Below are 55544 nucleotides of genomic sequence, written 5' to 3'. Positions count from 1 at the left end.
CCATAGTCGATATTGGTGAGCGTATCGACCGGCAACAGCTCCCAGCGGATCGTTCCATCCCCGTTGAGGTCCTGGTTGAGCGACACCTCCTCCGCCTCCGTCACCACCACCGCGTATCCCACATTCACCAGGTCGTCGATCATTTCCTGCCACTCGAAGTTGTTGACGAGGTTTTTCGCGCTGCCGCCGGTACCATGACAGAGATACACGATCCCCTTTTGGCTTGCCGGAAAATAGTAGTACACGTTCTTGAGGATGTTCACCCCCCGGATTTGCTCATACTTGAGCGAAAAGGAGACCAGCGACGCCTTGGTGGCAGTCAGCGTCACGTTGGTCGAAGGCATGACAAAGCTGTTGTGCCACTCGCCGGCGTTTTCCAACAATGCGCCGTACCCGGTCCACGCGCCAAACACGCTGTCCGCTGGATTGGCAGTGGACCACACGTTAACGGTGTCGCCGATCTTGTAGGTGCCACCGCCATAGCCGTTGATGACGGTCACGGTGGCGCTGTCGGTGGAGCCCGCGGGCCCCGGAGGCGCGCTTTTTTTGGAACAGGCGCAGAGCAGCGCCAGGAGAGGTAGAGTCAGTTTCTTCATAGAGACTCTATTAACGAAAAAACACGAAAAATAGTATATAAAAATGCCGCCCCCCGGAGGGAGCGGCAGTATCAAAACCTGAACCAACTGAGAAATGTTTATGGCTGCCACCAGACCTTGGTGGTGGAGATGTTTTGGCCACCCATTTTGGTAAGCTGCGCCTCAAAATTATCCTTATTGTTCACGCTTTCGTCCTGCGGATACGTCAACCGGAAGAAATTCGCGAGCGCCGCAGACGGTTGGGCCGCCGGGTCCATCGGCGTATTGCTGGTACGCCGCCAAAGATTGTAGGCCAGCCAGGGTTGGCGGAAAAAGCTCAGCCATTCCTGGGCATATATCTTCGCCACCGCGTCGCTCGCCGACCCGGTGAACGCTACCTTCGGATTAGCCAGCAGGGTGTTCATTTGGGTAGTGCCGGGCGTCGGTGGCGCTACTGGCGCCCATTGAGCCGTTGTATTATTGGTATTGTCCGCGACGTTATACCAGAAATTGACAGAGGAGGTAATACCTGCCTGATATTCGGTATTGGCTGTGGTCAGGCTTTGCGTAACACCCAGGCCGCGGGCATAGGCTTCCGCTTTGAGGAAATGCACTTCGGCTTCGGACATTATAACCTCCGGAATATAGTACTCGTCCCTGACCAGGAACCAATTGAACGGCGAATAAATACAATTATTCTTCAAGGATGAGTCGGTCGCAGACTGGTAGGCGTTCACGGCATCCCCCGTGCTTACCCCTATGGTATAAGGGTTAAACTTCCCGGAGCCGTTCGTTTCTGTAAACAGCCAGGCACGGGGATCGAAGATCTGGGAAGGATTGGTCCCGTCCGCCACCAGATTCCACATGGTACTGCTGATACGGACAAAACCGGTACCGCCCGAAGAAAAACTCCACCATCTGCCCGCCAGATCGAGGCCACCCAGTCTGGTTGGCCAGATGCCCACGTCCTCGCCCGCGCCGATCAGTGGCGCGCTGCCGGAAATGGCGTCCGCGATGATCGGCGTCGCCGTGGCCGGATCCTTTTCCACCATCTGCATCGCATAGCGCAACCGCAGTGAATTGGCAAATTTCAACCACATGCTCATGTCACCGCCAAAAAAAGTGTCATAAATCCCCAGCGAATCGTAGTGATTGCCCGCGGAGGTCATTGGGCTGGTATTTGTATTGATATTCTTGACAGCCCAGGTCAGGTCCGTCATTAAGGAATCATAGATCACCTGTTGGGCGTCATAGGCCGGATGATAATCTGCTGCATCATTCAAGTAGGCATATCCCGCCTTAAAATATGGAATGTCGCCAAATTGGTCGGTGATCCGGAACGTCTTATACGCCCGTAGGATGTATAAAATGGCCTGGACATTACTTTCCGCCTGTTGATCCGGTTTTGCATTTATATACTGCTGGATCAGCCGCATATTTTGCAACGCGGAATAATAATCGGCCCAGATACCATTGATGCCATTTTCCAGCACATAGCCCGACACACTCGTTTCGGCGGCCAGCTGGGTACATTCGTAGTAATAGTCGTTATGCATAGACGCCTGTTCGGTCCAGTTCAGCACCAGGGTACCGATCACCGAGTTCATCAAGGGCGGTATGGATGTCACCGTGGTGGCGTTGTGCGTGGTGTTGAGCTCCGTGAACTTTTTCGTACAGGCGGACAACAATCCGAAACCGACCATCAGGTATATCGATATTTTTATCTTCTGAGTCATCTTGCAATTTGTTTTGTGTTAGAAGGACAATCTTACCTGAGCGCCGAAAGAACGGGTACCGGGCAGTGAAGCGAATTCGATACCTTGAGCATTACCCGCGCCGTTCATCCCTTCAGGGTTGATACGGTCCGGCAACGAACTGTAGATATAGAAAAGGTCGCGACCAACCAGCGAAACCGTGGCTCCCTGGAAGGCATGAGTCCGGCGGACGATCCGGCTTGGGATGGCGTAGCTGACGGACAGTTCCCGGAACTTGTACCAGGTGTCGTTGAGTACCCCCGTGCTGTGGACCCACTGGCTGTTGTTGGGACCGCTGCTCCAAACACCATATTGCATGTATTTGTAATAGTAGTGTACTACGGTCGTGTTCTGCGTACCGTCGCTGTAGTAACCCGGCAGGATGACGCCCCACTTGGTGGCAGTGCCGTCGGGTGTGGTATAAGCCAGGCCACCGCCATCACGTTCCTTCAAAGTCTCCGGCGCCAGACCTTGCTGCATCATCGAGGCATAGGTACCGGACCACATTTGACCACCGATCTTCCAATCGATCAAGGTACTGATCGAGAAACCGCCACCGAAGGTGAAGGTATTGGTCATGCCTCCCCTCCACTTAGGCTGGGCATTGCCGATCGGTACGATCGAGGACGTCGCCTGGTAAAGCGTCCCTTTCATCTGCTGAGCTGTCGCAGCGTCCACGTAAGGATAGTTGGCTTGTATATCTTGCGCGCTCTGCAGCAAACGTTGGTGCGATTTGGGATCATAGACATAGTCATACCCCATGATGGCGCCGAATTCCTTGCCTACAACGGCGGAGATATAGGTTCCACTGGCGCCCCAGATGTTATTCATGTCGTAACGGTCGACCCCGCTCGTCAGGTACAACAGTTTGTTGAAGTTCTTCGACATGTTGACGCTGATATCCCAGGTGAAGTGCCTGGTCTTGACAGGGGTAGCGCGAACGATGGCTTCTATGCCGGAGTTTTGCAACGCCCCGGTACTGATGACGGTACTGGTCGCCCCCGACGATTGCGGTATGGATACCGGCAAAACCTGGTCTACGGATTTGCCATGGTAATAACGTACATCTAAATTGATGCGGTTATCCAGGGCGCCCAATACCACGCCGAAATCCGCCGTAGTGTTGACTTGCGGCTTATAATTAACAGCCGGTATGGACTGCGGAAGGCTGGTGGTCGGCGCGCCCGCGAATGTGCCGCTGGTGAACGTCTGGTTGATCTGGTAAGGCGCTACGTCCAAGGCGCCTTGCGCCCATGCGGCCCGCAGTTTCCCGAAGCTCAGCCACGACGGATGCCAGTTGAGGGCGTCAGTAAATATCCAGCTGGCCGACGCCGAAGGGAAGAAATAGGACCAGTCATTGGACGGAAGCGTCGAAGACCAGTCGTTCCGTGCGGTTATATCCAGGTAAAGGTAGCTCTTATAGGAAAGGTTGAGGAAGCCGTACAAAGAGTTCAATTTTTTGTCCAGCCATTGCTCCGACGGAATCTGGCCCGGTTGCGTCGTACCGATATAGTTCCCCAGGAAAGACAGCCCGCTGTAGTCGTATTGACGACCATTGGTGGTACCGGAGATACCGTACAACGAGCGCTTATAGGCCGTTCCACCTACGGAGAATTTGGCGTTCAGCCCGGACGAGCGGATGTTATCCTTATGCAAGGTAACCAGCCAATCGTAGTTGCTGGCTACGTCTCTCGTCAGGCCGTTTGCGTAGGTGCCCCCGAGCGTACCCGTAGGGTCCGTCGCCGCATTGATCGTCTCATCCTGGTTGTTATTCGCGTCGATCGAAGCCCTGAACATGAAATTCAGGAAGCTGGTTGCATCGTAATTGACCTGGGCAGTCCCGATGAGCTTGTTCCTGGTCACCCATTCATTGTTCATATACGTGTTCCAGTATACATATTGGGCACTCCCGTTTCCAAACCATGGGATTTCCACACCATTTACGGTATACTTATTCTGCGAGCCATCCGGCAGCTGATAGTTGCCGTTGTCCGCCTTCCCGCGGTAATCGCGTCCGTAGGCGTAAATCAGGTTGGACTGGTAGCTGCCTGCCTCGTTGTTACCCAACTGCGGCGCGTTGTGGTACATATTGGTGATGTACGCCACGTTGAACACCACATTGACCTTTTGTGTGAGCTTGGCGGTTGCTCCGAGGTTAAACGTATTTTGATTGTAGCCGGAATTGGGGATGATGGAGGTATTGTCCAGGCGGGTGTACGACGCGCGTAGCGTTCCGAATTCGTTACCCCCGGAGACGGAGACGTTGTGTGTCGTCTGGTAGCCGTTGCGATAGTATTCTTTGATATTATTCGGCTGGGGATTGTCCGGCCGCTCGACACCATCCCACCACTTGATCATCGTGCCGTCCATTTTGTGACCCCAGGACACGCCGGTACCCGGCCAGCTGACCTGGTTCCAGGTATCGATGCCATAGGGACCGGTGCCGGTCTTCTGATCGACGAACAACTGGGTCCATCCGTCGGTAAGGATGGGATTTCCGCTGCCGTCGGTTTGATACTGGGGGGCGTTGAGCGACACCATGCCGCCGGCCCCGTATTCATTCTGCATCTTGATATACCGATAGGGCTGGACGACCTTCCCGGTAAAATTATAATCGACACCCAGACCTTGGCGGCGGGTTCCCTTTTTGGTCGTAATTAGAATTACACCATTGGCTCCGCGACCACCATAAAGCGCAGCGGCAGCGGGCCCCTTCAGCACCGACATATCCTCGATGTCTTCGGGGTTCATGAGGTTGATCGCACTACCCCAGTCTTTCGGCTGGGTGACATCGTCCGCGGCAGAACTGAAAGAATTGTCCATGGGCATACCGTCGACGACGATCAGCGGCTGGTTGTCTCCATTGATGGAGTTGTTCCCTCCAATAATGATCCTGGTGCTGCCGCCGTCAACCCCATTGGACTGGGTAATATTGACGCCGGCCATTTTGCCTTCCAAGGCGTTAACGACATTAGGCGCATTGGACTTGGTCAACTCCCCGCCGCCGATCTGCTCCTCGGAAAAACCAATGGATCGCGTGCTGCGTTTGATACCGAGGGCGGTCACAACGACTTCGCCAATCTCGCTTTTGCCTTCTTCCATTTTAACCGCGATTTCCGTCTCTTTCCCGACTATAGTCTTGGCGTTGGCATAACCCACTTCCGAAATGATCAGGACATCCCCTTCCTTGGCGTCGATTTCAAAGCGACCTTGCACATCCGTTACGGTTCCGCGCTTTGTCCCCTGGACCATGACGTTGGCCCCCGCTACCGGCGCCCCGTTCTTATCGGTGACGATCCCTTTCAAAAGCGGTTTTTGGAATACGGATGGATCATATGGCGCCCGCACCTCCACTTTTTTCAATATTATTTGGTCGTTTACTACCTCATAACGGATACTCAACGGATTCAACAGCCCGTTCAGCACATTCTTGAGGTCTTCATTTTTGGCTTCTACGTCCACACGCCCCTGGCCGGCCACCAACCGGCTGTCGTAGGTGAACTTCACTCCCGCGGCCTGTTCGATATTATGGAGCACTCTTTTGAGCGTCTGCCCCGTTTCGGAAAGCGATATCCGGCGCTCGAGGATACCCTGCCCACTCCCCGCGGATGCACTCAGGGCGAAACCTCCCACCAGCAGCAATTGAAACAGACTCATTCTCATAAGCAATCTACATGTTAGGTGGTACTTTGTACAATTGTTCATAACTTTAATCAGGTTGTTGTAGTGACAAATAGGAAATACAATGACCTTCTCTCCTGTTTATGCCTTCCGGGGTCCAATCTGTCGGGCATAAGGAGAGTCAAAACCTGGTGGCGGTTTCCGCCATCAGTTTTTTTTGGGGTATACTAAGGGGATGAATTTGGATAGACAGGCATAAGCAACTCGATTTTGATTACGTTTTGGTTTATGGTGCGCAGTGACCGCCTTCGACGATAATGGAGTCGCCTTCGGTGTGGTAGCTGGCATTGATGGCCACGCAGATAATGGATAATTTGTCGTCCAACGTCTCTTCCTCCAGCGAGGTCGTGAGGCGGCAAGCACTTAGGCTTTCCTTGTTGTATTGTATATGAATATGATACCGTTCTTCTAATTTCTGCAGGATGTCCGTGACCGGTATGTCGTCAAAGACGAGGGGTTCGGTCTTTTCTACCGGTGGTATCAATTGCTCGTCCGCTTTGGACTGGAAGGAAAGGCTGTTTCCCTTCTTATGGAAAACCGCCTCCTGGTGGGGCAGGAGCACGCAAAAGGCCGGCTGGCCGTTGTCGAAGTCCTCTTGTTTGTACACGGATACCTTGCCGGTCCGCACGACTACATGCTCATCTTCCTGTTCCGGGTTATCGATTACCCGGAAGCTGGTGCCAAGCACTCGTGTAACGAGGCCTCCGGAGTGCACCAGGAATGGACGGCGGGCATCCCGGGCGATGTCGAAGAACGCATTCCCTTCCAGCGTCACTTCTCTGCTCATCGGGCTTAAAAAGCGTGCATATGACAGGGTGCTCCCGGGCTCCAGGGTAATGACACTGCCATCCACGAGGTATACCCGTTGGGGTTTTCCGGTAGTGTTGTTGTAGGTCAATATGGAATTGCCCGAAGGCGCAAGGTTGGCGATCGCCGGGGCAACCGGGTTGTCGGATTTGGACCGCTGGCCGGCGTACCAAAGGAGCCCGGCGGAAACCACGAGTACCGTAAGTGTCGCCGCGACCGCCCACCAGGGGGAGCGGGCCTTGGACTGGAAGAGCCGGTTGACGGCCTCAGCCTGCATTTCCGCTTGCACGCTTTTCCAAATGTCCTCGGTGATCATTTCCCGGCGCAGGGCTGAACGGCCGGTGAGTGAGGAGGACCGCTGGAGACGGCTCAGGATGTCCCTGGCCTGGGCTACCGTTCGCGCCCGGTCCTGGTCGTTACCGACCCACGCCTTCCAGTGGCGGTCGGAGATCGCATTGGGATGCAGCACCCAATGGACGAAGGTCTCGTTTTCGAGCAGTGACCAGCAGTCTTTCTCATGCATATACTTATATATGACGAGGCCGCACGGCTTATACTCGTTTGTGACGGACTTTTTTTAAGTTTTTTTTAACTGTGGCCCAGAAGGGCCACAAAAACAGCCCATATGATCGGAAGGATGGGCTCCCGGATATATTGCCGGATGGTTTGCAGGCTGCGGTGGATGAGGTTGGCGGCCGACTGGTATTGAAGGTTCATCAGGGACGCGATCTCCTGGTTGGAAAAACCCTGGAAAAACCGGAGGTGAATGATTTCCTGCTGGCGTTTGGGGAGTTTTTCGATCGCCTCGTGCAGGTATCGGGCGGTAAGGTGTTCCTGCTCCTCGTTGAGCAGCCGGCTCTCCACCGATTCTTCCCAAGGGTTGGCCCCGTCGATCGGGACGGCGCTGGCGGTTTGCTGATGATAACGGATCATCTTATACCTCAAGGCCTTGAAGAGATAGAACTTTACGCTGTCCGTTACGCTCAGGCGCTCCCTGGACCGCCAGATCTCGATGAACAGGTCTTGTACTATGTCTTTCAGGGCGTCTTCACCCATCCCCATTTTTTCGCCGTAGTGTAACAGGTCTCCTACGTATTTCCGGTAGAGCGCTTCAAAAGCATCCTCTTTCCCCTGCTTCATCAGCAGCCAGAGCGCAGCGTCGTCCTGGTGTGGGATAAGAGATGGCATGCAGTTAATTTACTAAACTTTGATGCAATATCCGATTATTCTGTTTATTCTACTGCACATCCAAATTATAAGGCCATAGCCTTATATTTGCTATTTATAAGATCACAGCCTTATATTGACTCATTATAAGCTTATAACCTTATATTTGTTACAAAAATGGAAACCAAGGCCGCCGTTCTGACCGGAGATATCGTCCAATCCTCCCACTTGGGGATGGAAGTGCGGGAGCAGCTGCCCGACGCTCTTTACGGCGTATTCGGCAGGCTACGGCACATTATACCTTCCTTCGAGGCGGAACAATACCGGGGGGACAGCTTCCAGGCTATCATCACAGACCGGCCCGAAGCATCGCTCAAGGCCCTGATGTTTATCTATACTGAACTTCATCTTCAACAATACGGTGTCCGAATCTCCCTTGGACTGGGGACGGTCTCCTTCGATAGCGGTAGCATCGTCACTTCCGACGGAAGCGCCTTCCAGCGATCCGGCCCCGCCCTGGACGAACTCAAAAAGAAAAACCGGCGCCTCGCCATCGTCGGTCCTTCGGACTCCTTCAACCAGGAATGGAACGTCCACGCCCTATCGTTGGACTATCTCCTGGAGCGTTGGACGCGTCCCCAGGCCGAGGCCGTGCTGGGGCAACTGGAGGGGTTGACCCAGGAGGAGACCGCCCGACGGCTCCACATCAAACAACCTGCCGTCCAGCAACGCCTCCAGGCGGTAGGCTGGCCCGTAATGGAGGCTATCCTGGAAAGATTTGTACCTTCCATACATGGTACTCTTTTTTAAATGGATCTGCGCGCACCTGCTGGGTGATTTTACGTTCCAGTCCAGGAAAATGGTGGAGCACAAGCGACTCTACAAAGCCCGGTCAGGCTACCTGTATCTGCATGTGGGTATCCACGCTTTTTTGATCTATCTCTTCACCGGCTGGTGGACCTGCTGGCCCCTTCCCCTGGCCGTGGGCGTCAGCCATTTCGTCATCGACCTTTGGAAACTCTACCGGAAGGACACCCTCTTCTACTTCCTGATCGACCAGGCCCTCCACATACTCGTCCTGGTTGGCCTCTGGTGGTACTTCCAGCCGCCCCTGCGTGACGAGCTGATGTCGCGGGTCCGGACTATCGTCGAAACCCCCTCCTTCTGGCTCGTGCTTTCCGCCTACATTTTCACTATATGGCCCTGCGCCCTCCTGCTGGGCTACCTGACCCGACGCTGGAGGGACATGATCCCCAACCATAGCAGCAGCATGGGCGAGGCCGGCCGCTGGATTGGCATTTTTGAGCGGCTGCTCGTGCTCACCTTTATCCTGGTGGGGCACTACGAGGGGATTGGCTTCCTGATCGCCGCCAAATCGATCCTGCGCTTTGGCGAAATAAAAGGCGCTGACAGCCGGGCCGAAACCGAATACATCCTCATCGGGACCCTCATGAGTTTCAGCGCCTCCATTTTAACCGGCCTGGTATGCCATTATCTGCTCGTGAATTAAGACCTTTGCGCCATGACCAGGCTCTCCGTCAATATCAACAAGATCGCCACCCTCCGCAACAGCCGGGGCGGCAATAATCCCGATCTGATCAAGGCCGCCCTCGACTGCGAGCGCTTCGGGGCCGAAGGCATCACCGTCCACCCCCGCCCCGACGAGCGTCATATCCGCTACGCCGACGTGCGTGCGCTGAAAGACGTCCTGACCACGGAATTCAATATAGAAGGCAACTGCGCCGAGCAAAAATTCATCGACCTCGTCCTCGAGGTCCGACCCGCCCAGGTGACCCTCGTCCCCGACGCCGAAGGCCAGCTCACCTCCGACCATGGCTGGGACACCATCCGGCACCGGAACTACCTGGTCGGCGTGATAAAGGTCTTCAGGGACGCCGGTATCCGCACCTCCATCTTTGTCGACCCGGTCGTCGCGATGGTCGAGGGCGCCGCCGAAACCGGCACGGACCGTATCGAGCTCTATACCGCCGAATACGCCCATCGCTACCACGAAGACAAGGCCGCCGCCGTGGCTCCCTTTGCCGCCGCCGCCCGCCGCGCCCTGGAGCTGGGCCTCGGTCTCAATGCCGGCCACGACCTGGATCTCCACAACCTACACTGGTTCGCCAAAGAGGTCCCGGGGCTCGAGGAAGTATCCATCGGGCACGCTCTGATCAGCGATGCGCTGTATTTGGGTTTGGAAAACACGATCCAATTGTACCGGCGTCAACTGCAAATGTAAAAACCGCCCATGTCCGATTTCCGGCTTCAGGTCTTCTACAGCGTCGCCACCCTGGGCAGCTTCACCAAGGCAGCCGAGGCCTTGTACATCACCCAGCCCGCCGTCACCAAACACATCCGGGAGCTCGAGACCCAATGGGGCCTCCCCCTGTTCGAGCGAAAGGGACAGACCATACGCCTCACCGAAGCCGGCGAAGTCGTCCGTCAGTATGCCGAACGGATTTTCGACGCCTACCGGGGGATCGAATTCGACCTGGGAACCCTCAAGCAACAGCTGTCCGGCCGGCTCCGGCTCGGCGCCAGCACCACCATTGCCCAATACGTCCTCCCGCCTACCCTGGCGCAGTTCAACCGGCGTTTCCCGGACGTCCGCGTCAGCCTTATCAACGAGAACAGCGGCATCGTCGAAGGCGCCGTCCTCGCCCGGGAGATCGACCTGGGGCTCGTAGAAAACAGCTCCCGTAACAAGGCCCTCCGCTATACGCCCTTTATGGACGACGAGCTCGTCCTGGTCACTTCCACCCATCATGGGCTGTACAAAAAGGTCCCTTTGTCGCTAAAGACCTTGACCGGTCTGCCACTTGTCCTCCGCGAGAAGGGCAGCGGCACTCTCGAGGTAATCGAAAAATTCCTGCGCGCCCAGGGCTACACGCTCCGCGACCTGGACGTTAAACTGTACCTAGGTACCAGCGAAGGGATCAAAAGCTACCTCTACGCCTCCAATTGCTGTAGCATCCTGTCGATAAAAACCGTCGCCCCCGAAGTCGCCGCCGGCCGGCTGCGCGTGCTCGACATCGAAGATTGCCGGCTCACGCGGCAGCTATCGTTCGTGCACCTGCAGGGGCAGGCGGAGCCATTGCCGGCGCTATTTATGCAGTTCGCGCTCCGCGCGATGGGCCACCCGGGGCCTGGGCCGGTGGCCGTCCCATAACTTCCGGTTATATCGCATCACGCTTTCGAATGAGCGCCGCCCTCAAACCCGCGGTAGCTTTGTCATCGCTATGATACGAAAGCTTCTTTTCCTTGCCGCCGCCGCGTGTTGCCTGTTGCCCTTCATGGACGCCGGCCTCGCCCTCCTGCTCGGCTTTGCCGTTGCGCTCGCCGGTCCTCACCCCTATCCCACCCAACACAAGGTCTGGTCCCACTATCTGTTACAGGTATCCGTCGTAGGTCTCGGCTTTGGCCTCAACGTCCACAGCGCCATCCAGGCCGGGCGATCGGGTCTGCTGCTGACCGTGGCCTCCATTTCCATCGCGCTTGCCTTCGGTCTGTGGTTCGGCGCCCGTCTTCACCTTGGCCGCAAAGCCACCTATCTTATCTCCGCCGGGACCGCCATCTGCGGTGGCAGCGCCATCGCCGCCATCGCGCCGCTGGTCGGCGCAAAAGAGTCCGACATGTCGATCTCCATGGGCACCGTCTTTCTCCTGAACGCGGTCGCGCTTTTCCTCTTCCCCTGGATCGGTCACTTGTTACACCTCAGCGACACCCAGTTCGGTCTATGGGCCGCCATCGCCATCCACGACACCAGCAGCGTGATCGGCGCCGCCAGCCGCTACAGCCCGCAATCCGTGGAGATCGCAACTACCGTCAAGCTGGCCCGGGCACTCTGGATCATCCCGGTCAGCCTGGTGACCCTGATCGTGATGCGCAGCACTAGCGGCGCCCAACAGCAGCGCCTCCGCATCCCCTGGTTTATCTTCATCTTTATCGGCGTCGTGATCGTCAACACCTTCGTTCCCTTTGCGCGAGTCCTGGCGCCCGTCTGTCTCTCGCTGGCCAAACACGGCCTCGTGCTTACCCTCTTTCTTATCGGAAGCAGTCTTTCGCCAAAGGTCATCCGGTCCACCGGCGGACGGCCGCTCCTGTTGGGCATCAGCGTTTGGATGCTCATCGCCGTCGGGTCGCTTTCCGCGATTCTTTGGTAATTTTTTTTGCGAAAGTTTGGCATTGTCAAAAAAATAATCCCATCTTTGCGTTGTCAAAAAACAATACATCATGTTACACATGTCCATACATATTCAAAAACGGAATTGGTTCGCGCCCCTGGAGGTCCGTACCAGTACCGGTTTTGCGGGGCATGCGCCATGCTGTAGTTAAGTATATCACACTTCACTAAAACATACGCCCCGCACAAAATGCGGGGTTTTTTATTTGCATGGATCGAGAACGAAAAAAAATAAATATCGCCCTTACACCCGGGACTTCGCCCCAGCGGAGCCCATGGCCGTGGCATGCACGATTGGAATGACGCGTAAGCTAACCATCCCCATATCGAAGCCCGGTCCCAAAAAGACCGGGCTTTTTTTATTCAAGTAAAACAGGAACCATGGAACAGACACAGCACTGGAGAAAACTCGACGGCACGCGGATCAAAGGCCCGATCGAAGACGAGATCAGGAGCGTACTGGTGCGGGAAAAACAAGCAGGACACGAGCTCAAAGTGTGCATCGGCACCGACAGCCAGGTCAAGGGTAGCGACATCGACTTCGCCACGGTGATCGTTTTTATCCGCAAGGGTAAGGGGGGATTTATGTACATCGCCGACCGGACCTTACGGAAAAAGATGAGCATCAAGGAGAGGATGTTGACCGAAGTCGCGTCCAGCGTGGACCTCGCCTACCGGCTGACAAGGCTCTTCACCCTCTACGGGGTGGACATGGAGGTGCACGCCGACATCAACACCAACCCGTCCTTCAAGAGCAACGACGCCCTGAAGGAATCCATGGGGTACATCCTCGGGATGGGCTTTGCATTCAAAGCCAAACCCGACGCATTCGCATCCTCGAGCTGCGCCAACAAGATGGTGCAGTGAGATATAAGAGCTTCCCTCACGGGAAGATGGGATTAATACCCGCAAAAAGCAACCCGGGCAAGGGTCTCCGATGGCCCTGCAGTGCGGCGGTCGTAACCGGCCGTATGCTGTTGCCGAGCGATGTTCTTCCCACCACAGGATCTGTGTGTCGAGGGTTCGACTCCCTTACCGTTACGCACGGTTAGCTCAGTTGGTTAGAGCAACAGACGCCGCGAGGCTCTACGGAAGTACGCCGCTTCCCTTCAAATGGCGATCGATTAAAGACGGCTCCGCAGGCCGGCCGGGTGACGAGTGAATGTGTGAAGGAAAAACGGCAGTCCTCCGGGCGCCTGCGGGTTGCAAACGCTTCCGCGCGGCTCGGTGCGTGCGCGCACCATGCCCCCGCGGCAGCTCCTGCGGCCCCCGCAACCGGCGGATGGCAGGCGGAGCCGGACTTTATGTTTTTTGTAAAATGTTTTTTGTAAAAATTAAAAACCATACACCATGAAAAGGGTAAACATCAACGCCTACCAGGTAGGCCTTTTGTTCCGGAAGGGCACTTACCAGCGGATGCTGGCCAAGGGTGGTTACTGGTTGTGGTCCGACATGCAGGTCTATATCTACGAAAGGACCCAGCCACTGGTCGCCCCGGTCGAGCTCAACATCCTGTTGGAAGACCCGGAGCTCAAAGAAGCGCTCCACATAGTGGAAGTCAGGGACAACGAAATCGTGTTGTTGTACGCCAATGGCTTGCTGAGCCAGGTCCTGACGCCGGGCCGTTACGCGTACTGGAAGCAACCGGTCGCCTATAGCTTCGTTCGCGCGGACCTCAGCAAGATCGACGTCACCGAACCGATCAGCCGTATGACGCTGATGAGCAAGCTGGTGGCGCCCTACGTCCGTAGCTACTCCCTGGAAAACAGCGAAAAAGGGGTGCTTTTTGTCGACGGCCGGTATGACCGGACACTGTCCGGCGGCGTCTACTGCTGGTGGAAGAACGACGTTTCCATCCATGTAGGTAAAGTCGACACGCGTCAGCAGCAGCTGGAGATCAACGGCCAGGAAATCCTGACCCGCGACAAGGCCGGTCTGAGGATAAACGCCTGGGCGCAGTACCGGGTCGTCGACGTCGAAAAAGCGCTGTTATCCAACAAGGAATACGACAAGCAATTGTACGTGGCCTTCCAGCTGGCGCTCCGCGAATACGTCGGCGGTCTCGGTTTCGACGATCTGCTGGAAAAACGGGACAGCATCGCGCCTGTGATCCTGGCAGCCGTTCGTGACAACGCGGAAAAACTCGGCGTCACCGTCCTCAACTTCGGGATCAGGGACATCGTCCTCCCCGGAGACGTGAAGGACATCATGAACCAGGTACTGGTTGCTGAAAAAAAGGCCCAGGCCGGCATGATCCTCCGCAGGGAAGAAACCGCCAGCACGCGGAGCCTGTTGAACACCGCGCGTCTGCTCGAAGACAGCCCCATGCTCTACAAGCTCAAGGAGATGGAGCACCTCGAAAAGATCGCCGACAAGATCGGCGAGATCACGCTCACCAACAGCGGCGGCGTCGTGGACCAGCTCCGGCAGATCCTCACTCCCGCCAAATAAAAAACCCGGCGCCTTTAGCGTCGGGTTTTGTCATATACGACCACCTATCGCTTCCTCCCAAAATACCGCTCCAGCGGCACCCCCACCCCAACCTGGTTAAACCCGGAATTGCTTTGATAGGACGTGCGAGCATAGCGAAAGGTCACCTGCGGCAGCAAAAGCCCCACCCCAAACGAAACGCCGGTCAACCCGTTCGGGGCGCCGGCTACCGACAGCTGCTCGCGCAGCAAATAGTTGTAACCCAGCGATACTTCGATATAGCGCGAGGCGTAGAGTTGCGCCCCAAAGATGACGTGCTCCAGCAGGTGCCGGCCAAAACCCTGTTTGGGCGTAACGCCCGTCGCGGCATTGAAAGCGGAATCCGAATATTCCAGGTTCCATTCATGCAGGTGCTGGAAGGTCAGTGAAAATTGCAGCGGCGCCTGGAGCAGCCGTTTCGAAATGCCGGCGCGCAGGTCGAAGGGCAGCTCCTCCTTTCCCGCCCCTTCGTAGCTCCGTAGCTGCGTACCCATGTTGGCCGCGACCAGGCCAAACTGCCAGCCTTTTTCCGGCACCTCGTAATTCACCCCGACGTCGGCCGCCAACCCGCTGCTCCTATACGGCCCCAGGTCCGAGCCGATGAACTTCATGGTGAAACCGTAATGCCAGTTGTCCAGATACGCTCCCGCTACCGTCCCCTGGACTACATAATCATGCGGCCGGAAATCCCCCAGTATATTCCCCGAAGGATCGGTCTGGGTCACCGTCCCGTAGTCCACAAACATCGCCCCGAGCGCAAAGTTCAACCCCGAAGCCTCGTGATGATACCCCACCATCCAGTGGTAATCGTTTACACCCGCCAGCTCCGCGGTAAAAACCGCCGCCATCTGCCCCCCCATGGAATCCCTCAACAACGCCGGCTGCGCAAAAGCCATCGTCACATCGTTCCCCGAATTCGACACGTTCACCCCCCCGAGCGCGCTCACCTGCGCCCCCGCCCCCTCATTCAAAAACGTAAACACCGCCTGCCCCCCCAACGTCTGCGCCGCAGTGCGATCGGCTCCGCCAACCGCGCCGCACAAGACGATTCCCCAAAGCAGCCACTTCCGCATACCCTTCAAATATAAAGAATCATCCCGCGCCCCGCGCGCACCCCCCCGCCCCCCAAAAAATGTACGATGCATCAGAATGCCTCGCCCTCGATGCGAACCCGCGCCGCAGGCCGCGGGTAATAGTCACCCCCCCGCCCACGCGACCCAAAGCAGAGCGCCCCGTTAGGGGGGATTACAAAGGGGGGCCGCAGGGCCCCCCTTTGTCGCAACGCATATGATGTTTTTGGCCGGACCCTTAAGTTTCAAGAGAGAAGGGTCCGGCCGAAAACAACATTCCCCCATAGACATGGGGGAATCTCTTTAACCCTTAAAACAACCAACATGAAAAATTTTCTGAATTACACAATATTAGCAACAATCAAACCAATTAAGATGGTTTATTTTGTTATTTTTTTCTAAACGGTCCGTCACCGGGGCGGCTCGGCCCACAACAGATGGGCGACTCACCCTGCGACCGACCGGCCCCAAAAAGGGCGCCGGTCCTTCCATGCAATCGGTTGCTAAATCTCATCCCAACGCTGTTTCCAACACTTGTTGCATTGTCCGGACATAGTGAAAGGTCATGCCCTCGATGAATTCTGAATTTATATCCGCAACGTCCCTTTCGTTCTGCCAACATAAAATTAACTCTTTTATTCCAGCCCGCTTAGCGGCCAACACTTTTTCTTTGATGCCGCCCACGGGGAGGACCTGGCCGCGCAGGGTGATTTCTCCGGTCATGGCAAGATAGGGTTTGACCTTCTGGCCCGTAAACGCGCTTACGATGGACGTAAGCATCGTGATCCCCGCGCTCGGACCGTCCTTGGGGACCGCCCCTTCGGGTACGTGGACATGGATGTTACGCTTCGCAAATAACTCAGGATCAATATTAAACTTCTTGCCGTGGGCCTGGATATAGGTGAGGGCGGTGCTGGCGCTTTCCTTCATGACGTTTCCGAGGTTACCCGTCAGCTTGAGCTCGCCCTTACCCTCGCTCAGCAGCGTCTCGATAAATAAGATGTCCCCACCGACATACGTCCAGGCAAGACCCACGGCCACGCCGGGGAGCTGGGCTGTTTTATAGAGCTCGTTGTTATACCGCGGCTTGCCGAGGATTTTGGCGATGTCCGCGCTCGACAGCGTCGGCTTGCTCTTCCCGGTCAGGGCAAACGACATGGCCAGCGACCGCATGATCGCGGCCAGCTGACGGTCGAGCTCCCGCACGCCGGATTCCCGGGTGTATTCTTCGATGACCTTTTCCAGGACCTTGTCGCCAGCCTTGACGGGCAGGCCTTTTAACCCATGGGCTTCCTTTTGTTTCGGGAAAAGGTGACGCTGGGCGATCTCGATTTTTTCCTCCACCGCGTACCCGCTGAGCTCGATGATCTCGAGGCGGTCGCGGAGCGCCGGTTGGATGTCGTTCATTGAATTGGCGGTGGCGATGAACAGCACCTTCGACAGGTCGTATTCGAGCTCAAGGTAGTTATCGTAAAAGGTGTGGTTTTGTTCGGGGTCCAGCACCTCCAATAAAGCGCTCGACGGATCGCCCCGGAAGTCCTTGCCGATCTTGTCGATCTCGTCCAGGATCATCACCGGGTTGGAGGTCTTGATTTTCCGCAGGGCCTGGACGACACGTCCGGGCATGGCGCCGATATAGGTTTTTCGGTGACCGCGGATCTCGCTTTCATCGTGGAGACCGCCGAGGCTGAGCCGGACGTATTTACGGCCGATGGCGCTGGCGATGCTGCGTCCCAGGGAGGTCTTCCCGATACCGGGGGGCCCCACGAAACACAGGATCGGGCTCTTCATATCGCCCTTCAACTTAAGCACCGCGAGGTATTCCAGGATGCGTTCCTTGATCTTCGCCATGCCATAGTGGTCTGCGTCGAGCACCTGCTTGGCCTTGCGCAGGTCATAGGCGTCTTCGGTATGCTCGTCCCAGGGAAGGTCGAGCAGCAAGTCGAGGTGGTTGAACACCACGGAATAGTCGGGCGTGCTCGGGTGCATCCGTTCGAGCCGTTCGATGCCCTTGTCAAAAGCCTCTTTAGCATACAGCGGCCACTTCTTGTTTTCCGCCCGCTTCTGCATTTCCTTGACCTCGCGTTCGTTGCTGTCGCCTCCGAGCTCCTCTTTGATGCTCTTCATCTGCTGTTGCAGGAAGTACTCCCGCTGCTGCTTGTCGAGTTCGGACTTGGTCTTCTTCGTCACCTGATTTTTGAGCTCGGCAAACTGTAGCTCCCGGTTGAGGTAATTCAGCAGGGTCGCCGCCCTCTCCTCTAAATCATTTGTTTCCAGCAATTTTTGTTTCTCCAACAACTCGCTGTTGAGGTTGCTGGAGACAAAATGGATCAGAAAAGCGGGGTTCTCGATGTTCCTCAGGATCACCGCCGCCTCGGATGGCATATTGGGTGTCAGCTGGATGATCTGGCTGGCCAGGTCGCGGATCGAATCTATGGACGCCTCGAACTGCCGGTCCTGGGGAGCCGCCGGCTCTTCCAGCAAATTGACCCGGGCCGTGAAGTAGGGTTCTTCCCGGAGGAATTCCCGGACGCCAAAACGCTTCTTCCCCTGGATAATGACGGTCGTCCCACCATCCGGCATCTTGATCAGCTTGATGACCTTTGCCACCGTCCCGACTTTTTCCAGGTCCTGCGTACCGGGGTCTTCTACGCTACTGTCTTTTTGCGCCAATACCCCTACCAATTTGTCAGTTTTATAGGCGTCGTTGACAGCCTTGATGCTCTTATCCCTGCCTACAGTTATCGGTAGCACTACCCCCGGGAACAGCACCGTATTCCTCAGCGGCAGCAATGGTAGCTGCTCCGGCACATCTGTATCGTCGTCCTTTTCCCCGTCCGCATCCAATGGGATTATCGGCAGGAATTCCATATCATTCTCCGGAGAAGCGTAAAAATCGGCTAAAGTCATAGTTGGTCATTATGTCACCCACCCCAAAAAAAACGGGCGGAGCATATATGGCCCAAAAAACGGGCCATCGCCCCGCCCGAGGTGCTACCGTTTCGAAGCGGGGAGGGCGATGGCCCAATAGGGAATTAAAGAATATTAATCCCCAGCCCCAGCTGGATACTCTGGTTCTTCCACGTGTCCGACTGCGTAGCCGAAGACGCGCTTATGTTGTTGATATTCCCCAAACCCCATCCGTAACGGGCGTATACGCGCAACCGTAAGATGTGGACTTCGGCACCGGCCAGGAGGGTCACGTCGCCGCCTTTAAAGGCGTCTTCGCCGTTGTTGAGGAGGTGTTGGTTCTTGTTGAGGAGTATCCCGAATTGCGGGCCGGCCTGGAGGTCGATGACTTTGAGGATGCGGTAGGTCAGCAGGACCGGGATACCGAGGTAGTCCAGGTGGACGTCCTTGAGCGTGCCTGGATCGGCGACCACGCCGCCGTATATCTGATGGAAGCTGGAGTCGGTCTTTGCCTGGCTTTGTATGAACAGGACTTCCGGCTGGAGGCCCCAGTGCTTGCCAAAGCGGATCTGGGCGTAGGCCCCGGCGAGGAAACCCGACTTAAAGGCCGTGCTGAAAGAAGTACCGTCGATTTTGCTCAGGTTCGCGCCCAGGTCGGCCCCCAGGCTGAAGCTTTGGGCGGAGGCCCCGGCATGAATGCCCAGAACGATGGCTAGTAATGCGAGTGCTTTTTTCATTGAGGTCTGGTTTTAACAGATAAAACGTACCGGGCGCGTAATTAGTACACCAAACCCACGCTGAGCAGATAGGAAATCCGGTAGGACGACACGCCCGGGCTGGCGTTTATGAAATACGTCGCCAAAACCTGGGAGGATACAAGGAAGTGTTTGTAGGTATATACGCCATTCAGCAGGACGCCCGTGGACTCGAAGGCCCAGGGAATGGATTCCTTGAACGAGGTGGGAAGCGGCGGCGGCGTGCCCGAGGTTTCCTCGTGGTACATGTTGGGCCGCCCTATATATTGGTCCTTTTGCCCCCGGCCACCCGTTGTATTCCCGGTTTTCAACCGGTTGGGAATCGAGATATCATAGTTGGCAGCGTCCGCCAGGGTCATGACCGTCGGCGTGAACCCGAGGTGGTCGTCCTTGGTTACCACGCCGAACCATTCAAAGTCGTGCTGCAGGGTGAAGACGCCGGCCAGGGTGTGTGCATGGACGCGTGTAACCGACGAGGCATCGGTGATATACCCGGCGACGGTCTGCACGTCGTAGCGGAAGGCGTCGAACGACCAGTCGAACGCCAGACCTGGCTCCAGCCAGAACTTCTTGAGCACCCCGTAGAGGTAAAGGTCGTTGCGTAGGGGGTTCACGCCAAAAGATAAGGAATCCTTATTGAAATACCGCGTATAGGAAATACCCGCCTCCCAGCTACGGCGTGCGATCTCGTAGGACGGCGAAATGGCGCCCTGGTATACCGTCATCCGGCCCTGGTCCGTCGTGGCGTAAACGGAGCCCGAGATCCCTAGCCCGCTCTTGTGGAGATAGGTAACGCTTGGCGTAAAAAATGTCTTGGTGACGTACCCGGTGGCCGCGGTGGCGCTTTTGGTGGTGAAAAAACCGTTCCCCGTGCCCAATTCGACCGCCAGCAGGGTTTTGGGTCGGGAGAGGGAATCGATGAAGGCGTTCAGGTCTTTTATCACGCTGTCGTCCGTCACAAGGGAGTCCGCATAGGCCGCCGTGTACGGGGAAACCGTATCAGCCGTCTGTGCAAGGCCCCGGGACGTGCAGCCCAGGATAAATAATCCACTGATCCACCAAAACCTCATACACTCTTTTGTAGTTCAAAAACGGTAATCTCGGGGAGTATGCCCACCCTGCCCGGGTAACCCAGGAAACCGAATCCCCTGTTAACATACAGCTTTTGCGCGCCTTGTTCGTATAAACCCGCCCATTCTTTATATACATATTCCACGGGGCTCCACTTAAAACCCGGGATTTCTATGCCAAACTGCATTCCGTGTGTGTGTCCCGACAGGGTCAGGTCTATATCCGGATAGGCCGGCCGCACCTGGGCATCCCAATGCGACGGGTCATGGCTCATCAGGATCTTAAAGGGATAACGCTCTGCGCCGGGATACGCTTGGTCCATCCGCCCGTACTTTGGAAAACGGGCCTTGGCGCTCCAGTTTTCGATCCCGATCAGCGCGATCTCGTCCCCTCCCCGGCGGAGGGCTACGTGCTCATTCATCAGCAGCCGCCAGCCCATCTCCCCGTGTATAGCCTTGATCCGGTCGAGGTTGGCCTGTTTGGCCTCCGCCGAGGGCCACCAGTCATAATCGCCATAGTCGTGGTTCCCCAGGGTCGAATATACCCCCATCGGGGCCTTTAACCGGGCAAATACGTGGCGGTAGGGCTCCATTTCCACCGCCTTGTTATTAACTATATCACCCGTGAACAGGATACAATCCGGACGCTCGTTGAGGATCAGGTCGATACCGTGCTCGACCGCGGCCATATCGTTAAAGCTCCCGGAATGGATATCGGACAATTGAACAAAACGGAACCCCTCGAAACCCGCCGGCAGGTTAGGGTAGGACAAAGTAACGCGACGGATATGGTAGTTGTACTTGTTGCGGAACCCATAGACCAGCGTCCCGAAAAGGGTACCGCCCACGGCCATCCCCAGCCAGCTAACGAAGGCGGACCGGCTTACCTGCTCACCCGCCACGGCTTCCCCTTCGGTCTTATGGAAAAACAGTTTTCCCACCATCCATTGGATCAGCCGCCGGAAGTCGTCCGCCAGGAAGAACAGACAGGCCAGCAGCTTGGCCAGGAATAGCCCCAGGATAATGGCCATCAGGTAGCTGCGGAGGACGTTGGAGGTTATGGAGGGAAGGATGGAGATACAAAAGACCACGGCAAGCGCCACGACCCAATAGGCGATCCCAACGCCCAGCCTGGTCCTGGGCCCCGATTGGCTGGTCAGAAAACGAACCACCTGGAAAACATAGGCGTCCAGGAGCAACATCAGCGCGATGACTATCCAAACCGTACGACCTTGTAACATATCTAAAAGGCTATAAAATCATCCAACTGTTTACGGACTACCTTCAGGGTTGCCGGATCGGTCAGTTTCCCTTGCTCGTCCAAAAGGCGGTTGACCACCGAGATGGGCAATTTATCGTGGTATACCGTCATCTTCAGGTAATGCAACACGCCGGTCAGGTGCTCCAATCCCCTCAGGTTACCCGCCCGGCCGACCGATACGCCGGTCAGCAGGGCCTTTTTCCCCCACCAGGCCTTTTCGATGTCGGAATTATCCATCAGGGCCTTCAGGACGCCGGGGTAACTTCCATTGTACTCCGGAACGACAAAAACAAATTTCGATGCCGGAACGAGGTACTTTTTTTCCACATCCTTCAGCTCCGCGGTACGTTCCAGGGTATTGAGACCGACCAGTGAGAGCAGCAGCGCCTCGATTCCCTGTTCTTTCAACAGCTCCTGGTAGACCTCCGCTATCTTTAACGTATTGCTGTCCTTTCTGTTGGTACCTGAAATAATGGTATACAGCATATGATTCAACGCAAATTACGCACATACCGGAGATTTGTTGTCTATTTTTGCCGTGAAAACGTATTTTTGGCGATTCAGCAGGCTCAATTGCAGCCCCAACCAACTTTTCACATATATGAATCTTACATTTTACGGACACGCCGCTTTCCAGGTAGTCATCAAGGGAAAGAAGATTTTGTTTGACCCCTTCATAACGGGTAATCCGCTGGCTGAAGGCAAGGTGGATCCGAACACGTTGGAGGCAGACTATATATTCCTGAGCCATGGACACGGAGACCACATCGGGGACGCCGTGAGCATTGCCAAAAGGACCGGCGCCACGGTCGTGGCGGTCTATGAGATTTTCGTATGGCTACAGCAGCAAGGCATCCAGAATGCGCACCCCATGAACACCGGCGGCAAATGGACCTTCGACTTCGGTACCGTCAAGGCCGTGGTCGCCCAGCACTCGAGCAGCTTCCCCGACGGCTCCTATGCCGGCAACCCGGTAGGGTTCGTCTTCAAAACCGATGAAGGCAACTTTTACTACAGCGGTGACACCGCCGTGACCCTGGATATGCAGCTCATCCCCGATTGGGTGACGCCCGATTTCGCGGTGCTCCCCATAGGCGATAACCTGACCATGGGCCCCGAGGATGCCGTAGCCGTGGCGCGTATGGTCAAGACCAAAACGGTAGTCGGCGTACACTATGACACGTTCGGATTTATAAAATTGGATAAGGAGTCAGCCAGGTCGACCTTTACAAAAGCCGGTATTGACCTGAAGCTACCCGCCGTCGGAGAGACGATAAAATTATAAACAGCATGGGCAGAATCATCGGAATTGCCAATCAAAAGGGGGGTGTCGGAAAAACGACGACCGCCATCAACCTGGCCGCCAGTTTCGCGGTGCTGGAGTACAAGACCCTGCTGGTCGACGCCGACCCGCAGGCCAACAGCACCACGGGCGTGGGATTCGACCTTCACAACATCACGCAGAGCCTGTACGATTGTATGGTCAATGAGACAAAAGTGAAGGACGTCATCCTGCGGAGCGATATCGAATACCTGGATGTGGTGCCTTCGCACATAGACCTGGTCGGGGCGGAGATCGAAATGATCAACCACCCGCAGCGGGAGACCGTGCTCAAGGCGATCCTCGAACCGATCAAGGACGAATACGACATCATCATCATCGACTGCTCCCCTTCGCTGGGTCTGATCACGGTCAACGCCCTGACCGCCTCGGACAGCGTGATCGTGCCGGTGCAGTGCGAGTTCTTCGCCCTGGAAGGTCTGGGCAAGCTGCTCAACACCATAAAAATCGTCCAGAACCGGCTGAACACGGAGCTCGCCATAGAAGGTATACTTATGACCATGTACGACGGCCGGCTGCGGCTGTGCAACCAGGTCGTCAGCGAAGTACGCCGCCACTTCGAAGAGCTGGTTTTCGAATCCATCGTGCACCGCAATACCCGCCTCAGCGAGGCGCCCAGCTTTGGCAAGCCTGTCATCCTGTACGACGCGGAAAGCAAGGGCACGCTTAACTACCTGAACCTCGCCAAGGAAATCCTACAGAAGAACAACCTTACCAAAATAAAACAGGAAAACAGAGTCCTGACAGAAGTGCAACATGACAAGTCCTAACAAGAAAGAGGCCCTGGGAAAGGGTATCCGCTCGCTCCTGCAGAATATCGACCAGGACCTCAAGACGACGGCGGGTACTTTGAAGAGTTCGGCAGTGGAGGCGGCCACCGGATCCAACAGGATCGCTTTGGACCAGATCTCGGTCAACCCCAAACAACCGAGGCGTGACTTCGACGAACAGGCGCTCGCCGAACTGGCGTCCTCGATCCGTATACACGACATCATCCAACCCATCACGGTCTCCCGGCTCCCGGACGGTAAATTCCGGCTCGTGGCCGGGGAACGCCGTTTCCGCGCGGCTAAGATGGCCGGCCTGACGGATATGCCGGCCTATATCCGCCAGGCAAATGACAACGAGCTGCTCGAGCTGGCCTTGCTGGAAAACCTGCAACGGGAAAACCTCAACGCCATCGAGATCGCCCTCAGCTACAAGCGCCTCATGGAGGAGCTCGAACAGACCCAGGAGCAGGTGGCGGAAAGGATGGGCAAGGAACGCAGCACCATCACGAACTACCTCAGGCTGCTGAAGCTCCCCCCCGACATCCAGGTCGCCGTCCGCAACGGCAGCCTCACCATGGGGCACGCGCGCGCGCTGATCAACGTAGACGAGGTGGACAAACAGCTCTACATCTTCGGTGAGATCAAGAACCGTCACCTGTCCGTACGGCAAACCGAGGAGCTGGTGCGCAAGCTCTACCGCCCCGGCTCGACGGCTGTTAAAAATGCAACAAAAAATACGCTCCCTGCCGCTTTTAAAAAGATAGAGGATAACTTAGCCTCCCATTTCGGGACAAAGGCTAAACTCAATCACAACAAAAAAGGGCACGGCTCCGTCACGTTGGAATATTATTCCATCCAGGAGTTGAATGCTATCCTGGAGAAGATGCATGTCAAGGTTTAAAAACATTTCGTTGCTGTTGCTGGCGCTGTCACTGTCGGTGTTTACCCGCGCCCAGATCGTACGGATCGACAGCGTACAGATCCAGCGTCCGAAGGAAGACACCTCGGACTACGAGACCAAGCACCACCGCGACCCGCAAAAGGCAACCATCCGTTCCGCCATCATCCCGGGCTGGGGTCAGGTCTACAACCACAAATACTGGAAAGTACCCATCGTTTACGGCGGGCTGGTTACAATAGCCCTGATCTTCAACTACAACATCAAGCAATACAAGCAGCTCCGTCACGCCTACACCGTGTTGACCGAATTGCAGAACGGGGACTCTTCCCAGATCCGGACCATAGATACCACCTTTCTCCTGTACAGCCCGCAGGACGTACAGTTCGCCCGCAACGAAGCCCGCCAGAACGTAGACTATTCCGTCCTTGCCTTCATCCTGATGTGGGGGCTGAACGTCATCGACGCGACGGTGGATGCGCACCTGCACGAATTCGACGTGACGGACAGGCTGACCCTGTCGCTCGAGCCCAAAAGCGCCAGCACCGGCGGCATCGCGGGTTTGTCGCTCATCCTTGACATACACCGGAAGAAGTTCCGTCCCCTGCCTTTGTTAACGAATCCAATCTTCGCCTCCAAATGAATATCGCCCTTATCGGTTATGGCAAAATGGGTAAAGCCATCGAAAGCCTTATGCCCGATCGCGGACACCAGGCCGTGCTCAAGATCGACGAACACAACCGCGCTTCTTTGACCGTGGAACAGCTTCGCCAGGCGGACGTAGCCATTGAGTTCACCGGACCCGACTCCGCCCCGGAAAACCTCCTGCTTTGCCTGGAGGCAGGCATACCCGTCGTCTGCGGGTCCACCGGCTGGCTCGACCAGTGGAGCAGGATCAAAGCCGCCTGTGAAGCCCAAAACGGCGCGTTGCTGTACGCCAGCAACTTCAGCGTGGGCGTCAATATCTTTTTTGCGCTCAACCAACGGCTGGCGGAGCTGATGAATACGCACCCCGAATACGAGGTCAGCCTGACCGAGATCCACCATACCGCCAAACGGGACGCCCCCAGCGGGACCGCGATCACCCTGGCCGAAGGCATACTGGGTGTGCTGGACCGGAAAAAAGACTGGGTCAACCACCTCAGCGACCACCCGGAGGAGCTGGAGATACTCAGCGAGCGGATCGATCCCGCTCCCGGTACCCACAAGGTGCGTTATACCTCGGATATAGACGACATCGAGATAACCCACACCGCCCATAACCGAAAAGGGTTTGCCCTGGGAGCGCTCCTGGCCGCCGAATATATATATGGCAAAAAGGGCATATATACTATGAAGCAGGTCTTGGGTCTCTGATTAATCCACTAATTTTCCATACCTTTGTGCGTTATTCAACTAACGCATGTTATCCAAGAAGACCCAATATGCTTTCCAGGCGCTGATGTACCTCGCACAGAAGGAGGAGAACGAGCCCGTTTTGATCGCCGAGATCGCCAAGAAGAAAAAGATACCCCTGAAATTCCTGGAAAATATCCTGCTGGAGTTGAAGAACGCCGGCGTCCTCGACAGCAAAAAGGGGAAGGGAGGAGGCTATTTTTTCAAGGAATCCCCCAAAAAGATAAAGCTCTCCTACGTCATGCGTACGCTCGACGGCCCCATCGCGTTGCTCCCATGCGTCAGCCTCAACTTCTACGAAAAATGCAAGAACTGCGACGAGAAGAACTGCGGGCTTAACGGCGTGATGAGCTCGGTGCGCGATTCCGCGCTGAAGATCCTCGAGAAAAAGACCGTGGCCGACATCGCCGCCGAAGGGTAGCCGGCGCCGCCCCGGTGCCGGCTACCCTGTTCCTGCGGCTACGCCAGACCGTACAGGTCCTGCCAGGCCAGCATTCCGCCAACCAGGTTCTTGACGTTTTCGAAACCCATCTGCTCCAGGAACATCGTCGCCTGTCCGCTGCGGTTACCGCTCCGGCAATAGACGATTACTTCCTTGTCCTTGAGGTCCTCGATCTCGTCCGTATCCATGGAACGGATACGGCCCAGGGGATAGAGAGTGCCCCCGATATTGAATTCGGCGTGCTCGGCGGGCTCGCGCACGTCCAGTATATTCAGCTGTTCACCCGCGTCCATGCGGGCCTTGAGCTCCTGAGGTGAAATAGTCTGCATAACCTTTATCGTTTGGGCCGTCCCTCGGGCGGCTGGGTTTACTGTTGTGTTTGTGTCGAATCCTTTCGTTCGGGTAGCTGACGGCTCACATAGACGTCGATGGTCTGCCCCGAATGGATAACGTTGATGATACCGTCGCCGGAGGTCGGCGTCGGGTTCTGCCGGTAGATAAAACCGGCGGAGGTGTCCGTCACATCGGCATCGGGCACCACCGAACCCATGGCCAGCCCGTTGGCTTCCAGCACGACCCGGGCGTCCGACAGACGCATCCCGAAGAGGTCGGGGACCTGTATCTGGGTCTCCGCGATGCCTTCTCCGAGCACCAGCGACACTTCCGTTCCCATGGGAATCTTCGCGCCCGCCTTGGCAGACTGTCCCCCCACGAGCATATCCAGCACCGTGTTCCGGGCGAAGTCGGGCTTATAGCTCGTGTCGCCCATTTTCAAACCGTATCCTTCCAGGCTGCTTTGGGCAAACTTGAACTGCAACCCTATCAGGTTGGGGAGCTCGATCATCGGCGGGATGGCCCGGTTGATGGTCAGGTAGACGGTACGGCCCTTCTTGACTTCGTCGCCCGCGTCCGGGCTTTGCCAGACAATCGACAATTTCGGCAGGTTATCCCTATAGGCGGAATCTTCCACTGAGACGTCGAGACCGGAGGTTTTAAGGGTACGCGTAGCGGCTTCTATATCCATTCCCTTGACGGAGGGGACCTTTACCGTTTCATTGTGGCGGGTAAAGCTGCGCAACAGGACGATAAAAGTGAGCAGCAGGACCACGGCTATGACCACTACGGCCAGGAGGTTTGCCCAAAAGGAACGGTGCGTGATGAATCGGAACACTGAGAGTTTGTTTTTGTTAACGCCGACTAGCCAGGGCTTCGTCTATCAAAAAGGAATAAAATTCTTTCAGCGTCCATCCCGCCGCCTTAACCTGCTGGGGCACTATGCTGGCCTCGCTCTGACCGGGCACGGTATTCACCTCCAGGAAAAAGGGCTCGTTCACCGGCTCGTTGTAGATGAAATCGATCCGCACGATGCCGCGACAATTCAGCAGGGCATATATCTTTTTCGCGGCGGCCCTCACCTTATCCGCCCATTCCTGGGGTACGTCCGCGGGCGTGATCTCCTCGCTGGCACCGAGGTATTTCGCCTCGAAATCGAAAAAGGCGTTTTTGGACCGGATCTCCGTGATCGGCAGGGTAACGATATCCCCCTGTCGACGGAAAACGCCCACGGTCAATTCCCTGCCCTCGATGAATTCCTCGACGAGGACCTGGGTATCGACCCCAAAAGCCTTTTCAATTGCCGTGCCTAATTCTTCGGAAGGCGTCATCACTTTTGACGTGGCTATGCTCGACCCCCCGTTGTTGGGTTTGACAAAAACGGGGAACCGAAGACCCGCGACTTGTTGCTCCGGGCTCGGGAAGCGGTCCTCGACCAGGAGCACCGAACGGGCGACGTGTATGCCGCCCATGCCCGCCACCGCAACGGTAAACCGCTTGTTGAAGGTCAGGGCGGACGTCGCGGCGTCGCAGGAAGTATACGGGAGTCCGAGCATGTCGAAATAACCCTGGAGCTTGCCGTCTTCGCCGGGGGTACCGTGGATACCGATCAAAACCGCGTCGAAATGGACCTTGCGCCCGTCCGCAACGATGGAAAAGTCGTTCTTATCCACGGGCTGGTCGCCGTACCACCAGCCATCCGTACGGATATCGATGGTATACGCTTCGTACTTCTCCCGGTCGATGTTGGCCGAGATCGTGACGGCGCTTTTGTAGGAAATCTCCGATTCCCCGGAATAACCGCCGGTGACAAAAGCTATGGTACGCCTCATATGTGCAGCCGCTCTTTCTTGGACAGCAGCTCTTCTACCGTTTCCCGGTACATTTCGTCGGGAACGCAGCAGTCCACGGGGCAAACCGCCGCGCACTGGGGCTCTTCGTGGAAGCCCTGGCACTCCGTGCATTTATTGGGAACGATGTAATACGTATCGACGCTGATGGGCGCGAAACGCTGGGAAGCGTCCACGCTGGCGCCATCCATCAGCTGGTAGCTGCCCTTTACAGTGGTACCGTCCGAAATGGCCCATTCCACGCCGCCCTCGTAAATCGCATTGTTTGGGCATTCAGGCTCGCAGGCCCCGCAGTTGATGCACTCTTCGGTAATTTTAATTGCCATACAATCAGTTATTTTTGCTGGACAAAAATAGGCAAGCTCAGTGAATTTACGACAAAGAATTGAAATGCTCGGGCGGCTGGGGGACTACATGGCATCGGCCGATCCCGCCTGGGTTTCCGCGAAAGAACGGGCGTTTGCCCTCAACCCCTGGTTTGTTCCGGCCTTCATAGAACAGTCGGTAGACAACATCGTGAGGCAATATCTCCAACCCGCGCTGCTGGAAGCGTGGGCCGCAGAAACGGTGAACCCACGCAACGTAGGCGTCGTCATGGCGGGCAATATCCCGCTGGTCGGCTTCCACGACTTCCTTTGCGTCTTCGTCAGCGGTCACCGCCAAACGATCAAGCTGTCCTCGAAGGACAACGTGCTCCTCCCCCACCTCGTCGGCCGGCTGACCGAATGGGCGCCGGGGCTGAAGGAAACGATCGTTTTCGCCGAAGTGCTCAAAGGCTGTGACGCGTATATCGCCACGGGCTCGGGCAACAGCTCCCGTTATTTCGAATACTATTTCGGAAGGTATCCCAGCATCATCCGCCGCAACCGCACCTCGGTCGCCCTTCTGGACGGGACCGAAACGCCGGGGGAGCTGGACCAGCTGGCCGACGACATCCAGCTGTACTTCGGGCTCGGTTGCCGCAACGTGACCAAGGTCTATGTACCCGGGGGATACGATTTCCTTCCCCTCCTACATGCCCTGCGCCGGTACGCCTGGTTCTTCGACCACCACAAGTACCGGAATAACTACGACTACCAGCTGGCAAGCTACCTCATGAACAGCCGCTTCTACATGACCAACGATTCCATCGTATTGTTGGAGCAAAAGGAACTGTTCTCCCCTATAGGTACATTATATTACGAATTTTACAAATATGATGCCGCCGCCCCGGCCCGGATGCGCGAGTCTTTGGAGGGCAACACGGATATTCAATGCATAGCCGGACATGGCGCCCTCCCCTTCGGCGCCGCCCAGAAACCCCTGCTGGGCGATTACGCCGACGGTGTAGATACCCTGGCCTTTTTGACCCGGATTCCGTAACTTTAAAGGGAGCACACGATCTACGAAGACCTTCCTAAATAATTGTTAATTCAAAAGGCTTTAAGATCGGCCCTTATCTAGTCTTCGTTAATTTTACACCATCCAAGCAACAGAAGACAAAAACGAACAACCATGAACTGGAAAGGTATCCTTACAACAGTATTGATCAGCGCGGCCACGGCCGTAGCAAGTGTGGGGCTGTACTCCAAATTCGAACAACGTAACAACTACGTTTGGAAGGACAGCCAGGGAAAGGTGCCTGTGAACTATGCCGGCTTTTTTAACAAGGACGGCAGTCCCGCAGAACCTGTAGACTTTGAAACGGCCGCCAATACCGCCATCCCCGCGGTCGTGCATATCAAGACCATCACCAACCCGCGGCAGGTGTCCAACAACCTGCCCCGTCAGCAACGCAACCCGTTTGCGGAGCTGTTCGGGCTGGGCGACGACGATCCCTTCGGGGATATGTTCCGGCAGCGGAACATCCCGGGCCAGCAGGCCTCCGGCTCCGGGGTCATCATCAGCGAAGACGGCTACATCGTAACCAACAACCACGTCATCGACGGGGCGGACGAAGTGAACGTCACGCTGAGCAACAAGAAACAATTAAAGGCAAAGGTGGTCGGCAGCGACCCATCGACCGACATCGCGGTGCTGAAGATCGAAGGGCACGGTTACCCCTATCTCCTGTATGGGAACTCGGATGACGTGCACATCGGCCAATGGGTGCTGGCGGTAGGCTATCCCTTCACCCTGGAAACCACGGTCACCGCGGGGATCGTCAGCGCCAAGTCCCGCGCCCTGGGGATCAACTCCCGCAAGGCCGCCAACACCGCGATCGAGTCCTTTATCCAGACCGACGCCGCGGTCAACCCCGGTAACAGCGGGGGCGCCCTGATCAACCCGAAGGGTGAGCTGATCGGCATCAACTCCGCCATCGCTTCCCCCACCGGTTCTTTCGCGGGGTACTCCTTCGCCATTCCGGTCAACATCGCCAAGAAGGTGGTCAACGACATCATCGCCTATGGCTCCGTTCAACGCGGTTACCTGGGCATCGAATATCCCAACGAGCAGCAGCTCGACGAGCTTACGCCGGAACAGCGTAAGCAACAGGGGCTCCGCGACGACGTCGACGGCGTATTCATCAGCGCGGTCACCAAGGGTGGCGCCGCTGAAGCCGCCGGTCTCCAAAAGGGCGACGTCATTACCAAAATCAACGGTAGCACCATCAGCGGCGGCGCCGACTTGCAGGGGCTGATCGCGCGGTACAAACCCGGTGAAAAGATCACCATTACCTTCAAGCGCGACGGTGGCGAACACAGGGTCGACGCCACGCTGAAGAACAAGATCGGCACCGAGGACATCACCGTCTCCACCGTCCTGGACAAGCTGGGGGCCCAGCTCACCACCCTGGACGAAAAGAAGGCCAAGCAACTGGGTGTCAAGGGCGGGGTCGTAGTCTCCGGCATCAGCCGCGGGATCATCAGCGACCAGACCATGATGAAGAACAATTTCGTCATCCTTCGCGTGGATGGCAAGGACATCGTGAATACCGACCAGCTGAAGGCGGCCCTGGCCGGTAAGTCCAGCGTCAACATCGAGGGCATATATCCCGGTTTTGAAGGCGTCTACCAGTATGGTCTGAACGACCTCAATGGCGCCGGCTCTTCGCAAGGCGGAGACGACGACGGGCAATAACGCAGTCTACCAAACATATAGGCTAAAGGGCCGCCCATCACGGGTGGCCCTTTTTCATACCGTGTCGTGGCCTAACTTTGCGGTATGAGAAAGTTAACGTTGATGGCGCTGGCCCTCCTCCTGACGGCGGCCGCCTCCGCCCAGGGAAGACCGGTCTTCTACCACGGCTGGTGGCAGGCGAACATCGTCCGACCCGATGGGCAAAATATCGTTTTCAATTTCCTGGTCAAGGACTCCGCGGGCAAAACCATACTGTATGTCCGCAACGCCGCCGAAAGGCTGCTCGTCGACGACATCCGCTTCACGGGTGACTCCCTCCAGATCCATATGCCCTTCTTCGAGGCGTCCTTCCGGGCGCGTATCGAAAAAAACGGCCGGCTCACCGGTGAATTCGTCCGGCGTTTGGCCGAAGGCGAGCTGGTGATGCCCTTTTACGCGCTGCCCAACAACGAAGAACGCTTCGCCCTCACCGGCGGACCCGCCTCCAGAAACGCGCAAGGACGTTATGCGGTCCGCTTCATAAGCGCCGCGGGCGCCACGATGGATACCGCCGTCGGCGAATTCTTCCAGGACGGCAACCACGTCACCGGGACCTTTCTCACGCCATCGGGCGACTACCGCTACCTGGAGGGCGTCGTCACCGGTGACTCCCTCAAAGTGTCGACCTTCGATGGCAACCACTCCTTTGTCTTCACCGCGCGCGTCGGTCCCGATCGTAGCCTGCACGGCGCCATCTTTTCCAACAAAGCCCCCGCGGCCGCCTGGGAAGGCGCCTGGAATCCGCAGGCCAACCTCCCGGCCGGCGCCGCCGTAGCGCACCTGGTCAACAAGGACTCGGCCTACCTGCGCTTCCGCTTCCCCGACCTGGACAGCACCCTCGTATCCATCCGGGACGACCGCTTCCGGGGCAAGGTAGTCGTGATCCAGATCATGGGCTCCTGGTGTCCCAATTGTATGGACGAAACCGCTTTTCTTTCCCCCTGGTACCGCGCCAACCACCAACGTGGCGTCGAGGTCGTCGGACTCGCCTACGAGCGCTCTACCGACTTCCGGCGCTCCCGTGCCGGTTTGATGACTTTTAAAAATCGTTTTCACGTCACGTACCCCATGCTGATCACCGGCGTGACCGTGGGCGACCCCGACAAGGCGGCCAAGACGCTCCCGCAACTGGACGCCATCGACGCGTTCCCGTCAACCCTCTTCCTGGACAAACACGGCCGCGTCCGCCGCATTACCGCCGGTTTCGAGGGGCCGGGCACCGGGGAACATTACGCGGCGTTCCAGAAGGACTTCAACGACTATATCGATACCCTCCTGGCTGAAAATTGATTATATTTGGATATAGTATATCCAATGACGAAACAATATTTTTCCGCGGCCGTCCGTCATTTGCGGAACCGTCGCCTCTTTACGTTGCTCAATATACTGGGGCTGTCTATCGGTATCAGCGCCTGCTGGGTAGTATACCGGATCGCCGCTTTTGAGTTCAGCTATGAAAAAAACATCCCGGACGCCCGGCACATTTACCGGGTGGTGAGCGGCTTTGTCTTCGATGGCAAGGAGTCTTACAACGGCGGCGCTTCTGCCCCGCTCTACCAGGATTTGCGGAAAGAAGCGCCCGGATTGAAGAACGTGGTACCGCTGTTCGGGCAATGGGTGACTGCCGTACGGGTCGACAATCCCAACAGGGAACCGGTGGTGGCGGAGGAACCACAGGGCATCGCGGCTACCGATCCCGCGTACTTCTCCATGGTACCCTATCGCTGGCTGGCCGGCAACCCGGCTACCGCCTTGTCGGGACCCCACCAGGTCGTATTGACCGAAAGCCGGGCCCGGCAATATTTCCCGGGACTGGCGCCGCGCGATGTGCTGAACCGGACCGTCCAATATTTTGGCCAGGATACGGTAAGCCTTACCGTCGTCGGTATCGTTGCCGACCTGGAGGGGCAGACCGAGTTTACCGCCAAGGAGCTCTGCAGCCTGCCACCACGGGTCTATCCCCTGGCTGAGTGGACCAACACCAACGGACAGGATAAGCTCTATCTGCAGCTGCAACCCAATACCAGCGCTGCAAGCACCCTGGCGGAAGTCGGGCGCATCGTGGACCTGAAGGTCAAAGAATTCACGGCGCAGCGAAAAACGGCATTCAAGTTCAAACGGTGGTTTCAGTTGTTACCGCTGAGGGAGTCCCATTTTGCAACGTATATCCACGAACGGGACATGCACAAGATAAACAAAGACGTGCTCTACGGGCTGATCGGCGTCGCGGCATTCCTGATGCTCCTAGCGTGTATCAACTACATCAACATGGGGGTTGCGTCGATTCCCCAGCGGGCAAAGGAGATCGGTGTACGGAAGACGCTCGGCAGCAGCCGTTCGGCCCTGATCGGGCAATTCCTGGCGGAGACCTTGCTCACGACACTGGTTGCCTCCACCCTGGCGTATGTCCTCAGCCTGGGCGCCTTTTCGCTGCTCCGCGACATAATCCCGGAGGGCGTCCGTCCGTTGGGAGACGGTTGGAGACTGTTGCTTTTTATCACGATCGTCGTCATCGCCGTTACCGCGCTGTCGGGTTTGTATCCCGGGTGGCTGATCACCAAAGTCCGTACGGTGACCATATTCCGTCATGCATCCGTGCTCAGGAGCCGCGGGAGCCGGATCAGCCTGCAAAGGGGATTGATCGTTTTCCAGTTCGTAATCGCCATAGCTTTTATCGGCGGAGCCATCATCGCCGGAAGACAACTCCACTATGCGATCTATTCGGACATGGGTTTTGACAAGGAAGCCGTCGTCCTGGTCAGGATTCCCTGGAAATATCTCGACAACCCGGCTTATAAGGGCAGGCAATTCAGTCTGCTCGCCGAGCTGAAGACCATTCCGGGCATCCGGTACGCCGCCCTGGGCGAAGAACCCATGTCGTCCAGCTACAATTCGGGTTCGTTCAGTACGGCAACCGGCAATCCGGAGCTCGATTCCAGGAACGTATTCAGAAAACGCATCGATACCGGGTATTTCCGGATATATGGCTTTCACCTGCTGGCCGGACGGAATATCCTGGCATCGGATACCGCGACCGAGTACGTCATAAACGAGTCCGCCGTCAAGGCTTTTGGCTTCAATTCCCCCCAGGACGCCATCGGCAACCTCATCGGCGAACGGGGCGCTCCGAAGCTGCCCATCGTGGGCGTCGTAGCAGACTTCCATACGCAAAACTTCTATACGACCATCGATCCCGTAGCCATGATGGCCGATAACGAAAAACTGTCTACGATCAACCTTAAGATGGACGGAAACGTTCACAACTGGCAGGCCACGCTGAAAGCCGCGGAGCGGCGGTGGAATACCTTCTACCCGGCCGGTAGCTTCACCTACAGCTTTTACGACGACACGATCGCCGCGTTATACAAGGACGAACGGAACATGGTAACGCTGGTCAACCTGACCACCGCCATCGCCATCTTCATCAGCTGCCTCGGGCTGTTCGGGCTGGCCGTCCTGACGGCTCACCAGCGTACCAGGGAGATAGGCATCCGGAAGGTGCTCGGTGCCTCCGTCGCAGGCATCGTAGGCTTGTTGTCGCGGGAGTACGTACAGCTCGTTGGCCTGGCCATCGCCATCGCCACGCCGGTTACCTGGTGGGCCATGCACCGGTGGCTGCAAAACTTTGCCTACAAGACGCCGCTAAGCTGGTGGCTGTTTGCCCTGGCGGGCATACTGGCGATAGCCGCCGCGCTGCTGACCGTCGGTTTCCAGGCATTAAAAGCGGCCAGGGCCAACCCGGTAAAAAGTCTGAAGACGGAATAACTAGCGCTCCATCACCATAAAGCCCCACGGCTGGAGGATGAAGTCCTTGTCGCGCCCGACGTCGCCCCGCCGCCCGGTAAAGGCGTCGGTATACGCGCCGGCGGCCCAGTCATCGTTCAACCGGAAGGTCGCTGCATCCCTGGAGAAATTCAGGTACACCAGCACTTCCTTGTCACCGCGTTTGCGCAAAAACGCAAACACCTTGTCGTCGGCGGTCGTGTGGAGGCGGTAGGTCGTGACCGCGGAATCGCCCGCGCGAAGGGCCGGATTCCGGCTATGGAGCGTCAGGAGCGTGTGGTAGAAGTCCTGGAGGGAAGGAGCCCCCCCACCCCAGTCGATGGGGTCGTGCTCGAAGAATTTCAAACGCTTGTGGTTCGGCAGCTCCTGCCCGCTATAGATCATGGGCAGCCCGTTCCAGGTACAGCTGAAGACGGCCAGGGGGAGCGCCATGTCGCCATATTTTTCGTACTCGGTGCCGTTCCAGGTATTCTCGTCGTGGTTGGCCGTGAACCAGAGGCGCATCGACTCCGCGGGCGGTTTGTCGTTATAGGCGTAGAGCACGCTGTCGAGGGCGGAAATAGCGCCGTGCTGTTTGTAGAACTCCTCGGTCCGGTGCATCCAGGTCCAGGTATAGGCGGCGTCGAAGACGGTGAGGTAGTCGGGGTTGTCGAGCTGGTCGAGCTCGGCCATCCAGAAAAGCGGCTTGACACTATCCACCGACCGCCGGGCCTCCGCCCAGAAGTCCAGGGGCACGAGCATGGCCATGTCGCAACGGAAGCCGTCTATGTCACAGGTCCGGACCCAGAACTGCATGCTCGATATCATGGAGGTACGCAGCGCGGGGTTGGCGTAATCCAGGTCGATTACGTCCGCCCACCCGTGGGGATCGTAGAATTGGCCATGCTCGTTCCGTTTATAGAAATCGGGGTGTTCCCTGACCCATTTGTGGTCCCAGCCCGTGTGGTTGGCAACCCAGTCGATGATAACCTTCAGCCCCAGGTGGTGCGCCTGCTGGATGAGGTTGCGCAGGTCTTCCAGGGTGCCGAATTCGGGGTTGACGGCGGTATAGTCCGCCGCGGCATAATAGCTGCCCAGGGTACCCTGGCGTTTCTCGACGCTGATCGGCGTGACCGGCATCAGCCAAAGGGTCTCCACCCCCATGGCCTTAAGGCGGGGAAGGGATCGGGAAAAGGCGTTAAAGGTGCCTTCCGGCGAATATTGCCGGATGTTGACTTCATAGACGTTGGTAGCGTGTACCCAGGGTAGGGGCTGAAATTGTTTTTCCATAGTTACTGGGGGCCGTCCGGACAGCGCCAGGGAAAGGCAGGCAAAACCAAGGAAAATCCGGACAAGCATGCAACAAACGTACGAAAGTCAATCCAAAAATGGCCGTAACTTTGCCAAAACTCCGCCTTCGAGCATGAAGCAGTTCGACGTTCCCATCATATACCGCAGTCCCCTCATCAGCGCGATCAAACAAGGTCGGAAGGACCAGGACAAACTAAAAAAGGACTTCAGCCCCACCCGGCTGGATTTCGGAGACATGCACCTGTACCTGGCCCGGCACTTCGGATTCTGCTACGGCGTCGAGAACGCGATCGAGATCGCCTTCCGCACCATCGAGGAGAACGCGGGGAAACGCATCTTCCTCCTAAGCGAAATGATCCACAACCCCCAGGTCAACGCGGACCTGCAGGAGCGCGGTGTCCAGTTCCTGATGGACACCTACGGGCACCAGCTGATCCCCCTGGAAGAGCTGACCGCGGACGACGTCGTGATCATCCCGGCCTTTGGCACGACCCTGGAAATCGAATCCAGGCTGGAGGCCATCGGGCTTAGGACCGAACGCTACAATACCACCTGTCCCTTCGTGGAAAAGGTCTGGAACCGGGCGGAAGCCATCGGCCAGAAAGGGTACACCGTCGTAGTCCACGGGAAGCCCCGGCACGAGGAAACCCGGGCGACCTTTTCACACGCTGCGTCCGGGGCGCCCACCGTGGTCATCAACGACATGCCCGAAGCCGAAATCCTGGCGGAATACATGAATGGCCAGCGCGCCCTCCAGGACTTCTATACCACCTTCAAGGGCCGGTATTCCCCGGGTTTCGACGTGACCAGGGACCTCCGACGTATCGGGGTGGTCAACCAGACTACGCAACTGGCCAGCGATACCCAGGCCATCGCCGAGTACCTGAAGGGCGTCACGGAAGGCATCGAGGGCGGCGATTTCGCCGACACCCGCGATACCCTGTGCTATGCCACCAACGACAACCAGACCGCCGTCCTGGGGCTGCTGGACACCCCCGCGGACGTCGCCATCGTGGTGGGCGGGTACAACAGCTCCAACACCACTCACCTGGTGGAGCTCTGCGAGCAAAAGCTCCCGACTTACTTTATCAATTCCGAGGAAAAGATCCTCTCGGTGGACGAAATCCTGCACTACGACTTCCACCAGCGCCAGGAGCGTCTGACCAAGAGTTTCCTGCCGTGGACGCGGCCCGTCCGCATCCTGTTGACCAGCGGGGCCTCCTGCCCGGATGCGCTGGTCGAAGGCGTGATCCGCAAGCTCGCGGGATTTTACCGGAAGGAATACCTGATCGAAAAGATCATCGAGCGGTACACGCGCCCTTAGGCCGCGGTGCGCTATAGGCGTTCGTGAACCAGCTTCATCGCCCAGACTAGCTGCTCCTCCATGGTCATGTACGAGTTGTCCAGCAGGACCGCGTCCTCCGCCTGTCTCAGCGGGCTGATCTCCCGGTGGGAGTCGATATAGTCCCTCATTTCCAGGTTCGCCTTGACCTCCTCGATCGATATATTGGGGTTTTTGGCGTACAGCTCCTTGAAGCGGCGCTCTACCCGCACGGCGTTATCGGCCGTCATGAATATCTTCAGCTCCGCGGAAGGGAACACCGTAGTGCCGATGTCCCGCCCGTCCATGACGATCCCCTTGCGCGTGCCCATCTTACGCTGCTGGGCCACCGCAAAGGTGCGGACCGGACCCAGTGCGGCGACCTCAGAGACCTTTTCGGCCACCACCATGTCCCGGATGACGTACTCCACGTTTTCCCCGTTGAGGTACATTTCCGATTTCTCCGAGTGCGCGTTCTGGTGGAACTCCAGGGACACGTCCGCCAGGTGGCTTTCCACGGCATGGGTGTCGGACCAGTCGATGTGGTGCCGCAGAAAAAAGAGGGTGATCGCCCTGTACATGGCGCCGCTGTCGATGTAAACGTATTGCAGTTCCTTAGCCAAACCGCGCGCCAGCGTACTCTTGCCACAGGAAGACCAGCCGTCGATGGTGATGATGATCTTTTTCACGCCCACAAAAATGCCGCAAAACGGGCACAAAAAAAAGCGCCCCTTTCGGAGCGCTCATTACTTCTTATGAAACGTCTAAACTTAAGCTTCTGCGGATTTCTCCTTTTTGGGGGACTTGATGTCCTTCTTCCGGAATTTGATCTTCCCGGCTTCCTTGTCCAGCTCCGCCAGCAGGATGTCGCCCTGGTTGATGTGCATGCTCAGGATTTCTTCCGCCAGGGGGTCTTCCAGGTACTTCTGGATCGCCCGGTGCAGGGGCCTTGCGCCAAACTGTGAGTCATACCCCTTTTCGGCGATAAAGCTCTTGGCTTCATCGGACAGCTCCAGGGTGAATCCCAGGTTGGTCAGCCTGAGCATCACACCCTTCATCAGGATGTCGATGATCTGGAAGATGTGCTCCTTGGTGAGCTGGTTGAAGATCATCACGTCGTCGACCCGGTTCAGGAACTCGGGGGAGAACGTCCGCTTCAGGGCCTTTTCGATGACGGCCTTGTTGTTCTCGTCGGCGTTCTGTACCCGGTTCGCCGTTGCGAAACCTACACCATCCCCGAAATCTTTAAGATGACGGACCCCGATATTGGAGGTCATGATGATGAGCGTGTTCTTGAAGTCCACCTTGCGACCCAGGCCATCCGTCAGCTGCCCGTCATCGAGGACCTGCAGGAGGATGTTGTAGATGTCCGGGTGGGCCTTCTCGATTTCGTCCAGGAGGATGACGGAGTAGGGCTTGCGGCGGACGCGCTCCGTGAGCTGACCGCCTTCCTCATATCCAACATAGCCGGGAGGAGCGCCGATCAGGCGGCTCACGGTGAATTTCTCCATGTATTCGCTCATGTCGATGCGGACGAGGGCTTCCTCCGAATCGAACATATAGCGGGCCAGCGCGCGGGCCAGCTCCGTTTTACCGACCCCGGTAGGCCCAAGGAAGATAAAGGTGCCTATGGGTTTCTTGGGGTCCTTCAGACCAACCCGGTTGCGTTGGATGGCCTTGACCACCTTGTCGATGGCCTCTTCCTGGCCGACCACGGCACCCCTCAGGTCTTCGGCCATCCGGCGGAGCTTGTCGCTTTCGGCCTGTACCATCCGGCGAACCGGGATACCCGTCATCATGCTCACCACTTCGGCGATGTCTTCCTCCGTGATGGGATAACGCTTGTGCTTGGATTCCTCCTCCCACTGGCTCTTGGCCTTCTCCAGCTCTTCCCCGAGACGCTTTTCGGTGTCGCGCAGGCTGGCGGCTTCCTCAAAGCGCTGGCTCTTGACGACCTTGTTCTTTTCCTGTTTGATGTCCTCGATCTTCTTTTCGAGGTCGAGTATCTCCTGGGGTACATTGATGTTCTTCAGGTGCACCCGGGCGCCCACTTCGTCCATCACGTCGATGGCCTTGTCGGGCAGGAGACGGTCGGTGATATAGCGGTCGCTCAGCTTCACGCAGGCATCCACGGCATCCCCGGCGTATTCCACGTTGTGGAACTCCTCGTATTTGGGCTTGATGTTGTTCAGGATCTGGATGGTTTCATCCACGGTGGGGGGATCGACCATCACCTTCTGGAACCGGCGATCCAGGGCCCCGTCCTTCTCGATGTACATCCGGTACTCGTCCAGGGTGGAGGCGCCGATGCACTGGAGCTCACCCCTGGCCAGGGCGGGTTTGAAGATGTTGGAGGCGTCCAGCGAGCCGCTGGCGCCGCCCGCGCCGACGATGGTGTGTATCTCGTCGATGAACAGGATCACGTCCCGGTTCTTTTCCAGTTCGTTCATGATTGCCTTCATGCGCTCCTCGAACTGGCCGCGGTACTTGGTACCGGCCACGAGGGCGGCGAGGTCCAGCGAGATCACGCGCTTGTCGAAGAGCACCCGGCTGACTTTGCGTTGCACGATGCGCAGCGCGAGACCCTCCACGATAGCGGTCTTACCCACGCCGGGTTCGCCGATCAGGATGGGGTTGTTCTTCTTACGGCGGGAAAGTATCTGCGAAACACGTTCGATCTCCTCCTCCCTGCCCACGATGGGGTCCAGCGAACCGGTCTCTGCCAGGCGCGTGATGTCGCGTCCGAAGTTGTCCAGGACGGGAGTCTTGCTCTTGGCGTTACCGGCTGCCTTGGCGCGTTGACCTGCGTAACGCGATTTTTCATCCTCGAATTCTTCCTCCGCCGGATCGTCCGCATATTCGGAGCGAGGGTTGGCATTGCTTTGCACCATACCCAGCTCGTTCCGGAATACGTCGTAGTCCACGTCGAATTGATTCAGGATTTGTGTGGCGATGTTCTCGCGGTTCTTGAGGATCGACAGCATCAGGTGCTCTGTTTCCACCTGGGGGCTCTTGAGCGCCTTTGCTTCCAGCACCGTCACGCGGATGACCTTTTCAGCCTGCTTGGTGAGCGGTAGGCTGTTTATGTTGGCAATGTTCTTGCCGGTTTTATCTTTTACAGCGAGTTCGATTTCCTTACGAAGTTCATAGAGGTCGACGTTAAGGGTTTTCAGTATCTTCACTGCCGTATTATCACCTTCCCGGATCAGTCCTAGCACGAGGTGTTCGGTACCGATGAAATCATTTCCCAGTCGCAAAGCCTCCTCCCTGCTAAATGAAATGATCTCTTTTACCTGCGCTGAAAAATTATGGTCCATTTTTATAGGTTTGATTTTTCGGTTCTTTACAATAATAACAAATATTTTTGACTAGCCATTGGCGGTTGTTCCGCACATTCTGTTAATAAGTAGTTTATTAGCATCATGAATAGAAAAGTCAAAATTGATACCAAAGAGAAATTTCATGTTATAACGCCTGTTGAGGCGCATCTCTCTGCTAATTTGACAGATAATTTAAGCAATTTGATGCATGAATTCCTCGAAAATCCCATTAAAAGCATTGTTTTTAACGCGGAGAACGTGGAATCCATTGAAAAACCCGTGGCTGACTGCCTGGCTGCTTTGCAGGGCGACTTCCAGGCCGAAAATGCATCTTTTGTCATCTGCTGTCTGAAGCCGGCCGTCCGCAAAGCGTTCCTGGACTGGGGTCTCCTGGACGTCCTGAACATCACGCCCACGGAGAGTGAAGCCTGGGACATCGTGCAGATGGAAGAGATCGAACGGGAATTATTTGGAAACGAAACGGAGGAGTAATCCAGTATGCAGGGCGTCACGATTTTGGGGAATAACTCTGCCGTACCCGCATTCGACCGGCATCCTACGTCGCAGGTGCTGACGACGCGGGAGCAGCTCTACCTGATCGACTGCGGGGAAGGGACTCAAATACAAATTATCCACTATAAGATTCGGCGTTCGAAGATCCACCGCATCTTCATATCGCACCTGCATGGAGACCACTACTTCGGGCTGATAGGGCTGATCAACAGCATGGGTCTTCTTGGACGCATACAACCCCTGCACATCCACGGTCCCGCGCCACTGTGGGAGATATTGCAACTACAACTGCGCGAGGCAGATACGCACTTACCGTTCGATTTGCAGTTCCACCCTTTGCCCGCGGAGGGCTTCGTGGCGGAGGACAAGAATACGGTTGTGCATTGTTTTCCCACTAACCATCGGATTAGCTGCTGGGGCTTTTTGTTCGAAGAGAAACAACCGACCCGCGCCGAAAAGGACGCGGGCCGGACCCGGGGCTTGTCTTACGCGTTCTGCGCGGATACCCGGTATGACCCAGCCATGGCGGAGCGGATCAGGGGCGTCGATTGGATGTACCATGAAACGACCTACCTCGACGAGCTAAGGTCCACCGCGGAAGCCCGATACCACAGCACGACCCGACAGGCGGCCGAAATCGCCCGTCAGGCGGGAGCGAGCCACCTGCTGATCGGCCATTTCAGCAGCAAATATGCGGAGCTGGAGGCCTTCCAACAGGAGGCCGCGGAAGTCTTCCCGAATACTTATCTCGCTACCGAAGGCACCACCTTCCTGTTCAGATAAGCACCGTAGGCTGGCGCGCCGACGGTTGGCGCTCCGCTGGCCGGCGCGTTCAGCGTGTTCTTCGCGAAGTCGTCGGACCAACCCGCCACCGTGAGGTGGAACGTCGTGTCGCTGTTTATCGTCACCTTCCTGGAGTCGATGGCTTTCCCGTCGGCAGCGCACTCGATGGTCTTATCGGTCCCCCGGGTCACCTTGATCTCGTAGCTGTTCGCGGGCACGTTTGCGAACGTCGCGACGAACTTGCCCGTGGCGTCCTTGACGAATTGCGAATTTTGATCGTTAGGAGTCCATTGATTATAATCGCCCGTCAGGAACATCGCGTCATCGGGGTGTTTCGGCGGAATGGCGTCCAGGACGATTTTGACAGAATACTGCGCCGACGCGGCGATACAGGAAAATACGACAAGGGCCAGTAAGGAGACCTTTTTGCGCATAAGGATAGATTTACGCAGAAAGTACGGCTTTTCCCACGAAAGCGCAAACCGAACGCACAAACGGTTATCGCGCCGTCCCCAGCTTCGCCGCAAAGTCGCGTACCTGTCTCATCACGTCGTCGCTCAGCGGTACCAACGGTAGCCGCAGGACGTTCCTGATAACTTTGTATTCGGCCAGGAACGCCTTCACGCCCGCCGGGTTGTTCTCGGCGAAGAGGAGGTCGATGCCCTCCACCAGCTGCTCCAGGAGCGGCGCGGCGGCGCCGAAGTCGTCAGCCAGCGAGAGCCTGACCATGTCGGAGAATATACCGGGCCAGGCGTTCGCCGCCACGCTGATGACGCCGTCCATACCACAGGCGATCAGCGGCAGCGCCAGGTGATCGTCCCCGCTGACGACCAGGAAGTCCTCCGGGACGTCCCGGAGGATGTGGAGGCACTGGACGATATTCCCGCTGGCTTCCTTCATACCGGCGATGCCGGGCACTTCATGGGCCAGCCGCACGGTCGTGGCGGCGCTCATGTTCGAACCCGTCCGCCCGGGAACGTTGTAGAGGATCACCGGCTTGGGCGACGCGGCGGCGATGGCTTTATAGTGTTGGAAGATGCCTTCCTGGGAGGGTTTGCTGTAATAGGGGCTGTTGCTCAGGACGGCAGCGGTACGGTCCAGGGGCAGCGTCTCGAGGTCACGGATCACCGAGGCGGTGTTGTTTCCGCCCACGCCGGCGACCACCGGCACCCGGCCGGCGGCCTTGTCGAGGGTAAAGGTCAACACCTGCCGTTTTTCCTCGGAAGAAAGAACCGGCGGCTCACCCGTGGTACCGAGCGAAACGAGGTATTCGACACCGCCATTGATGACATACTCGATCAGGGCTTCCAGGGCTGTATAGTCGACCTGGAAGTCGGTGGTAAACGGTGTGACCAGCGCCACACCCGTCCCGCGCAAAAGCGTCTTTAACATATGTGATTGATTACTAGGCTAATTCTTCAAAAAAGCCCATTTGACTGAACTTGTTGATCCGTTGCTCGATGCGCTCTTCCGGCGTCATCCGTTTCAATTCCGCCAGGGCGGCGACCAGGTGGTCCTTAAGGATACCGGCGGCCAGGTCGTAGTCCCAGTGGGCGCCCCCGTCCGGCTCCGGGATGACCCCGTCGACCAGCCCGAAGCGGGACATGTCCTGGGAGGTGAGCTTGAGCTCTTCCGCCGCCTTTTCCTTTTGTTCCCAGCTCCGCCAGAGGATGGAAGAGCAGTTTTCCGGGGAAATGACCGTATACCAGGTATTCTCCATCATGAACACGCGGTCCCCCACGCCGATTCCGAGGGCTCCCCCGCTGGCGCCTTCCCCGATGATCACACAGATCACGGGTACGCGCAGGCGCATCATCTCAAAAATATTTTTGGCGATCGCCTCCCCCTGTCCCCTTTCCTCGGCCTCGGGACCGGGATAGGCGCCGGGAGTGTCGATCAGGGTGACCACGGGTTTGTTGAATTTTTCGGCCAGTTTCATCAGCCGGAGCGCCTTCCGGTAACCCTCGGGATTGGCCATCCCGAAGTTCCGGAGCTGCCGCATCTTGGTATTGATGCCCTTCTGGTGGCCTATGAACATGACGGTCTCTCCGTTCAGCTGCGCAAAACCCCCGATCATCGCCTTGTCGTCCCGGACGTTCCGGTCCCCATGGAGCTCTATGAAGTGGGAGGTCATGCGTTTTATGTACGCGGCGGTATACGGCCGCTCGGGGTGCCGGCTGAGCTGTACCCTTTGCCAGGGCGTAAGGTGATCCGTGAGCTCCTTCCGTTTCTCCAGTACCTGGGACTCCAGCTGCGTCAGCGACGCTTTATAGTCCACCTTCTGGTTCTTCTCCGCCATGTGCTTCAACTGGGCAATCTGATCGTACAGCTCTTTAATCGGTTTCTCAAATTCCAGGAATTGTCGATTTTGTGTGGTGGTAGCCATATCCGGGTTGAAAGGTAAAATGGGGTGTAAAAATAGGGTATTATCCCCATTTCACACGTTTTAGGCCTGTGGCGCGGCATTTTCGCCGGTGGCGCCGCCTTCACGCTTGCGCCGCGCGAATTCCTTGCGGTACGCGATACGCATGATGAGCACAAACAGCACTGGAACGAAAAATATGGCCAGGCCAGTGGCCGCGAGCATCCCGCCCAGTACGGTTATCCCGATGGTTTGCCGGGATACGGCGCCCGCGCCCTTGGCCAGCACCAGCGGCATGACGCCGAGGATGAACGCCAGGGACGTCATGAGGATGGGCCGCAACCGGACCCGCACCGCGTCGAGCGTTGCGGCCAGGAGGTCCATCCCGTGGTCAACGCGCTCCTTGGCGAATTCCACGATCAGGATAGCGTTCTTTGCCGCCAGGCCGATCAGCGTCACCAGGCCAATCTGGGCGTATACGCTGTTCGAGATTTTCGGGGCCAGCGTAAGGGCGATGATGGCGCCGAACGCCCCGATGGGCACCGCCATCAGTACCGAGAAGGGCACCGACCAGCTTTCGTACAGCGCCGCCAGGAAGAGGAAGACAAAGACGATCGAGATCGCGAAAATGTATCCGCCGCTGGATCCCTGGCTGACCTCCTGCCGGCTGAGCCCCGAAAATTCGTAGCCGTAACCGGTCGGGAGCACCTGGGCGGCCACCCTCTTCAGGGCATCGATACCCTGACCACTCGAGAAGCCCGGTTTTGTCGTGCCGTCGATTTCCGCCGCGCGGAAGAGGTTGAAGTGGGTAATCAACGGCGCGCTTTCGACGATCTTGCTGCTCAGCACCGTGCTGATGGGCACCATGACGCCTTCATTGTTCCGGACGTAATAGTTGCCCATCTGGGATATGTTGTCGCGGTAGAAGGTATCCGCCTGGGCTACGACGTGGAAGGTCCGGCCGTAGAGCGTAAGGTCGTTAACGTATTGGCTGCCCATAAAGGTCTGCATGGCCGTGAACACATCGGATACACTGATGCCCAATTGTTTGCATTTTTCCCGGTTGACCGTCACCTGGTACCCCGGGGTCCTGGCGGTGAAAAACGAGAAAGCCCTGGCGACCTCCGGCTGCTGGTTGGCCATGGCTACGAACTGTTGTGTCACCCTGGCGAATTCCTGGATGTCCCCCGCGCCCGACTTCTGCTCCAGCATAAAGGTGAAGCCCGCGGAGGCGCCGAGACCCGGGATGGCCGGTGGCTCGATCACGACGACGTTGGCTTCCTTGGCGACCTGGGAGAACTTCCGCTGCAGGTCCGCCACGATGGCATCCGCCTGGAGGGAGGCCGCCTTTCGTTTGTCCCAGGGTTGCAACTGGCAAAAGATGGTACCGCTGTTCGATTTGGCGGCGCCGGTAAGCACGTTGAACCCGCCCAGGGCCGCGTAGTGCGCGATAGCGTTCGAGTCCGCGGCGAGCACCTTTTGCATGTTGAGGAGGGTTTGCAAGCTGCGCGCGGTGGATGTCGCTTCCTGGAGCTCGAAGGTGATATAGACGCGTCCTTCGTCTTCCTGCGGGATAAAACCGGTGGGCTTTTTCTTGAACAGTAAGAAGGTCACCACGAATATACCACCGAGCACGAGCACCATGACCGGCCAAGCCTTGATAAACCGCTTGACCGTATTGGTATAACCGTTCGATAATTTTGAAAAGCCGTTATTGAACCAGTAAAAGAACTTGTTGATGCCGGTGGAATCCTTGGCGACGTGCATGGGTTTTAGGATGAGCATGCAGAGCGCGGGGGTTAGCGAGAGCGCCACAAAGGCGGAGATGATCACCGACACGGCGATGGTGATGGCGAACTGCTGGTACATGCGGCCCACGATACCCGGGGTGAAGCCCACGGGCACGAATACCGCGGCCAGGATCAGGGCGATGGCGATGACGGGGCCCGAGATGTCCTTCATGGCCTGAACGGTCGCGTCCTTGGCGTTCATGTGCTGTTCGTCCATGTAGTGCTGGACCGCCTCCACCACGACGATGGCGTCGTCCACGACGATCCCGATGGCGAGCACGAACCCAAACAGGGTGAGCGTATTGATACTAAAGCCCAGCGGTATGAAAAACGCAAACGCGCCGATGATCGAAACGGGGATGGCCAGCACCGGGATAAGCGTTGCGCGCCAGCTTTGCAGGAACAGGAAAACGACCAGCACCACCAGGCCCAGGGCCTCCAGCAGGGTCGTTTGCACCTCGTCGATGGACACCTTGACCACCGATACCGACTCGAAAGGCACGACGTAGTCCACGTCGTAGGGGAAGGACTGTTTCAGGTCCGCGAGCGTCGCGTATATACCGCTGGCCACCTGGAGGGCATTGCTACTCGGCGTCTGGTAGACCAGCAGATAGGAGGCGGGGCGGCCGTCGACGAAGGAGTTGTTGGCATAGGCGAACTTGCCCAATTCCACGCGCGCGATGTCTTTGAGGTAGATCAACGAATGCGTGGACGGCATGGTCTTCACGATGATGTTCTCGAAATCGGAGACCTGGCTCAACCGGCCGTTGACATACACGTTGTACTCGAACGGCTGCGCCTTGGGTTGCGGCGGCGCGCCCACGGCGCCCGCGGCTACCTGGACGTTCTGTTCCTGGAGGGCGTTCGAGATGTCGTTTGCCGTCAGGTTGTATTGCGCGAGCTTGTCCGGTTTGAGCCAGACGCGCATACTGAAATCGTCGGCGCGGGAGATGACGTCCCCTACCCCGGGCACGCGGAGCAGGGCGTCGCGGAGATAGATGTTCGCGTAGTTGTCCATGAACGGCACGCTATGCGTACCCTTGGGGGAAAACAACGCCACCAGCAGCAGGATCGTCGGGCTTCTTTTACGCACCACCACCCCCAGCCGGCTGACCTCCTGGGGGAGCAGGGGCGCGGCTATCGCCGCCCGGTTTTGCACGTCCAGAGCCGCGATGTCGACGTCGGTGCCGATCTGGAAGTTGACGCTCATATTCATCACGCCCGAGCTCGTGTTGGCCGTCTGGATGTAGTCCATCCCCGGTACCCCGTTCACCTGGATCTCGATAGGCGTGGCGACCGTCTGTTCGATCGTCTGGGCGTCCGCACCGGTATACGTGGCCGTTACCGAGACCACGGGGGGCGATATGTTCGGGTACTGGCTGATGGGCAAGCTGCTCATGGCCAGCACTCCCACCAGGATGATGACGATGGAGATAACGATGGCGGTATTGGGACGTCGTATAAATGTATCGGCGATCATGGGTTGCTATTTGATTTTCACCACGCTCTTGTCATGCAGGCGTTGTATACCGTCCTTGACGATCACGTCCCCCGGCTTGAGCCCGTCCAGGACAACGACCTGTCCGCCGTTCCGGGGCCCGAGCCTGATGCGTTGCTGGTGGACGACGGTGTCCTGGACGACAAACACGAAGTATTCGCTCATCTGCTCCACCGCGGCAATCATGGGGATCACCACCTGGGGTCCGCCCAAGGGATTGAGGACGCGGACATTGACGCTCATCCCCGCCACCAGCGGATCGGCGGTCTTGTTGGGCGTGGTGATGCGTACGGTGATCGTCCCAGTCTGGGGGTCTACCGCCCGGTCTTTCGTATAAAAGGCGCCAAAGGCCGGGTACCGGGTCTGGTCGGGGAGGTATAAGGTGAACAGCGAGTCTATGTGCCCGTACTGGCGAAGCACCTTTTCAAAAGCGGGGATCTGTTTTTCATCCAGCTGGAAGTCCACCGCCATCGGGTCGTCGCTGGAGATGGTATTGAGGATGGTCGATCCCTGGCTGACCACCGCTCCCAGCCGGACCTGGGAAATGCCGATGGTGCCGTCGAAGGGCGCCAGGATCGTCGAGTAGTGCAGGTCCGTCTCCGCGCTGGCCATGGCGGCCTTGGCGGACTCCACCTGTGCCTGGTCACTTTTCTGCGCGCTGACCGCGTAGTCCAGCTTTTGCTTGGCCACGGCGTCCTGCTGGTACAGCCGGGTATAGCGGTCCACGTCCTGCTGGTCCTTGAGCATCGCGGCCTCGGCGTTGTGCAGGCCGGCCAGGGCCTGGTCGTAGGTTGCCTGGTATTTGCGCTTGTCGATCTCGTACAAGGGTTGTCCCTGGCGGACGTGCTGGCCATCCTTGAACTGGATGGCAGTCACGTAGCCCTGCACATCCGCGTGTATGTCGACCTGCTTGAGCGGAACCACTTTCCCCGGATAGGTGGTGGAAAAGGTCATGGCCTCCTCCTTGACGGTATCGGTCGTCACCGGTACCGGCGGAACGGCCGGGGGCGCCTTGGACGCAGAATCCCCACAGGACGATAAAAGGGCGATCATTGCCAAAAGCTGTACATGTACCTTCATGAGCGTTAATTGATGTTTGTATTGACCGTACCCAGGGCCTTGAGCACGTCCATCTTGTCGCTGAGGAGCGCAAACAGGGCGTCCAGACCGGTGATCTCCGAGGCCCTCAGGTCGGTCTCGGCGGTGATCACGTCAAGGTATGTTTTGATACCCTCCCGGTATTGGAGGGTAACCGTGTTATAGACTTCCTTGGACAGGCCGATGTTTTCCTGGGCGGTCGTCCAGTTGGCGAGGTCCCCTTTATACGCCGCCATGGCCTGGGCGAACTGGGTGTTGATGACCCGCTTCGTGTCCTCCAGGCGGAGGTCCACCAGCTCGGCGCCCAGCTTCGCCGCGTGCATCGCATATATCCGCTTAAAGCCCTGGAAGATGGGAATGCCGAGCGTCAACCCTATATAGGAATTGGGGAAGTTGGCACTGTACAGCTTGCTGAAGGTGTTGTTTCCGTAGTTCACGTTGTAGTCGTAAAACGCCGAAAGGCTGGGCAGCCAGCCCAACCGCTGGTAGTCGTACTGCGCCATCGACAGGTTCTTCAGGGTTTCCAGGCTTTGGACTTCGACGCGTTTGTTCACGTCCAGCTGCTGGGCGGTGTCGAGCATGGCTTCCGCGACCATGGCCGCCGAGTCGGACTGCAGCTTCAGGGTGCTGTCCGTGGGGAACCCCATCAGCTGCTTCAGGTAGGCGTATTTCGCGGGGATGGCCGCCAGCGCCTGCTTGTACTGTACGCGGGCGTTGTTGAGCTGGATGGTGGCCTGTTTATAGTCGGTTTTATCGACGATCCCGCTCTGGTATTGGTTGTAGGTGTCCTTGAGGTTGCGCTCCAACCGCTGGATGTCCTCCAGCAGGATGCTCAGCTGGAGCTCGCTGGTATAGATGGCATAGTAGGCCTTGCTGACGTCGACAACGAGGTCGATCCGGGCGCTGTCCACCGATTCGCCGGCATAACGGCGGTAGTACTTCGATGTCCGGGCGGCCAGCATTACGTCCCGGTTGTATATGTTCTGGGTGACGCCGAGGGAAAGCGTGGACACGTTGACAGGCGTGGCCGGGAAGGTGGTGTAACCGCTGGTGCCGGGCGTGATGAGGGAATCGGGGAAAAACGTCTGGGTGGGTTGAAAATAATGTTCTATCCCGGCGTTCCCATTTACCTGCGGTAGCCAATCGGACAGGGCGCCCCTGATGTTATAGTCCACGATCCGCTGGTTCAACAGCGAAGCCCTGATACCGGGTTGGTGCCGGACCGCATACCGCAGACACGAGGACATATCCATGACGACCGTGTCGGGGTTCTGTGCGTTTACGGCGCATACGGTGCCGACAAACAACAGGCAGGCAAAAAACTTCATTGGCATAGCACGATTAGGTGTTATACCGAATGTACCCCAAATTTGGAACGTGGTAAAAAATAACTACAGGAGCGGCGCTTCCGTGCGACCGGCGCCGGCGCGGGCTCATCACCCGGCGTCAGTGCGCGTCCTTCCCTAGAGCACCCGGCGTCCGCGGGTGAACCAGCGGTCCCAGTAGTGGATCGTGACCGTGAGTCGTACGAAGTCTTCCTTGATGGAGCCGATCTCGTAGTTGCTGGTCTGGCCGTATTCCAGTGCGATGTGGTACCCCCATTGCGGGTAGCGCAGCGGATTGATCCCGATACCCATGGTGGCACCCCATTCCTGGAGCGGATAGCCCTGCACGTTGATATACGACCTCTGGTAGTAGCCGCCCAGCTGGTAGTAGACGTGCTCGACCGGCGTATTGAAGATGTTCGCTTTTTTGGACACCTCGAAGCCGGCGGAGTAACGGTCAGCGTTCTCCAGGCTGTAGCCGGTACCCTGGTAGTTGAGCGGGGACCACATCTGGCGGGAATAGTCCGCCAGAAAGCTGACCCTTTTCATGACGCTTTCCTTGGACAGCTGAAAACCGCCCCCATATCCGGAAGGGAGCTGGAAGACGTTCCTGTCCAGCAGGACGTTCCCGTTGGGCAGGATGGTGTTGCCGCTGATGGTCACGACGCTGTCCTCGGCATACAGAGGTTGCTGGGGCGTGTAGGTAGCCCCGAGCGTAAGGCCCCATTTCTTTTCCTTGCCAAAGTGGGTATAGTATTGGGCGCCGAAGTCGAAGAGCACGTTCCGCATGTACAGGTTGCGGGTCGTCGTCACGTTGGCGTTGGCCGTGGGGGCGATCAGGTTCTCGGACTGGTTGAGCGCGCCGAACATAAAGGAAGCGGTAGCGCCCACCGAAAAGTGTTTCCCTATGGAAAAGCCATTCCCGAAATAGGCCTTATGGACCCCCCCGGTACCCTGGTAGGTTACCGTGGCTTCCTCCCCCTGGGGACCCAGCGGCTGCAGGCCGTTGTAGTCGTAATTCATCCGGCTGTAGGGTTGCAGACCGACGGCGGCGCCCCAGAACTTGGTCACCTTGGTGGCAAAGGAGATATGCGTGACCGTAAAGTCGTTGGAGAGCTGGTTGGTATAACCGGTGGTGGCGTTGGAGAAATTGGCGTTGGTGTAAGACGAGAAATCTCCCGAGCCCCCCGCCTCGATGTGGAACATCTGCGGGATAAGGGCCGTATAGGCCGCCGGGTTGTTGTTGATGATGTTGTTTTCGCTCCGATAGGCTATCCCGGTGCTGCCCATGCCTGCGGTACGGTTGTAAGCGTTATTCTCGATGACCCCGATCCCGTAGATGGAATAGGGCGACGTGGTATTTTGCGCTTGCACGACGCCCAGCGACGAGATAAAAACCAGTATCAGAAATGTTATTATACGCATATCAGGATTGGGATGACCCGGGCAAATTTACAGATAACTATAAAGTATTCTTTGTCGAGATGTAATATATAATCACCTGGCTCTGGTAGAAATTGGGCGAGCTGTAAGGGGATTGGTAGTATTTGTCCCCGAAAACAAACCGGTTGATCTGGGTATAGAAGTTGGCCGACGTCGGCTGGATGATCAGACCGCGTTTGTAGGCGGTCGCCGTGGGATCGTTCAACTGCTCCAGGAGATAGGAGGTGATGTCGAAGGTGTACTGGGTGTCGGAGCCGCCGTAGTCCAGCGTCAACAGGCCCTGGGACACCTGGCTGCCCGGCAGGTTGTTAAAGTCGGTCTGGAATAGGCCCAGACTGGACGGCAGCTGGTACTGGTAGGTAAAGCTCGGAACCAGGGGCCTTAGCACGAGCTCCGCCTTCGTGATCGTCCTGAGCGTGGTATCCTGGAGGTACATATTCCTCAGATAAGGGAATTCCACCTTGGCGGTGTACCCCAGCAGCGGGTTGACATACACCAGGTTGTTGAACCCCTGGTCAAAGGAGTACCGTTGCTGTACGATATCGCTGTATACCCGGGGGAACTGGTCAAGGGGGGGCAGGGGCTTGTTCTGCACTTCCAGGAACTGGTTGGCGGAGTTGGTAAAGCTGAACCTCATGAAGTTCCAGGACCGCGCCAGGTCGGGGTTGTGGTAATACAGCTTCATCATGACGCTGTCCTTCAGACCATAGATGATGCCGGGATTGGGCCCGTAGCCGGAACTGATCCGGATACCCGGGAAGAAGGTCGCGAACTGCTGAGCGTTGACCAGGTTCTGGTCGTTGTTCTTCATCATGTTGAAGAACATCTCTCCCACCGCGGGGTCGATGGGGACATAGATGGTGTCGGGATAGCTCGGATTGATCCGTACGCGGGTATGCCCGAGCACCTTGGAGACCGGGAAACTATCGTTACTGTACCACTGGTATTGCTGGGGCGGGAAGATCATCTGCGTCTGGATCTGCTCCGCGTAGACGTCCAGGAACTGGGTGGTGTCCCCATAGTAATACTTGGTGGGCACCACGTACAACGTCATGGAGTCGAAGGCGGAGCCCACTACGAGGTTGGTGACGGGGGGAGGCGATACCTGTACGTAGGTACGGGGTTTGATCGTTCCGAAGTATGTATCGTTGTAACCGCCCACCATGGCAACGCCTTTGGCTGAGGTCGGGACGCTGTCCACGAACAGGGTCGATAGTATGGGCGTCAGGGTATCCACCTTTACCACCTGTGTCAGGCCCAGGTCTATCTGGTTCTGCCCGGTGATGATATTAGCCTTTACGCAGCCGTCGAGACCATAAATGACCGTAAGTCCAAGCACACCAAGCCATAACAGCCTATTTCTCATAACCCTCCATATCATGAATACAAAAAATTTCGACTGCAATATTATCGGCATTACTGTTAGTATTTTGTTAGTATGGATTAAAAGTTTATTCTTATATACCAATGCAAAAGATTTATCTATAGAACGCGAACTCACGTATACATTACTATGCCCATAGACGGTTTGAAAACCCGCTGTTCGCCGCAAGTTCCCTTTTTTACCCCAAATTGTATATAGAAACGTTAAGTTGGTCTATAAATATCGAATGTAATTCCATTTTAACTATTTTAGCGCCGCAATTCAAAATAGTTTAGCCCTAAATTCAAAACGTGCAAATAATGAAAGTGCAAAGACTACTGTTTATTGTGGCGATGTCCGTTGTGTTGTTTTCTTGCGGTAATTCCAGTAACAACAATAACGGTGACTGGGTAACAAGGGCGGTCTTCAACGGCCAGAACCGCATCGGTTCGGTGGCGTTCACTGTCGGCGATACCGGCTACATTTCTACTGGTTTCGACGGCCAGTACTATTATAACGACCTGTGGGCATACGATCCCGCGGGGAACGCCTGGAGCGAAAAGGACACGTTCCCCGGTCCGCGCCGCGCGCTGGGCGTGGCTTTCGCCACGCAGAACTTCGGCTACGTCGGTGGCGGCTGGAATGCCAGCGGCCTCTATGGCTCGGTTCTTTATTTCAATGACTTTTACCAGTACAGCCCCGCGACCAACGCCTGGACACAGATCGGCAGCATGCCCGTCCCGGGCAACGCCGGCCGCAAATTCGCTGTGGCCTTTGGCTTCGGCGATCCTTACGACATCGGGGGCGTCCTTGGTGGCACCGACGGCCAGTACGTCTACAAGGACTTCTATGTATGGAATGAAAAGTCCATGTCCTGGAGCGCCGACAATGATTATCCCGGCCCGAAACGCCAGGGCGCCGTGTCCTGGACGTACAATTCCGCTAAAACCGGTTACCAGGCCTATGTCGTTACCGGTACCGGTGATAACAACACCAACCTGACCGACTTCTGGCGGTATTCTCCCGCCGCCACCGCCGGCAGCAAATGGGACAACAACCTCCGCCGTATCGCCGGTGTAACCGACCAGAGCTATGACGCAGGCTACCGCATCGTGCGCACCAACGCCATCGCCTGGCAGCAGGACAACAACGGCGTCCCCAAAGCGTACATCACCTTCGGTTCCAACGGCGCTAGCCAGATCGATTGCTGGGAGTACGACTTGTCCGGTACGGACCTGTGGACCCAAAAGAACAACTTCCCTCCCGGCGGCGGTCGCGTAGGCGCAGTAGCCATGACCATCCCCTATACCGATCCGAAAACCCAGCAACGGACTTCGGGTAGCTACGTAGGTCTCGGCGGCACCAGCCTCGCTTCGGGCCTGGGCGGCACTTATTACAGCGATTGGACGCAATTCTTCCCCAACCTGCCCTACAACCCGGATGACTACTACGCCCAATAAACGGGGAAAGCTGACCTGGCTTTCGTTGGGCCTGCCCGTGATCGGCCTGGCGCTGGTGACCTGGTATTACCTGGCGCACCGGACGACCGCCGCCGTTCCCCAAAGGGCCGGTTACGTCTACCTGGATTGTAAACCCTTCCCGGTGGCTAACGGCTCCGGCTGGGGCTACGACATCCTGGCCGACGGAAAGACCTACATCCACCAGGACCGCCTCCCCGGAGTCCCCGGCATCCATCCCTTCGCCACCCGCGAGGATGCGCTCAAGGTTGGACGATTGATGATCTCCAAGCTCAAAGCGGGGACGTTTCCGCCTCACGTGTCTTATCAGGAGATGCAGGGCATGGGAATTACCGTCAACTAG

The 55544-nt window shown here is 57.1% G+C and carries 48 protein-coding genes; 22 read left to right on the top strand and 26 right to left on the bottom strand.

The features are described from left to right. The 5 genes from VL547_RS13070 to VL547_RS13050 form a co-directional block, all read right to left on the bottom strand. Positions 1 to 596 (bottom strand): hypothetical protein (locus VL547_RS13070; RefSeq protein WP_325578426.1); only part of this gene is annotated, 596 nt, incomplete at its 3' end. A 98-nt stretch (positions 597 to 694) separates the two neighbouring features. Beyond that, the gene (locus VL547_RS13065; RefSeq protein ID WP_325578424.1) at positions 695 to 2311 is read right to left on the bottom strand and encodes a SusD/RagB family nutrient-binding outer membrane lipoprotein; all 1617 of its coding nucleotides are present in this window, start codon (positions 2309 to 2311) and stop codon (positions 695 to 697) included. A gap of 18 nt (positions 2312 to 2329) precedes the next feature. Continuing rightward, a complete protein-coding gene (locus VL547_RS13060; protein ID WP_325578420.1) occupies positions 2330 to 5992 on the bottom strand; it encodes a SusC/RagA family TonB-linked outer membrane protein in 3663 nt (1220 codons plus the stop codon). A 244-nt stretch (positions 5993 to 6236) separates the two neighbouring features. Continuing rightward, positions 6237 to 7340, bottom strand: coding sequence for a FecR family protein (locus tag VL547_RS13055; protein WP_325578418.1), 1104 nt, complete (start codon positions 7338 to 7340; stop codon positions 6237 to 6239). Between the two features lie 65 nt (positions 7341 to 7405). After that, the gene (locus VL547_RS13050) at positions 7406 to 8005 is read right to left on the bottom strand and encodes a sigma-70 family RNA polymerase sigma factor (RefSeq protein WP_325578416.1); all 600 of its coding nucleotides are present in this window, start codon (positions 8003 to 8005) and stop codon (positions 7406 to 7408) included. A 156-nt stretch (positions 8006 to 8161) separates the two neighbouring features. Here VL547_RS13050 and VL547_RS13045 point away from each other — a divergent pair, with 156 nt between their 5' ends. From VL547_RS13045 to VL547_RS13015, 7 genes are all read left to right on the top strand, one after another. Continuing rightward, positions 8162 to 8794, top strand: a complete 633-nt coding sequence (locus tag VL547_RS13045; protein ID WP_325578414.1) for a hypothetical protein — start codon at positions 8162 to 8164, stop codon at positions 8792 to 8794. Further along, positions 8778 to 9494 (top strand): DUF3307 domain-containing protein, encoded by a 717-nt coding sequence (locus tag VL547_RS13040; RefSeq protein WP_325578412.1) that lies wholly within the window; start codon positions 8778 to 8780, stop codon positions 9492 to 9494. The genes VL547_RS13045 and VL547_RS13040 overlap by 17 nt, the downstream gene beginning before the upstream one ends. Positions 9495 to 9506: 12 nt before the next feature. Continuing rightward, positions 9507 to 10226 (top strand): pyridoxine 5'-phosphate synthase, encoded by a 720-nt coding sequence (locus tag VL547_RS13035; protein ID WP_325578410.1) that lies wholly within the window; start codon positions 9507 to 9509, stop codon positions 10224 to 10226. A 9-nt stretch (positions 10227 to 10235) separates the two neighbouring features. After that, positions 10236 to 11156 carry a LysR family transcriptional regulator gene (locus VL547_RS13030; RefSeq protein ID WP_325578408.1) on the top strand — a complete coding sequence of 307 codons (921 nt, stop codon included), beginning with the start codon at positions 10236 to 10238 and terminating at the stop codon, positions 11154 to 11156. Between the two features lie 70 nt (positions 11157 to 11226). Next, complete coding sequence (locus tag VL547_RS13025; protein ID WP_325578406.1) at positions 11227 to 12150, top strand: YeiH family protein; 924 nt, start codon at positions 11227 to 11229, stop codon at positions 12148 to 12150. A 401-nt stretch (positions 12151 to 12551) separates the two neighbouring features. Continuing rightward, entirely contained in the window at positions 12552 to 13037 is a 486-nt protein-coding gene (locus tag VL547_RS13020; protein ID WP_325578404.1) for a ribonuclease H-like YkuK family protein, read from the top strand. 483 nt (positions 13038 to 13520) lie between these two features. Next, positions 13521 to 14621, top strand: a complete 1101-nt coding sequence (locus VL547_RS13015; protein WP_325578402.1) for a slipin family protein — start codon at positions 13521 to 13523, stop codon at positions 14619 to 14621. Positions 14622 to 14665: 44 nt separating this feature from the next. Here VL547_RS13015 and porQ read toward each other — a convergent pair whose 3' ends face one another. The 6 genes from porQ to VL547_RS12985 all read right to left on the bottom strand — a co-directional run bounded on the left by porQ (position 14666) and on the right by VL547_RS12985 (position 22191). Further along, a complete protein-coding gene (gene porQ, locus VL547_RS13010; RefSeq protein WP_325578400.1) occupies positions 14666 to 15712 on the bottom strand; it encodes a type IX secretion system protein PorQ in 1047 nt (348 codons plus the stop codon). Between the two features lie 507 nt (positions 15713 to 16219). Continuing rightward, positions 16220 to 18619: an endopeptidase La gene (gene lon / locus VL547_RS13005; protein WP_325578398.1), complete on the bottom strand. Its 2400-nt coding sequence runs from the start codon at positions 18617 to 18619 to the stop codon at positions 16220 to 16222. A 125-nt stretch (positions 18620 to 18744) separates the two neighbouring features. Continuing rightward, on the bottom strand, positions 18745 to 19356 hold the full coding sequence (locus VL547_RS13000; RefSeq protein ID WP_325578396.1) for a porin family protein: 612 nt from the start codon (positions 19354 to 19356) through the stop codon (positions 18745 to 18747). A 41-nt stretch (positions 19357 to 19397) separates the two neighbouring features. After that, the gene (locus VL547_RS12995; RefSeq protein ID WP_325578394.1) at positions 19398 to 20444 is read right to left on the bottom strand and encodes a hypothetical protein; all 1047 of its coding nucleotides are present in this window, start codon (positions 20442 to 20444) and stop codon (positions 19398 to 19400) included. After that, the gene (locus tag VL547_RS12990; protein WP_325578392.1) at positions 20441 to 21685 is read right to left on the bottom strand and encodes a metallophosphoesterase; all 1245 of its coding nucleotides are present in this window, start codon (positions 21683 to 21685) and stop codon (positions 20441 to 20443) included. The genes VL547_RS12995 and VL547_RS12990 overlap by 4 nt, the downstream gene beginning before the upstream one ends. 2 nt (positions 21686 to 21687) lie before the next feature. Beyond that, positions 21688 to 22191: an NAD(P)H-dependent oxidoreductase gene (locus VL547_RS12985; protein ID WP_325578390.1), complete on the bottom strand. Its 504-nt coding sequence runs from the start codon at positions 22189 to 22191 to the stop codon at positions 21688 to 21690. Positions 22192 to 22306: 115 nt separating this feature from the next. On the opposite strand from VL547_RS12985, the gene VL547_RS12980 reads away from it, so the two are divergent. Genes VL547_RS12980 through VL547_RS12955 form a run of 6 tightly spaced genes read left to right on the top strand, consistent with a single transcriptional unit; the run spans position 22307 to position 26531 of the window. Then, on the top strand, positions 22307 to 22990 hold the full coding sequence (locus VL547_RS12980) for a metal-dependent hydrolase (protein WP_325578388.1): 684 nt from the start codon (positions 22307 to 22309) through the stop codon (positions 22988 to 22990). Positions 22991 to 22995: 5 nt separating this feature from the next. Continuing rightward, a complete protein-coding gene (locus VL547_RS12975; protein ID WP_325578386.1) occupies positions 22996 to 23817 on the top strand; it encodes an AAA family ATPase in 822 nt (273 codons plus the stop codon). Then, on the top strand, positions 23804 to 24718 hold the full coding sequence (locus VL547_RS12970; protein ID WP_325578384.1) for a ParB/RepB/Spo0J family partition protein: 915 nt from the start codon (positions 23804 to 23806) through the stop codon (positions 24716 to 24718). Before VL547_RS12975 ends, VL547_RS12970 begins: the two co-directional genes overlap by 14 nt. Then, on the top strand, positions 24705 to 25358 hold the full coding sequence (locus VL547_RS12965) for a DUF5683 domain-containing protein (protein WP_325578382.1): 654 nt from the start codon (positions 24705 to 24707) through the stop codon (positions 25356 to 25358). Before VL547_RS12970 ends, VL547_RS12965 begins: the two co-directional genes overlap by 14 nt. Beyond that, positions 25355 to 26071, top strand: a complete 717-nt coding sequence (gene dapB, locus VL547_RS12960) for a 4-hydroxy-tetrahydrodipicolinate reductase (RefSeq protein ID WP_325578380.1) — start codon at positions 25355 to 25357, stop codon at positions 26069 to 26071. Before VL547_RS12965 ends, dapB begins: the two co-directional genes overlap by 4 nt. A gap of 46 nt (positions 26072 to 26117) precedes the next feature. Next, entirely contained in the window at positions 26118 to 26531 is a 414-nt protein-coding gene (locus tag VL547_RS12955; RefSeq protein WP_325578378.1) for an Rrf2 family transcriptional regulator, read from the top strand. A 38-nt stretch (positions 26532 to 26569) separates the two neighbouring features. On the opposite strand, the gene VL547_RS12950 is transcribed toward VL547_RS12955, so the two are convergent. From VL547_RS12950 to VL547_RS12935, 4 genes are read right to left on the bottom strand one after another with little or no spacing between them, the layout of a single operon-like run. Further along, the gene (locus tag VL547_RS12950; protein WP_325578372.1) at positions 26570 to 26881 is read right to left on the bottom strand and encodes a rhodanese-like domain-containing protein; all 312 of its coding nucleotides are present in this window, start codon (positions 26879 to 26881) and stop codon (positions 26570 to 26572) included. A gap of 38 nt (positions 26882 to 26919) precedes the next feature. After that, the gene (locus VL547_RS12945; RefSeq protein ID WP_325578370.1) at positions 26920 to 27723 is read right to left on the bottom strand and encodes a PASTA domain-containing protein; all 804 of its coding nucleotides are present in this window, start codon (positions 27721 to 27723) and stop codon (positions 26920 to 26922) included. 16 nt (positions 27724 to 27739) lie between these two features. After that, positions 27740 to 28717 carry a D-alanine--D-alanine ligase gene (locus VL547_RS12940; protein ID WP_325578368.1) on the bottom strand — a complete coding sequence of 326 codons (978 nt, stop codon included), beginning with the start codon at positions 28715 to 28717 and terminating at the stop codon, positions 27740 to 27742. Continuing rightward, positions 28714 to 29061: a 4Fe-4S dicluster domain-containing protein gene (locus VL547_RS12935; protein ID WP_325578366.1), complete on the bottom strand. Its 348-nt coding sequence runs from the start codon at positions 29059 to 29061 to the stop codon at positions 28714 to 28716. Before VL547_RS12935 ends, VL547_RS12940 begins: the two co-directional genes overlap by 4 nt. 40 nt (positions 29062 to 29101) lie before the next feature. On the opposite strand from VL547_RS12935, the gene VL547_RS12930 reads away from it, so the two are divergent. The 4 genes from VL547_RS12930 to VL547_RS12915 all read left to right on the top strand — a co-directional run bounded on the left by VL547_RS12930 (position 29102) and on the right by VL547_RS12915 (position 35599). Continuing rightward, positions 29102 to 30097, top strand: coding sequence for an acyl-CoA reductase (locus VL547_RS12930; protein ID WP_325578364.1), 996 nt, complete (start codon positions 29102 to 29104; stop codon positions 30095 to 30097). A gap of 132 nt (positions 30098 to 30229) precedes the next feature. Further along, positions 30230 to 31795: a S1C family serine protease gene (locus tag VL547_RS12925; RefSeq protein WP_325578362.1), complete on the top strand. Its 1566-nt coding sequence runs from the start codon at positions 30230 to 30232 to the stop codon at positions 31793 to 31795. 84 nt (positions 31796 to 31879) lie between these two features. Next, positions 31880 to 33124 carry a TlpA disulfide reductase family protein gene (locus VL547_RS12920; protein ID WP_325578360.1) on the top strand — a complete coding sequence of 415 codons (1245 nt, stop codon included), beginning with the start codon at positions 31880 to 31882 and terminating at the stop codon, positions 33122 to 33124. Between the two features lie 24 nt (positions 33125 to 33148). Then, positions 33149 to 35599: an ABC transporter permease gene (locus VL547_RS12915; RefSeq protein WP_325578358.1), complete on the top strand. Its 2451-nt coding sequence runs from the start codon at positions 33149 to 33151 to the stop codon at positions 35597 to 35599. Here the strand turns inward: VL547_RS12915 and VL547_RS12910 are convergent, their stop codons facing one another. Then, on the bottom strand, positions 35600 to 36886 hold the full coding sequence (locus VL547_RS12910) for an alpha-amylase family glycosyl hydrolase (protein WP_325578356.1): 1287 nt from the start codon (positions 36884 to 36886) through the stop codon (positions 35600 to 35602). It abuts the gene before it with no gap. Between the two features lie 67 nt (positions 36887 to 36953). Between VL547_RS12910 and VL547_RS12905 the strand changes: the two genes are divergently transcribed. Beyond that, complete coding sequence (locus VL547_RS12905; protein WP_325578354.1) at positions 36954 to 38231, top strand: 4-hydroxy-3-methylbut-2-enyl diphosphate reductase; 1278 nt, start codon at positions 36954 to 36956, stop codon at positions 38229 to 38231. Between the two features lie 11 nt (positions 38232 to 38242). On the opposite strand, the gene cmk is transcribed toward VL547_RS12905, so the two are convergent. Both cmk and VL547_RS12895 read right to left on the bottom strand, forming a co-directional pair. Next, complete coding sequence (gene cmk, locus VL547_RS12900) at positions 38243 to 38917, bottom strand: (d)CMP kinase (RefSeq protein WP_325578352.1); 675 nt, start codon at positions 38915 to 38917, stop codon at positions 38243 to 38245. An 81-nt stretch (positions 38918 to 38998) separates the two neighbouring features. After that, positions 38999 to 41545, bottom strand: a complete 2547-nt coding sequence (locus VL547_RS12895) for an ATP-dependent Clp protease ATP-binding subunit (RefSeq protein WP_325578351.1) — start codon at positions 41543 to 41545, stop codon at positions 38999 to 39001. 105 nt (positions 41546 to 41650) lie between these two features. Here VL547_RS12895 and VL547_RS12890 point away from each other — a divergent pair, with 105 nt between their 5' ends. After that, a complete protein-coding gene (locus VL547_RS12890; protein ID WP_325578349.1) occupies positions 41651 to 42040 on the top strand; it encodes an STAS domain-containing protein in 390 nt (129 codons plus the stop codon). A 6-nt stretch (positions 42041 to 42046) separates the two neighbouring features. Further along, complete coding sequence (locus tag VL547_RS12885) at positions 42047 to 42844, top strand: ribonuclease Z (RefSeq protein ID WP_325578347.1); 798 nt, start codon at positions 42047 to 42049, stop codon at positions 42842 to 42844. Here VL547_RS12885 and VL547_RS12880 read toward each other — a convergent pair. The 8 genes from VL547_RS12880 to VL547_RS12845 all read right to left on the bottom strand — a co-directional run bounded on the left by VL547_RS12880 (position 42805) and on the right by VL547_RS12845 (position 53726). Continuing rightward, positions 42805 to 43278 (bottom strand): hypothetical protein, encoded by a 474-nt coding sequence (locus VL547_RS12880; RefSeq protein WP_325578345.1) that lies wholly within the window; start codon positions 43276 to 43278, stop codon positions 42805 to 42807. The two genes, VL547_RS12885 and VL547_RS12880, sit on opposite strands and share 40 nt — an antisense overlap. Before the next feature lie 64 nt (positions 43279 to 43342). After that, on the bottom strand, positions 43343 to 44236 hold the full coding sequence (gene dapA / locus VL547_RS12875) for a 4-hydroxy-tetrahydrodipicolinate synthase (RefSeq protein ID WP_325578343.1): 894 nt from the start codon (positions 44234 to 44236) through the stop codon (positions 43343 to 43345). A gap of 13 nt (positions 44237 to 44249) precedes the next feature. Further along, complete coding sequence (locus VL547_RS12870; RefSeq protein WP_325578341.1) at positions 44250 to 45230, bottom strand: acetyl-CoA carboxylase carboxyltransferase subunit alpha; 981 nt, start codon at positions 45228 to 45230, stop codon at positions 44250 to 44252. A 60-nt stretch (positions 45231 to 45290) separates the two neighbouring features. Next, entirely contained in the window at positions 45291 to 48476 is a 3186-nt protein-coding gene (locus VL547_RS12865; RefSeq protein ID WP_325578339.1) for an efflux RND transporter permease subunit, read from the bottom strand. A 6-nt stretch (positions 48477 to 48482) separates the two neighbouring features. Then, entirely contained in the window at positions 48483 to 49574 is a 1092-nt protein-coding gene (locus tag VL547_RS12860) for an efflux RND transporter periplasmic adaptor subunit (protein WP_325578337.1), read from the bottom strand. Positions 49575 to 49579: 5 nt separating this feature from the next. Then, complete coding sequence (locus VL547_RS12855; protein ID WP_325578335.1) at positions 49580 to 50920, bottom strand: TolC family protein; 1341 nt, start codon at positions 50918 to 50920, stop codon at positions 49580 to 49582. Between the two features lie 135 nt (positions 50921 to 51055). After that, on the bottom strand, positions 51056 to 52342 hold the full coding sequence (locus VL547_RS12850; protein WP_325578333.1) for a hypothetical protein: 1287 nt from the start codon (positions 52340 to 52342) through the stop codon (positions 51056 to 51058). A 37-nt stretch (positions 52343 to 52379) separates the two neighbouring features. Beyond that, the gene (locus VL547_RS12845) at positions 52380 to 53726 is read right to left on the bottom strand and encodes a DUF4270 family protein (protein ID WP_325578331.1); all 1347 of its coding nucleotides are present in this window, start codon (positions 53724 to 53726) and stop codon (positions 52380 to 52382) included. A gap of 323 nt (positions 53727 to 54049) precedes the next feature. Here VL547_RS12845 and VL547_RS12840 point away from each other — a divergent pair, with 323 nt between their 5' ends. Both VL547_RS12840 and VL547_RS12835 read left to right on the top strand, forming a co-directional pair. Next, positions 54050 to 55183, top strand: a complete 1134-nt coding sequence (locus VL547_RS12840) for a Kelch repeat-containing protein (protein ID WP_325578329.1) — start codon at positions 54050 to 54052, stop codon at positions 55181 to 55183. After that, positions 55164 to 55544, top strand: coding sequence for a DUF4907 domain-containing protein (locus VL547_RS12835; RefSeq protein ID WP_325578327.1), 381 nt, complete (start codon positions 55164 to 55166; stop codon positions 55542 to 55544). The genes VL547_RS12840 and VL547_RS12835 overlap by 20 nt, the downstream gene beginning before the upstream one ends.

Origin of the sequence: Dinghuibacter sp. (assembly GCF_035492835.1) — a bacterium.
GTDB lineage: Bacteria > Bacteroidota > Bacteroidia > Chitinophagales > Chitinophagaceae > Dinghuibacter.
The sequence above is the reverse complement of the archived record's forward strand: the minus strand, read 5'-3'. Positions and strand labels throughout refer to the sequence as shown.

Coding starts and splice junctions, on each gene's coding strand:
- VL547_RS12940 (WP_325578368.1), bottom strand. CDS start 28,717: ATGAGGCGTACCATAGCTTTTGTCACCGGCGGTTATTCCGGGGAATCG.
- VL547_RS13035 (WP_325578410.1), top strand. CDS start 9,507: ATGACCAGGCTCTCCGTCAATATCAACAAGATCGCCACCCTCCGCAAC.
- VL547_RS12925 (WP_325578362.1), top strand. CDS start 30,230: ATGAACTGGAAAGGTATCCTTACAACAGTATTGATCAGCGCGGCCACG.
- VL547_RS12880 (WP_325578345.1), bottom strand. CDS start 43,278: ATGCGCAAAAAGGTCTCCTTACTGGCCCTTGTCGTATTTTCCTGTATC.
- VL547_RS12895 (WP_325578351.1), bottom strand. CDS start 41,545: ATGGACCATAATTTTTCAGCGCAGGTAAAAGAGATCATTTCATTTAGC.
- VL547_RS13000 (WP_325578396.1), bottom strand. CDS start 19,356: ATGAAAAAAGCACTCGCATTACTAGCCATCGTTCTGGGCATTCATGCC.
- VL547_RS12850 (WP_325578333.1), bottom strand. CDS start 52,342: ATGCGTATAATAACATTTCTGATACTGGTTTTTATCTCGTCGCTGGGC.
- VL547_RS12955 (WP_325578378.1), top strand. CDS start 26,118: ATGTTATCCAAGAAGACCCAATATGCTTTCCAGGCGCTGATGTACCTC.
- porQ (WP_325578400.1), bottom strand. CDS start 15,712: ATGCGGAAGTGGCTGCTTTGGGGAATCGTCTTGTGCGGCGCGGTTGGC.
- dapA (WP_325578343.1), bottom strand. CDS start 44,236: ATGTTAAAGACGCTTTTGCGCGGGACGGGTGTGGCGCTGGTCACACCG.
- VL547_RS12950 (WP_325578372.1), bottom strand. CDS start 26,881: ATGCAGACTATTTCACCTCAGGAGCTCAAGGCCCGCATGGACGCGGGT.
- VL547_RS12965 (WP_325578382.1), top strand. CDS start 24,705: ATGTCAAGGTTTAAAAACATTTCGTTGCTGTTGCTGGCGCTGTCACTG.
- VL547_RS13015 (WP_325578402.1), top strand. CDS start 13,521: ATGAAAAGGGTAAACATCAACGCCTACCAGGTAGGCCTTTTGTTCCGG.
- VL547_RS12920 (WP_325578360.1), top strand. CDS start 31,880: ATGAGAAAGTTAACGTTGATGGCGCTGGCCCTCCTCCTGACGGCGGCC.
- VL547_RS12910 (WP_325578356.1), bottom strand. CDS start 36,886: ATGGAAAAACAATTTCAGCCCCTACCCTGGGTACACGCTACCAACGTC.
- VL547_RS13055 (WP_325578418.1), bottom strand. CDS start 7,340: ATGCATGAGAAAGACTGCTGGTCACTGCTCGAAAACGAGACCTTCGTC.
- VL547_RS13030 (WP_325578408.1), top strand. CDS start 10,236: ATGTCCGATTTCCGGCTTCAGGTCTTCTACAGCGTCGCCACCCTGGGC.
- VL547_RS12865 (WP_325578339.1), bottom strand. CDS start 48,476: ATGATCGCCGATACATTTATACGACGTCCCAATACCGCCATCGTTATC.
- dapB (WP_325578380.1), top strand. CDS start 25,355: ATGAATATCGCCCTTATCGGTTATGGCAAAATGGGTAAAGCCATCGAA.
- VL547_RS12915 (WP_325578358.1), top strand. CDS start 33,149: ATGACGAAACAATATTTTTCCGCGGCCGTCCGTCATTTGCGGAACCGT.
- VL547_RS13025 (WP_325578406.1), top strand. CDS start 11,227: ATGATACGAAAGCTTCTTTTCCTTGCCGCCGCCGCGTGTTGCCTGTTG.
- VL547_RS13040 (WP_325578412.1), top strand. CDS start 8,778: ATGGTACTCTTTTTTAAATGGATCTGCGCGCACCTGCTGGGTGATTTT.
- VL547_RS13020 (WP_325578404.1), top strand. CDS start 12,552: ATGGAACAGACACAGCACTGGAGAAAACTCGACGGCACGCGGATCAAA.
- VL547_RS13045 (WP_325578414.1), top strand. CDS start 8,162: ATGGAAACCAAGGCCGCCGTTCTGACCGGAGATATCGTCCAATCCTCC.
- VL547_RS12845 (WP_325578331.1), bottom strand. CDS start 53,726: ATGAGAAATAGGCTGTTATGGCTTGGTGTGCTTGGACTTACGGTCATT.
- VL547_RS12870 (WP_325578341.1), bottom strand. CDS start 45,230: ATGGCTACCACCACACAAAATCGACAATTCCTGGAATTTGAGAAACCG.
- VL547_RS13050 (WP_325578416.1), bottom strand. CDS start 8,005: ATGCCATCTCTTATCCCACACCAGGACGACGCTGCGCTCTGGCTGCTG.
- VL547_RS12990 (WP_325578392.1), bottom strand. CDS start 21,685: ATGTTACAAGGTCGTACGGTTTGGATAGTCATCGCGCTGATGTTGCTC.
- VL547_RS12905 (WP_325578354.1), top strand. CDS start 36,954: ATGCAACAAACGTACGAAAGTCAATCCAAAAATGGCCGTAACTTTGCC.
- lon (WP_325578398.1), bottom strand. CDS start 18,619: ATGACTTTAGCCGATTTTTACGCTTCTCCGGAGAATGATATGGAATTC.
- VL547_RS12855 (WP_325578335.1), bottom strand. CDS start 50,920: ATGAAGTTTTTTGCCTGCCTGTTGTTTGTCGGCACCGTATGCGCCGTA.
- VL547_RS12985 (WP_325578390.1), bottom strand. CDS start 22,191: ATGCTGTATACCATTATTTCAGGTACCAACAGAAAGGACAGCAATACG.
- VL547_RS12890 (WP_325578349.1), top strand. CDS start 41,651: ATGAATAGAAAAGTCAAAATTGATACCAAAGAGAAATTTCATGTTATA.
- VL547_RS12995 (WP_325578394.1), bottom strand. CDS start 20,444: ATGAGGTTTTGGTGGATCAGTGGATTATTTATCCTGGGCTGCACGTCC.
- VL547_RS12980 (WP_325578388.1), top strand. CDS start 22,307: ATGAATCTTACATTTTACGGACACGCCGCTTTCCAGGTAGTCATCAAG.
- VL547_RS12970 (WP_325578384.1), top strand. CDS start 23,804: ATGACAAGTCCTAACAAGAAAGAGGCCCTGGGAAAGGGTATCCGCTCG.
- VL547_RS13060 (WP_325578420.1), bottom strand. CDS start 5,992: ATGAGAATGAGTCTGTTTCAATTGCTGCTGGTGGGAGGTTTCGCCCTG.
- VL547_RS12975 (WP_325578386.1), top strand. CDS start 22,996: ATGGGCAGAATCATCGGAATTGCCAATCAAAAGGGGGGTGTCGGAAAA.
- VL547_RS12935 (WP_325578366.1), bottom strand. CDS start 29,061: ATGGCAATTAAAATTACCGAAGAGTGCATCAACTGCGGGGCCTGCGAG.
- VL547_RS12835 (WP_325578327.1), top strand. CDS start 55,164: ATGACTACTACGCCCAATAAACGGGGAAAGCTGACCTGGCTTTCGTTG.
- VL547_RS12885 (WP_325578347.1), top strand. CDS start 42,047: ATGCAGGGCGTCACGATTTTGGGGAATAACTCTGCCGTACCCGCATTC.
- VL547_RS12860 (WP_325578337.1), bottom strand. CDS start 49,574: ATGAAGGTACATGTACAGCTTTTGGCAATGATCGCCCTTTTATCGTCC.
- VL547_RS13065 (WP_325578424.1), bottom strand. CDS start 2,311: ATGACTCAGAAGATAAAAATATCGATATACCTGATGGTCGGTTTCGGA.